This window comes from Streptococcus sp. SK140, assembly GCF_000259525.1.
In the GTDB taxonomy this organism is placed as follows: Bacteria; Bacillota; Bacilli; order Lactobacillales; family Streptococcaceae; genus Streptococcus.
On the sequence record NZ_AJML01000024.1, the window covers coordinates 57,672 to 108,004 of the forward strand.

Here is a 50,333-nt window from a genome sequence, read left to right on the forward strand (position 1 = left end):
TAAGATTCAATCCACTTATGTGATTGGTTTGCAGGACTGGATTTTAGCTGATGGCAAGATTCACACGCGCTATGTGCAAGATTTGACTCAGACAGGTCGTCTGTCTAGTGTCGATCCAAATTTGCAAAATATCCCTGTTCGTTTGGAACAAGGGCGCCTCATTCGTAAGGCTTTTGTGCCAGAATGGGAGGACAGTGTCCTTCTCAGCTCGGACTATTCACAGATTGAGCTACGAGTTTTGGCCCATATTTCTAAAGATGAGCACTTGATTAAGGCCTTCCAAGAGGGAGCTGACATCCATACCTCAACAGCCATGCGGGTCTTTGGAATTAAATGTCCTGAGGATGTGACTCCGAATGACCGTCGCAATGCCAAGGCTGTAAACTTTGGAGTGGTCTACGGAATTTCAGACTTTGGTTTATCGAATAATCTGGGCATCAGTCGTAAAGAGGCTAAGGCTTACATTGATACCTACTTTGAACGCTTCCCGGGAATCAAAAACTACATGGATGAAGTGGTACGTGAAGCGCGTGATAAGGGTTATGTAGAGACCCTCTTCAAACGTCGCCGTGAGTTGCCAGATATCAATTCGCGCAACTTTAACATTCGTGGTTTTGCGGAACGTACAGCCATCAACTCACCTATCCAAGGATCAGCTGCAGATATTCTCAAAATCGCTATGATTCAGCTAGATAAAGCCTTGGTTGCAGGTGGTTATCAGACTAAGATGCTTCTACAAGTACACGATGAAATCGTTCTTGAAGTTCCTAAGTCAGAATTAGCTGCCATCAAAAAACTCGTCAAACAAACCATGGAAGATGCCATTCAACTCAGTGTGCCCCTCATTGCTGATGAAAATGAAGGTGTAACTTGGTATGAAGCCAAGTAGAAAATAGACTATTAAACAAAAAGAAATCCCCTTGAACAGTAACGTTTAAGGGGATTTTTGCTGAGAAAATTTTGCAAGAAAAGATAAAAGCGATTTAATCTAGCTAGTAGTAGACTTACTTGAGTTGTTTCTTTTGTTCTTTTTTGGCAAGTACTGGTAGAATCACACCTAATCCAATCAGAATAATTGGGGTCAAGATATTTGTAAGAAGAGAGAATTGCCAAGCAGTTGGATTCTCAGCGTAGTTAATTTTTGGAACCATACCAAGGATACAAGCAAAGGCAGTAAAGAGGAAGCACCAAGTACCGATAATAAAGCCAAGCTTAGGATTATTCACAAACTTGTATTCGGCATTTTTGTATGTCTTCCAAGCACGATTAAGCATCATGTAGGCAAGGAATACCCAGAGGTAACGCATTGGCATTACGATAGAATTGAGGTTGGTCATCCATTTTACAAGTCCGTCAATTTCCTGAATACCAAAAATTGGAAGGATGATGATAAGGCTAACGAGGATACCTGTAAGAAGGTAGCCGTTAATGAGGACACCTTTTTCAGTACGTTTGCGAAGCCAGTTTGGGATGTAGTTTTCATCAGCGTTATTGAGAAGGATTTGCAATGGTGCGTCAATAGAGAAGGCAAGCGCAGCGATTTGTCCGACCATGTTTGTAAGAGCGTAGATCACGACAAAGAGGTTTCCAACTCCCCAAGAATTTCCTAACATTTGGAAGGCTTGATAAGCACCATTACGCATGAGGTCTTCAGGGATGTTATTGCCATCAAATAGCATTCCCATGGCAACTGATCCGAGGATAGCAGAGAGCCCCACCATGATGGCCATGATAATCATACCCTTTGGAAATTCTTTTGCAGGGTTGCGAGTTTGATTAACATATGGGGAAATTTTTTCACAACCACCGACTGCAAAGACTAGTAGTGAAATTGTTGTAAAGTAAGAAAAATCAAAGTTTGGAATGTAGGTGCTCAGTTGATCCATGTGTGGTGTCGCAAACTGAATATCTGGCTTGATGAAAGGCAGACCAACAGCTAAAAGCACAAAGAGTAAAGACATAACCAACATAGCACTTCCTGCCAAGCTACCAATGACTTTTAGAGTTGCCAATCCTTTTGTAGAAAGGTAGAGGAAAAGTCCAAAGATTAGCAAGCAGAGAATAACGATCCAGTGGATGTCGATTTGTTTAAGAAATTGTCCGTTACCTTGCAAGGCCCAACCAAGCGGAATAAGGATCCCTTGAGGTTTTTGTGCGAGATACGGGATATGCACAACCCAGTAGGTCCAAGCAGCAAAGTAGGCTAAACGTTTGGTTGATGTTTTTTCAACCCAGTCACTAACACCGCTTCCGCTTTCCTTAAAGGTAGAACCTAGTTGTCCAACGATGAGGGAATAGGGGATAAAGTAGAGTGCGAGGATCAAAATCCAAGATACGACGACTGAAATTCCCTGTTGAGAATAGTTGTTGACGACGTTTCCTAGCCCCCAAACCATGTTGAAGGCAATCAGAGAAACCATCAGCCAATTAAGTTGGTGTTGATCTTTTTTCATAATGTCTCCTTTTCTATTAATTTCAGTATATCATGTTTTTTTGAAAGCGCCTAACAAAATTCGAAATTTCCTATAAAAAATGTAGGGGGGATTTATCAGATGGAGTTTGTACTTGAGTAAAAGTTATACACAATCTGTGGATAACTTTGTGAAATAAACAATTGTTTTCCAAATGTTAGTTTAGAAAAAAGAGATAGAATGTATGAGTTGAGTACTAAGCTAGTCAGTTATAAAGACTGATAGGACAGAATATTGAGGGTGTTTTAGTTTAGGATGTCAAAAAAATGGTTGAGAGAAATCGTTTGGAAGTACATGAAATTGATTTGAAAGTTGATTGAAAGTTATACACAATCTGTGGATAACTTTGTGGAGGATTTGGTATAAATCAGAAAATCCCCTTGTACATGACAAAGGGATTTGAACTATTAGTGATTTGGTAACCAGTTGAGGGTAAAGTTGAGATTTTGGGCGTTTAGCAAATCCTGGTGACCAATACTCTGAACTTCTTTTTCATCCAGTCGGCAGTCTTTTACAAAATAGAAGTATTCATGATTTTGATGCGCGTGAATATCCAACCACTGGTCTTTTTCTGCAAGATAGACACGAAGGTGATCAAAGAGCGGAATCCCAAGATCATAGCTTGCTTTTCCTGGGCAGGTTGGGTAAAGCCCAAGAGTGGACCAGACATACCAAGCCGATAAACTGCCGTTATCCTCATCTCCTGGATAAGCATCCCAGCCAGCTCGAAAGGCTTTTTGACGGAGAGTCTTGATTAAGAGACTGGTATATTGGGGATAATTACTGTAGCGGAACAGATAAGGGATATGGAAACTTGGTTGGTTTGAAATGGCTAGTTGACCAAAAGGTGCAGTTGCCATTTCGCTCATCTCGTGAATTTCATATCCATAACCCGTCGTTTCAAAGAGTGGGAGACTTTGACAAGATTTTAAGAGATAGTTGCTAAAGGCTTCTTTTCCACCCATTAGTTGACTAAGTCCAGAAATATCGTGTAAGACACCGAGACTGGCTTGGATGGCTGAACACTCAGCATAATCACGGCCCCAACTATAAGGAGAAAAGTCAGGACGGAAGTTGCCATCTACATCACGCGCCCTCATGTAGCCTGTTTCAGGGTCAAATAGATTTTGATAATTCATAGAATAGTGAGCATAGATTTGAGCCAGCTCTTCTTGACCTAATTTTGCTGCGCAAGTAGAGATACAAAAATCACTGTAAGCATAGTCTAGGGTATGGCTGACACTTTCATGATAATCTGTGGATAGGTAGCCAAGTTCTTGATATTGGGACAGGCCATGTCGTCCGTTGATAGCTTTTGGATCTGCCTTGGTCGCAGTTTCAATCATGGCTTTGAGAAATTCCTCCTCAAGTTCAGGTGCCATGTTTTTGCAGGCGCTATCTGCAATAAGACCATCGATTAAGGTGCCAGGCATCATGCCTCGTTCGTCAGGAGCCAGCCACTTAGGGAGGTATCCAGTATCACGATAGCTATTGAGGAAGCCTTCGAGAAACTGACGATAGTGCTCTGGAATAATCAAGGCGAAGAGTGGGAATGAAGTGCGGAAAGTATCCCAAAAACCATTGTTGGTAAAGAGAAGACCTGGTTTAACTGTTCCTGAAGCGAGGTCCATATGGATGCTTTCGCCCTGCTCAGTTACCTCGTAGAAGGTTTGAGGAAATAGAAAGAGTCTATAAAGACAATGATCAAAAAATGCTTGGTCTACTGACCCAGTTTCTACGATATCAAAACGGCCTAGAAGAACTTCCCAATTTGTCTTGGCGTCTTGTTTTGTTTCTTCAAAATCCTGTTTAGGAAGATTAAAGAGGGCCTGTTCTTTGGAAATAAAAGAAGTTGCCAGTTGAACTTGAACTTCCGCTCCAGCCAAGTCAATACGCCAGTCTTGCCCCTCTTGCGTAATAGAAAGGATTTCTACAGAAAATGCGAGAGCAGTATACATGACGAGGGGACTTTTATTGGTTTCGGTTTCACCTTCTTGTCTCAGGGCCAGAGTTCGCTGATCGACTTGTTCAACTGTCAGTTCATCTGCTGCGTGAAGATAGAGGGAGAGGGCTTTTCCTTGTATCTGTCTAAGATGAATAGAAGCTCCATAGCAAGTAGGACTTAGTTGCATTTCAATCTGATAACGCTCAGAAAAAATCTTTAGAAAATGAGGATTAAAAATAGCACGTTCAAGATTATAAGAAGATTGACGATGAAAGAGAGTGTCGCCGCTAATTTCTCCTGTAACTGGTGTCAGTAAGAGCCAGGAGTAATCACCAATCCAAGGGCTAGGCTGGTGGGTTAGTCGGATACCCTGAAAGATAGGAAGATGGGGGTCAAAAAACCATGATCCTTCCTGGTCACTAGTCTGGGGTACAAAGTAATTCATGCCAAAAGGAACACCTGTGTAGGGTAGGGTGTTTCCTCGCGAAAAAGCGTGTTTACTGGCTGTTCCAAAACGCGTATCAATGGTTTCAAGTATAGGTTTCATAGTAATTCCTTCAGTAGTTTTCTACATTATAACAGAAAAAGGAGACTTTTAGAAAGCGACTTCAAAATATAACAATTTTGTAGAATAATGACTAACATTTGTGTATATATTTTCTGGACTAAAAGCTATATACTGAAAATGAAAATCTGTTTGAAAGAGGCAAAATAGTTTATGGTTTATTCAAAAGAAATTGTCAGAGAGTGGCTAGATGAGGTAGCAGAGCGTGCCAAGGAGCATCCTGAGTGGGTTGATGTCTTTGAACGTTGCTACACAGACACCTTGGACAATACAGTTGAAATCTTAGAAGACGGCTCAACTTTTGTACTAACTGGGGATATCCCAGCTATGTGGCTCCGTGATTCAACTGCTCAGCTGAGACCTTACCTCCATGTGGCTAAAAGAGACCCTCGTTTGCGTCAAACCATTGCAGGTTTGGTCAAACGCCAGATGACTTTGATTCTCAAGGATCCCTATGCCAACTCCTTCAACATTGAAGAGAACTGGAAGGGGCACCACGAGACAGACCATACAGACCTCGATGGCTGGATTTGGGAGCGCAAGTATGAAGTGGATTCGCTTTGCTACCCCTTGCAGTTGGCTTATCTCCTCTGGAAAGAGACTGGCGAGACTAGTCAATTTGATGAAACTTTTGTCGCAGCGACCAAGGAAATTCTTCATCTGTGGACGGTAGAACAAGACCACAAGAACTCTCCTTATCGTTTTGTTCGTGATACCGATCGTAAGGAAGATACTCTGGTAAATGATGGTTTTGGTCCTGACTTTGCCGTAACAGGAATGACCTGGTCAGCCTTTCGTCCAAGTGATGACTGCTGTCAGTATAGCTATTTGATTCCTTCGAATATGTTTGCAGTAGTTGTCTTGGGTTATGTCCAAGAAATCTTTGCAACATTGAATCTAGCCGATAGTGAGAGCATTATTACTGATGCTAAACGCCTACAGACTGAGATTCAAGAAGGAATCGAAAACTATGCCTATACCACAAACAGCAAAGGTGAAAAGATTTATGCCTTTGAGGTAGACGGTTTAGGAAATGCTAGTATCATGGATGATCCAAACGTACCAAGTTTGCTAGCTACACCGTATCTGGGCTATTGTAATGTCAACGATGAAGTGTATCAAGCAACTCGTCGTACCATTCTTAGCCCTGAAAATCCATATTTCTACCAAGGGGAATACGCAAGCGGACTCGGAAGTTCACATACCTTCTACCGCTATATCTGGCCGATTGCTCTATCTATCCAAGGATTGACAACGACGGATAAGGCAGAGAAGAAGTTCTTGCTAGATCAGTTGGTTGCCTGCGATGGTGGAACAGGTGTCATGCACGAAAGCTTCCACGTAGATGATCCGACTCTCTACTCACGCGAATGGTTCTCATGGGCCAACATGATGTTCTGCGAATTGGTCTTGGATTACCTAGATATTCGCTAATGAGCTTTCGCTCGACAGATTCTTGTACAGAATCACAAATATATTTTTAAATTTAAGTTAGAATGAGGTTTTACTCATGGAAAATGTTGTTGTACATATCATCTCTCACAGTCACTGGGATCGTGAGTGGTATTTACCGTTTGAAAGTCACCGGATGCAATTGGTGGAACTTTTTGACAATCTGTTTGATCTTTTTGAAAATGACCCTGAATTCAAAAGTTTCCACTTGGATGGCCAAACCATCGTCCTTGATGACTACTTAGAAATTCGCCCTGAAAACCGTGACAAGGTGCAGCGTTATATCGACGAAGGCAAGCTCAAGATTGGTCCTTTTTACATCTTGCAGGATGACTACCTGATTTCAAGTGAAGCCAATGTCCGCAATACCTTGATTGGTCAAGCCGAATGTGCTAAATGGGGCAAATCTACTCAGATTGGTTACTTCCCAGATACCTTTGGAAATATGGGGCAAGCTCCTCAAATTCTTCAAAAATCAGGTATTCACGTAGCAGCCTTTGGTCGTGGTGTCAAACCGATCGGCTTTGACAACCAAGTCCTCGAAGATGAGCAGTTCACCTCTCAATTTTCTGAAATGTACTGGCAAGGTGCGGATGGTAGCCGTGTACTCGGTATTCTCTTTGCTAACTGGTACAGTAACGGGAACGAAATTCCAGTAGATAAAGACGAAGCTTTGACTTTCTGGAAACAAAAATTGGCAGACGTACGTGACTATGCTTCTACTAACCAATGGTTGATGATGAACGGATGTGACCACCAACCAGTTCAACGAAACTTGAGTGAAGCTATTCGTGTGGCAAACGAACTCTTCCCAGACGTGACCTTTATCCATAGCTCCTTTGATGAATATGTTCAAGCAGTGGAAAGTGCACTTCCTGAACACCTGTCAACTGTTACAGGTGAGTTGACTAGCCAGGAAACGGATGGTTGGTACACTCTTGCTAACACCTCTTCTTCACGTATTTATCTCAAACAAGCCTTTCAAGAAAACAGCAATTTGTTGGAGCAAGTAGTAGAACCTTTGACCATCATTACTGGTGGACACAACCACAAGGATCAATTAACCTATGCTTGGAAAACGCTCTTGCAGAATGCCCCACACGATAGTATCTGTGGATGCAGTATTGACGAAGTTCACCGTGAAATGGAAACTCGTTTTGCAAAGGTTAATCAAGTCGGGAATTTTGTTAAGAGTAACCTTCTCAATGAGTGGAAACATAAAATAGCAACTCAGGAAGCGCAAAGTGATCACCTCTTTACCGTTGTCAACACAGCTTTACATGACAAGGTTGATACAGTCAGTGTTGTAGTGGATGTTGTGACTTGTGATTTCAAAGAATTGCATCCAACAGAAGGCTATAAGAAGATGGCAGCTGTGACCTTGCCAGACTACCATGTTGAAGATTTGGATGGCCATGTCCTTGAAGCCAAGATTGAAGACTTGGGAGCAAGTTTTGGTTATACTTTACCTAAGGATAAATTCCGCCAACCATATATTGCACGTCAAGTGCGCGTGACAATCCCAGTTCACCTTGCTCCGCTTTCTTGGGCAAGCTTCCAATTGGTTGAAGGTCAAGTAAATCACCGTGATGGTATTTACCAAAATGGAGTCATTGATACACCATTTGTGACTGTTAGTGTAGACCAAGGAATTACAGTCTACGACAAGACTACTAACGAAGCTTACGAAGATTTCATCCAATTCGAGGACCGTGGAGATATTGGTAACGAGTACATTTACTTCCAGCCGAAAGGAACTGAGCCAATCTACGCTCAACTGAAAGGTTATGAAGTTCTAGAAAACAATGCTCGCTATGCTAAGGTCTTGCTCAAGCATGACTTGACTATCCCAGTCAGCGCAGATGAAAAATTGGATGCTGAACAAAGAGGAATCATCGAGTTCATGAAACGAGATGCAGGTCGTTCAGAAGAGTTGATAACCATTCCTCTCGAAACAGAGATGACTGTCTTTGTGGACAATCCACAGATTCGTTTCAAAACTCGCTTTACCAATACAGCCAAAGACCACCGCATCCGTCTCTTGGTCAAAACTCACAACACTCGCCCAAGTAATGATTCTGAAAGCATCTATGAAGTTGTGACAAGACCAAATAAACCAGCAGCTTCTTGGGAAAATCCTGAAAATCCACAACACCAACAAGCCTTTGTTAGCTTGTATGATGATGTAAAAGGGGTGACTGTAGCCAATAAAGGATTGAACGAATACGAAATCCTTGGAGACGATACCATGGCTGTAACCCTTCTCCGTGCTTCAGGTGAGCTAGGTGACTGGGGCTACTTCCCAACGCCAGAAGCCCAGTGCTTGCGCGATATCGAAGTTGAGTTTGCAGTAGAATGCCATCAAGCAGGGGAACGCTTCTCGGCCTTCCGTCGTGCAAAAGCCTTCCAGGTGCCATTTACAGCTCTTCAAGTTGCAAAACAAGAAGGTAGCGTTGCTGCAACAGGTAGTCTCTTCAACCATGCAGCACTGAACTTGCCACAAGTCTGCCCAACAGCCTTTAAAGTTGCTGAAAATGAAGAAGGATACGTTCTTCGTTACTACAATATGAGTCAAGAAAATGTTCGCGTGTCTGACAAACAACAAACCATTCTTGACTTGTTGGAACGCCCATACCCAGTCCATTCAGGACTATTGGCACCACAGGAAATTCGTACAGAACTCATTCAAAAAGAAGAAATTTAATTTCAAAAAGAAAACATAAACAGAAAGGAGGAGCGAAAAAGTAAGAACCAACTGCTGATTCGCTCCTTTTTACAGGTGAAAGCCATGACCCTTGCAACCATTGATATTGGAGGGACTGGAATTAAGTTTGCCAGTCTAACTCCTGATGGAAAGATTTTAGATAAGGCGAGCACACCAACTCCAGAGACTCTGGAAGAGTTGCTAGCTTGGTTGGACCAACGTTTGTCAGAGCAAGACTATCGTGGGATTGCTATGAGTGTGCCAGGTGCAGTTAATCAAGAAACAGGAGTGATTGAGGGGATTAGCGCCATTCCTTACATCCATGGTTTTTCATGGTATGAGGCCCTTGCTCATTATAAGCTACCTGTCCATCTAGAAAATGATGCCAACTGCGTTGGACTGAGTGAATTACTAGTTCATCCTGAGATTGAAAATGCAGCCTGTGTCGTGATTGGTACAGGAATCGGTGGGGCTATGATCATCAATGGCAAGCTACACCGTGGTCGTCATGGTTTGGGTGGTGAGTTTGGCTACATGACAACCATCGAACCAGCAGAAAAACTCAACAACTGGTCGCTACTAGCTTCTACAGGAAATATGGTTCGCTATGTGATTGAAAAATCAGGTCAGTCTGACTGGGATGGCCGCAAGGTGTACCAAGAGGCTGCGGCAGGAAATGCCCTCTGCCAAGAAGCTATTGAGCGTATGAATCGCAACCTAGCTCAAGGCCTGCTCAATATCCAGTACCTAATCGACCCAGATGTCATTAGCCTAGGTGGCTCTATCAGTCAAAACCCTGATTTTATTAAGGGTGTGCAAAAAGCAGTAGATACTTTTGTCGAAACTTATGAAGAATATACAATTGCTCCAGTCATTCAAGCTTGCACCTATCACGCAGATGCCAATCTCTACGGTGCCCTTGTCAACTGGTTACAGGAGGAAAACCAATGGTAAGATTTACAGGACTTAGTCCCAAGCAAGTCCAAGCTATCGAAGTATTAAAAAATCACATTTCTCTACCAGATGTAGAAGTGGCAGTCGCTCAGTCTGACCAAGCCTCCATCTCTATCAAGGGTGAGAATGGGCAGTATCAACTGACCTACCGTAAACCTCATCAACTCTACCGTGCTTTATCTGTGCTAGCAACAGCTTTAGCAGAAGGGGACAAGGTAGAGATTGAAGAGCAGGCGGCCTATGAAGATTTAGCCTATATGGCGGACTGTTCGCGCAATGCCGTGCTCAATGTCGCATCTGCCAAACAGATGATTGAAGTCTTGGCTCTCATGGGCTACTCAACCTTTGAGCTCTACATGGAAGATACCTATCAGATTGAGGGGCAACCATACTTTGGCTATTTCCGTGGAGCATACTCAGCTGAAGATTTACAGGAAATCGAAGCATACGCCCAACAGTTTGACATGACCTTTGTCCCATGTATCCAGACCTTGGCCCACTTGTCAGCCTTTGTCAAATGGGGTGTCAAGGAAGTGCAGCAACTCCGCGATGTAGAAGACATTCTCCTCATCGGTGAAGAAAAAGTCTACGACCTGATTGACGGTATGTTTGCGACGTTATCTAAACTACAAACTCGCAAGGTCAATATCGGGATGGATGAGGCCCACTTGGTTGGTTTGGGACGCTACCTCATCTTGAACGGTATTGTGGATCGTAGTCTCCTTATGTGCCAACACTTAGAGCGCGTGCTGGATATTGCAGACAAGTACGGTTTCCACTGCCAGATGTGGAGCGATATGTTCTTCAAGCTCATGTCAGCAGATGGCCAGTACGACCGTGAGGTGGAAATTCCAGAAGAAACGCGTGTTTACCTTGACCGTCTCAAAGACCGTGTGACCTTGGTTTACTGGGATTATTATCAAGATAGCGAGGAAAAATACAACCGAAACTTCCGTAATCACCATAAGATTAGTCAGGATATCGCCTTTGCAGGTGGTGCTTGGAAATGGATTGGCTTTACACCTCATAACCATTTCAGCCGTCTCATCGCTGTGGAAGCTAATAAAGCCTGCCGTGCCAATCAGATCAAAGAAGTCATTGTGACTGGTTGGGGAGATAATGGTGGTGAAACAGCCCAGTTCTCTATTCTACCAAGTTTACAAATCTGGGCGGAACTCAGCTACCGCAATGATTTAGAGTATTTGTCAGCTCACTTCAATACCAATGTAGGTCTATCCGTTGAGGACTTTATGCAGCTTGACTTGGCTAACCTCTTGCCAGACCTACCAGGTAATATACATGGTATCAACCCCAACCGCTATGTCTTCTATCAAGATATTCTCTGCCCAATTCTTGATAAGCACATGACACCTGAACAAGACAAACCGCACTTTGCCCAGGCAGCTGTGACTCTTGCTTCTATCAAAGAAAAAGCAGGTACCTACGCTTATCTTTTCGAAACTCAGGCCCAGTTGAACCAGATTTTAAGCAGTAAAGTGGATGTAGGACGACGCATCCGTGAGGCTTATCAAGTGGATGATAAAGAGAGCTTGCAACAAATTGCTAGGGAAGAATTGCCAAAACTTAGAAGCCAGATTGAAACCTTCCACAAGCTCTTTAGCCACCAATGGTTGAAAGAAAACAAGGTCTTTGGATTGGATACAGTTGACATTCGTATGGGCGGACTCTTGCAACGCATTAAGCGAGCAGAAAGTCGTATCGAGGCTTATTTGGCTGGTCAAATTGACCGCATCGAAGAATTAGAAGTCGAAATTCTTCCATTTACTGACTTTTACGCAGACAAGGACTTCGCAGCAACGACAGCCAACCAGTGGCATACTATTGCGACAGCTTCGACCATTTATACAACCTAGAAAAACTCTATTCAGGAAGAAAGTTTCTCGTGAAACATACTTCTTATTATAAAAAAAGTTCTCCACATAAAATAATTTGTGGAGTTTTTTCTATAATTAGTAGTTTAAACTATCCTTAAAATAAGAGTATACTATTTTTGTAAACGTTATCAAGTCTAAAAATTGTGAGATTATCAAGTTTTAGAAAAATAAAAAGGGAGGAAATTATGAACAAGTTTTCAAAAACTTTGAGAGATAATTGGATATTTCTCTTAATGGTTTTACCAGGGACACTTTGGTTGATCTTATTCTTCTACATCCCAGTATTTGGAAATGTGGTTGCCTTCAAAGACTACCATATGACTGGTGAAGGATTCGTCCACAGTATTATAAATAGTAAATGGGTTGGACTAGATAACTTCAGATTCTTATTTAGTTCAAAAGATGCCTTTGTCATCACTCGAAATACTGTCCTTTACAACCTTGGATTTATCTTTATTGGTTTGATCGTATCGGTTGGGATTGCCATTATCCTTAGTGAACTTCGCTCTAAGCAAATGGTTAAAATCTACCAAACTTCTATGTTATTCCCGTACTTCCTATCTTGGGTTATCATCAGTTTCTTTACAGATGCTTTCCTAAATATCGATAAAGGGCTTATCAATCACACCTTAGAAGCTCTCGGAATGAAAGGGATTAACTTCTACGCAGACATCAGTATCTGGCCTTACCTCCTCCTTTTCCTAGGTATCTGGAAAGGCTTCGGATACAGTAGTGTTATGTACTACGCTACAATCATGGGTATTGACCCAACTTACTACGAAGCAGCGACAGTGGACGGTGCTAGCAAATGGCAACGTATTCGCAACGTAACCATCCCTCAGTTGACACCACTTGTGACAGTATTGACCATCCTTGCAGTCGGAAACATCTTCCGTGCAGACTTCGGTCTCTTCTATCAAATCCCTCACAACGCTGGTCAGCTCTATAGCGTAACAAACGTATTGGACGTCTATGTCTTTAATGGTTTGACACAGACAGCAGACATCGGTATGGCTTCAGCAGCCGGTCTCTATCAGTCAGTCGTCGGTTTGATTCTGGTTATCCTATCAAACTTACTTGCAAGACGTGTTGATCCTAACTCAGCACTATTCTAGAAAGGAGGAGCATATGGCAAAAAAAATTCAAAAAGAAAAAATTGATAATGTTGGCATACACTCCTTCAGCAAGAAAGCAGATATCTTCTTTAGTATCATTTCTGGTTTGCTGGCCTTCTCTTGTATCTTGCCTTTCATCTTTGTCATCATTATCTCAATTACAGATGAGAAGAGTATCGTTCAATATGGATATAGCTTCTTCCCATCACAATTTGGATTAGATGGTTTTGAGTTTTTAGCTCAGTTCAAAGATAAGATTTTACAAGCGCTCTTTATCTCAGTATTTGTGACAGTTGTCGGTACATTGACAAACGTCTTTATCACTACAACTTACGCCTATGCCATCTCACGTTCAACATTTAAGTATCGTAAATTCTTTACAATCTTCGCTCTTCTTAGTATGTTGTTCAATGCTGGTTTGGTACCAGGCTATATCGTGGTGACTCAATTGCTTCACCTTGGTGATACTATTTGGGCCTTGATTGTTCCAATGCTTCTATCACCATTCAACATCATGTTGATGCGTTCTTTCTTCAAGAAAACCATCCCAGAAGCAATCCTCGAATCAGCTCGTATCGATGGAGCTAGTGAAGCTCGTATCTTCTTCCAAATCTGTTTGCCACTGTCATTACCAGGTATCGCAACGATTACACTATTGACAGCGCTTGGATTCTGGAATGACTGGTTTAACGCCCTTCTTTACATCAAGAGTGATAACTTGTATCCATTGCAATATTTGCTTATGCAAATTCAAAACAACATGGATTACATTGCTAAGTCAGTTGGTATGTCAGGACAGCTTGCAGTTGCCCTACCAAAAGAAACAGGTCGTATGGCTATGGTCGTAGTTGCGACTGTTCCGATTGCGATCCTCTACCCATTCTTCCAACGCTACTTTGTAAAAGGTTTGACTATCGGTGGTGTTAAAGAGTAAGGATATTTAAGAAACAATGTTTCTTTTCTAACTCTGATTTTTCTGGCAAAGGAAAATCAAGAATCTAATTTTGTTAATAACTTTAAAAATAAAAAAAGGAGTTTTTATAATGAAAAACTGGAAAAAATATGCTTTTGCATCTGCTAGCCTTGTCGCTTTAGCTGCTAGCCTTGCAGCTTGTGGAAACCTTAAAGGAAACAACCAAAAAGCTGCTGAATCATCATCTTCAGGTGATAAGACTGTTATCAAAATGTATCAAATCGGTGACAAACCAGATAACTTGGACGAATTGCTAGAAAATGCAAACAAAATCATCGGAGAAAAAGTTGGCGCTAAATTGGATATCCAATACCTTGGTTGGGGTGACTACAGCAAGAAAATGTCAGTTATTACTTCATCAGGTGAAAACTATGATATCGCCTTTGCAGATAACTATGTCGTAAACGCTCAAAAAGGTGCTTATGCTGACTTGACAGAATTGTACAAGAAAGAAGGAGCTGACCTTTACAAAGCTCTTGACCCAGCTTACATCAAAGGTAACACTGTAAACGGTAAGATCTATTCTGTTCCAGTAGCAGCTAACGTTGCATCTTCACAAAACTTTGCCTTCAACGGCCCACTTCTTGAAAAATATGGAATTGATATCTCAGGTGTCACTTCATACGAAACACTTGAACCAGTATTGAAACAAATCAAAGAAAAAGCTCCAGATGTAATGCCATTTGCTGTTGGTAAAAACTTTATCCCATCAGAAAACTTTGACTACCCAGTTGCAAACGGACTTCCATTCGTCATCGACCTTGAAGGCGACACTACTAAGATCGTAAACCGTTACGAAGTTCCTCGTTTCGTAGAACACTTGAAGACTCTTCACAAATTCTATGAAGCAGGATACATTCCAAAAGACGTAGCAACAAGCGAAACTTCATATGACCTTACTCAAGATACTTGGTTTGCTCGCGAAGAAACAGTAGGACCAGCTGACTACGGTAGCAGCTTGCTTTCTCGTGTTGCTAACAGAGACATCCAAATCAAACCATTTACTAACTTCATCAAGAAAAACCAAACAACTCAGGTTGCAAACTTTGTAATCTCAAACAACTCTAAGAACAAAGAAAAAGCAATGGAAGTGTTGAACCTCTTGAACACTAACCCAGAACTCTTGAACGGACTTGTTTATGGACCAGAAGGCAAGAACTGGGAAAAAGTAGCAGGTAAAGAAAACCGTGTTAAAGTCCTTGACGGATACAAAGGAAACACTCACATGTCAGGATGGAACACTGGTAACAACTGGATTCTTTACATCAACGAAAACGTTACAGATGAACAAATTGCACAATCTAAGAAAGACTTGGAAACTGCAAAAGAATCTCCAGCGCTTGGATTCATCTTTAACACTGACAACGTGAAATCTGAAATCTCAGCTATCACTAACACTATGCAACAATTCGATACAGCTATCAACACTGGTACTGTAGACCCAGAAAAAGCTATTCCAGAATTGATGGAAAAACTTAAATCTGAAGGTGCTTACCAAAAAGTATTGGATGAAATGCAAAAACAATACGACGAATTCTTGAAAAACAAAAAATCTTAAGATAGATTGATTTCGTGTATTCATTCCTAAAAAGAGCGATCACTGCCTTGTCTGGAACTTTCTAGATAAGGTGGTGATTCTTTTTAAAGTATTTACATATAATTATCTGTATTCAAAATCATATATTTACTCTTACATATAACGTTGGACGCAGACACATGAAAAAGTATCATCTGCTCTTTAAAATCAGTGCAATCTTATCCTACTTATTTTTCGTATATGGACTTTCTCAGCTAACACTGGTGGTTCAAAATTACTGGCAATTTTCTTCTCAGATTGGCAATTTTTTCTGGATTAAAAATCTTATCAGTCTTGTCTTTATTGGCTTCATGATATGGATTTTAGCCAAGGCAGGATATGGCTACCTTTTTGTTATTCCAAAGAAAAAATGGCTATGGTATACAGTTTTGACGGTTCTGGTAACTGTACTTTGCATATCTTTTAATTTCCAAACGGCAAAACATGTACAGTCAACCTCTGAGGGCTGGGCTGTACTAATCGGCTATAGTTGGACAAATTTTGCCGAGTTGGGTCTCTACCTGACCTTATTTTTCCTAGGTCCTCTGATGGAAGAGTTGATTTATAGGGGTTTGTTCCAACACGCCTTCTTTAAAGATTCGAAGCTTGGACTTGACTTGATACTTCCTTCGGTTTTGTTTGCTCTTCCTCACTTTTCTAGCTTTCCAAATTTCTTAGATATTCTTGTTTTTTCGACATTTGGAGTATGTTGTGCTGGATTAACTCGTTATACCAAGAGTATCTATCCTAGCTATGCAGTCCATGTTATGAATAATATCGTAGCAACCTTACCATTTTTGTTAACTTTTCTTCATCGAATATTTAGCTGAAACAAGATCTGAAAATGGTCTTGTTTTTAATTTTCAGTCAAATAAATTGCATTCGCTTTCTTGGGGGAGTATACTGATATAGTTGAATGAAAAATTCTGATAATTTAATCTTAGAAAAGAGAAGCACATGTCAAAAGATATTCGAGTTTTACTTTACTATAAATATGTTCCAATCGAGAACGCGGAACAATTTGCTGCAGACCACTTGGCTTTCTGTAAGTCAATCGGCCTCAAGGGCCGTATCCTAGTCGCTGACGAAGGGATCAACGGAACCGTTTCTGGTGACTATGAGACTACGCAAAAATATATGGACTATGTTCACAGCCTTCCAGGTATGGAAGACCTCTGGTTCAAGATTGACGAAGAAAGTGAGCAAGCCTTCAAGAAGATGTTTGTTCGCTACAAGAAAGAGATTGTCCACCTTGGCTTAGAGGATGATAACTTTGACAATGATATCGACCCACTTGAAACAACAGGTGCTTACTTGTCTCCAAAGGAATTTAAAGAAGCTCTTCTAGACGAAGATACAGTTGTTCTTGATACTCGTAATGACTACGAGTACGATCTTGGCCATTTCCGTGGTGCTATCCGTCCAGACATTCGTAACTTCCGTGAGTTGCCACAATGGGTCCGTGATAACAAGGAAAAATTCATGGACAAACGTGTCGTAGTTTACTGTACTGGTGGAGTCCGTTGTGAGAAATTCTCAGGTTGGATGGTCCGTGAAGGCTACAAAGATGTCGGTCAATTGCACGGCGGAATTGCAACTTATGGGAAAGATCCAGAAGTTCAAGGGGAACTTTGGGATGGGAAAATGTATGTCTTTGACGAACGTATTGCAGTCGATGTCAATCATGTCAATCCAACCATTGTAGGGAAAGATTGGTTTGATGGCACACCATGTGAACGATATGTCAACTGTGGTAATCCTTTCTGTAACCGCCGTATCTTGGCATCAGAAGAGAATGAAGACAAGTATCTCCGTGGCTGTTCGCACGAGTGCCGTGTTCACCCACGTAATCGCTATGTTTTGGAACATGAATTGACACAAGATCAAGTCATCGAGCGTTTAGCAGCGATTGGTGAGAACTTGGATCATTCTGAAGTTGTATAAAAGTAGGACAGTCCTGACGGGCTGTTTTTCTATGCTTTTGACCAAAAAATCTTAAATTTGTTTCTGCATCTTTCAGGAAAATGGTGTATACTATATGTAAACGATTTCAAAGGAGACCATTTATGGTGAAAACATTTTTTATTCCAAATAAACAAAGTATTTTAGGACAACAGGAGATTTTAACAGCTAAGTCAGTCTTGGCCCTAGTAGATGGCTTAGAGTCACATAGTTATGATGCTGTCTATCTCCGTCAACCACTTAATCGCCTTGAGTATATCGAGTGTGGAATCGTAGGCAAGTCTCAATTTCTCTTTAAAGTTCGTTATGCAGATGCTCAAAAAGGCTACCAAGTAATCATTCCTGACTTGATTACAAGAGCTGACTGGGAGATTGTAGAAGCTCTCTTACAAGCCTTGTCTAGCAAGGTTGGTGAAGCAGTTGAAGGTTTGTCAGACTTTGACTTGGAAGACTATTTCCGAGAAACTGTTAAAAACTATCTAGCGGATAAGGCTGCTCATTTGGCCTTCTGCCAAGGAATTCTATCAACTATTTACTTTGATAAGAAGGACTTAGAAAGCTTCTTGGAAGAAGATGGAGTGGCACGTTTTGAAGCATTAGTCAAAAAGGTTCAAGAGTCAGATGCCTACCCTGCAAGTGCAAAATTCTACCCAGATAGTGAAGGTAAGATCCACGGCATCTATCACCTGGCTCAAGGGGTTAAGACAATTTTGCCCAAAGGTCCTGTTGTTCCCGTGCCTTATGTTGAGCAGTTGGCTGGCAAGGAACTTATCTGGGAGATTGACTTGGTGAAAATATCTGGAGATGGTTCTAAGCCTGAAGACTACGAAGCAGTAGCTAGACTGGATTACCAAGCCTTTTTAGAAGCTCTTCCAAAGGAACTTTGTCAGGATTTGGATGCCAACCAAGTAGAGGTAGGACCAGTTTCAGGAGAGGATTTTGAAGCCTTAGCAAATAGATAAAAAAGAAATTTGGGGTAAAAGTCCAAATATAAAGTTAAAAAGCGAACAAGATTAGTTTTCTGATTATCAGAATTCTGTCTTGTTCGCTTTTTTTATTTCTAAAATTTTATAGTAATAATTCCCTAAAACTAAAATCTTTCTATCTCGCTACCTTTATCTTACATAAAAGCTAGGATTCGTAGATATTCAAAAACCAGAGTCATTTCTGCTAGGAAGAAGAGAAATAGGATACCACCGTTAACTAGAAATGCCAAGAGAAGGCGATAGAAGGGATCAGTTTGGCTATCTTTACTTGGTCTTGAGATGGTATAGAGGTTGGCAAGAAGTACCAGACCAATGCTAATGAGGCAGAGAAGAGCCGCAAAGCGTAGACTATTAAAGAAGGCAAAGAAACTGGCAATACCTGTGAGCAGGAGAGGAAGGGCGAAGAGTTTGCTGTACTCTTGCAAGGATTTTTCCAGTGTCCAGTCATTGTCCTGATTGACAAAACGTTTAACCACGAATCCACCCATAAGGATAGAAAAGAAGAATAAACTTGTCGCTACCAAGATGGAGAAGATAGAAAAGAGATTCAGTGAAGGGAACTGCTCGCTGACATGAGAGTTGATAGCCGCCATATGGCCGTAGTAGTTATGCTTGATATGATAAATCGCACAGAAGAAACTAAGAGCAGAAAAGATAGTCAGCAGGGCAAAGGCATTATAACTATGTTTTTTATCTGTATCAATGCTTGTTGTCGGTTCTTTAAGGGCACCTTGTAGCCAAAACCAAAGATCAGCCAGTTCTTCTTTGAATACTGCGAATAGCGCTGTTTTGGTAGATACAGAATCTGGTAAAAACGGGCTTTCCAAAGATTGACTTTTCTGAGAAGCTTCTTTAATAGGTTCTTCTGACTCGTCTATCTTTTCTGATTTTTCAGCGATCTCTTCAGTCTCTACAGTTTCCTCACTAGTTTCCTTATCTTCTGGATTGGTATGAGGATTTTCTTGAGGATTTTCCTCAACTACTGGCGCCTCTTCTCTTGTCTCTGAATCTTCTTCAAGGAGAACTGAGTCGGATGGGCTATCTTTTTTATCATTGTTGGCTGTTTTTTCGAAATCAGCACTTTCAAACCATTCTTGAGTCATAATAGACCTCCCTTTTTTGATTAATTTTTGAGTAGTAACTACTAGTTGTCTTTATTCATGATTTCTATAAGAAAGCAAGCGATCTTATTATGGGAAATAGATACTTTGATTAGATTTTGCGACGAGGAGATCTTGCGTATCTTTTTTTTCTGTTTTGTAAGGGTTCGCTAATGCTTCACCTTTACTACCTCCCGTAGGTATGTCACGTCTGTCTCGATGCCAACGATAGATATCACCATGTTCAGCAGAAAATTCAAGATTGATTCGATCAAGTTCCTTCTGAGATAACTCGAGTGAGATATCTTTTCTTGCCTCGAATTCCACTCGACCATGCACTTGGATATCGTCTGCCTTGATATGTTCATGGTCTGCTTGAATGCGGCTATCTGTTAGACTGGTTTCAAATACATTGACAATTCCAACTGTGATTAGTTGGCTATTTTTAATCTCGCTATCAGTGATACGAAGGAGATATCCATTTGACAGAATCTTGGCATTGCTGAGTTTTGCATTAGCAATTGAAAGGATACGATGGTTTACCTGGGCAGTTAGATTTTTTAAGTCTTTTCCTCTTGGTAATGAGAGAACAACTTCATCATTGCGACTAGAAATTCCGCTTGCGATATAGAGAATACCCTCGATACTAGAACCTATAGAGCGACGTGTAGTTGACTTGGTGTCAGTTATTTCAAGACTTTTCTCTTTGATAGAGTGTTGAAGATTTTCTTTTTCAGAGATGGTTGGATGATACTGGATGTGAATCTTATCATCGCTTGACTCCGTAATGACGAGCGAATGTTCTGTTAGTGAAATGTTTAGATTTTCAATATCTTGATCAAAAACGAGTTCTTCCATTCGACTTTCAAATACTGGATTTTGAGACATTGCAAGGAGGCTTCTGACACCATCTGTTTGGATCCCGATGATCATCATGGAAAAACCAATGATACTAGTAACAACACCAAAGATAAGAAATCCTTTTGTCCATTTACGCATGTCTTTCACCTCTCTTTCCTCTATTAAGAATCCATTGGATAAGTCGAAGGACTAGTAATCCAAAGAAACGGGTCACATAGGAAGTTGCTAGCAAGACTAGGGATGAAGCTCCGATAGCTAGTAAACCTCCACCAAAAATCAGAATAAAAGCAGATGTCGATTCCGCCAGAATGTAGAAGCTTTCAAATAGGAGAACAGCTCCGAGAACCATTCCAGCTGCTGATACAGCAAAGAAGGCTATAAGTACGCTGACAGCAGCGATAAAAATCCCGATGATAGCCATGAGAAGACCAATTCCGACCGGAATTCCGATAGGAGCTGCAAGAAGGGCTAGTAGAGCGATGCGTAAAATATGGCGGTCGTTCTTGCTGGAATTTTCTTCGTTGATTTTCTTATCAAGAAGTGTAGTCAGGACATCATGGGCAGCTTCTTTTGGACTTCCCAGGCTAGCGATAAGCTCCTCCTCACCTTCTGGCCCAGCATCATCAAAGAGTTCTTTGAAGTAGTCCATGGCTTCGATACGATCAGATTGAGGCAGCTTCATCAGATAGGCTTCAAGCTGATTCAAATATTCAGTTCTTGTCATGGCGAATGCTCCCTTCTATGATGCCGTTGATAGTGTCAGTGTAGAGTGTCCATTCTTCTCGAAGGACAAAGAGTTGCTCCTCTCCGATTTCTGTCAAGGAGTAGTATTTGCGCATCCGACCTTGGTATTCGCGAGAGTATGTAGTCAGATAGCGGTTGGTATCCAGTTTTTTCAAGATGGGGTAGAGGGTAGATTCCTTGATTTTGGCAATGAGTTTAATGGTTTGGCTAATCTCATAACCATAGGAATCCCCTTGTTCTAGGATGGCCAAGATGAGAAATTCAATCAAGGCCGATGATGTTGGAAAATACATGGGGCACCTCCTTTTTTAGTATGTAAAAATTTTATATATAATTATTCTACACATACATCATACATCTAAATGTAAGCCTTGTCAAGCAATATGTGTAAAATTTTTATATATAAAAAATCTCCTAGTAAAAACTAGAAGATTAGAGGCTGTTTTGCATTACTTTGAGGCAATGCTTATCTGCAATCCTCATCATAAATGGGCGGAAGATAAAAATACTTGTCTTCAATCTTGATTTTGGCACAGAGGATGCCGTTTTGATAGACATATCCGTTAAATGGAGGATAGCTATCCAAGTTTTCTAGGATATTCTCAGGCAAAGATCTGAAATTGTAATCCCTCAGAGCCCCAGAACCAATCAATCTTTCAGTTCGATAAGCCTTGATTTCTTTTTCATATTTTTTGAGAAATTCTTCTCGTTTCCTTTCAAAGAGAGCCAAATCTCCGTCATCTAACTCGTAATAGCGTTCGTAACCAGCAATCCAAGAAATATAAACACACAGTAAAGATTTTTCTATCTCAGGAGAGTAGCCAATTGTAAAGTAATTTTCTTTGTCGACCTGCCGATTTTCTACTGTGATAGTCTGTATAAAGTTAGTCATGATAATCTCCGTTTCAGGAATGAACTAGAAAGGCTTCTCATTTAAAAATCCTTTAGCTCATCAAAGATTTCTATAAATTTTTCTTTGTCCATTCCTAAATCTTTAGGTAGTAAATCTAAGATCTCGACCAGGGCATCATAGATATCCTCTCTCTCGATTGTTTCAATAAAACAGTTACGTTTGTCCATTTTATTGAAACCTTGAGTATACTCTCTTATGAGGGCTTCTATGTGTTTTATAGTGTCCTCGTTGGGGTTTTCTAGAAGCTTTCTAACACTTGCTCTAGTCTTTCTATATAGAGAGGCTGCTTTTTTTGCGTTTGCGGTTGAAATATTCTCTTGTCCATCCCATGAGCGAAATGGATTATCTAGGTTTTGGGCTAGCCATTCAGCTTTCCTCGGTTTTGTTATCCAAAGATTCAGTCCTTTGTCCTGCAGTTTTTTATAATATTTTTTGGCTACTTTAGCTGCATCTTCTGGTAAGCTACTCATCCAAAACATGCTTAATTGAGGTAAATCTGCTGGTTTTGGGATATCCTCTGCAGTAAAGCCAAACAAATCAACGGTTGAAAAATTGATTAACTCTTTTAACTCTGATAATTTATGGAAATTAAGAATATGACCAGGTTTCCCCCACAATCTCAATTCCCTAAGATTTGGATAGTTATTCAAGATTTGTGCAAAGTCTATTTCGAGGATGTTAGAACAATGGATGGCTCCCAAATCCTTTAATCCCAGCACCTTGGGTAGAGAGTTGTCAAGGTGTAATCGTAAGCTGGCTCCATGGTTTTTTACAAGTATCTGACAATTGTCGCTCATGTCTCCTAATAAGAGTAGCTCCTCCAAATCATCATTCAATCTAAGTTCCTCTACACCTGTCAAATCAATGGAAAGTCGATGTATGGATGTCTTAGAAAAATCCAGTTTTGTTTGTCCATGATTTTCAAGAACTAGTTCTGTAATAAAAGGAGTCGACTGTAAATATTCATATATATTTTTATGCCATTTAGTTAATTCTAACTTAGATAAACAAGGGAAGACCTTTAATTCTAATGCGTCTTCAAAAGGCGTCCACTCGTCATTAATATTGTGTTTAGAAATACGGTAGTCATTCCCTGCAAATGAAACCTTTTCCTTGCTTTTATCTGCTTTCTTAAATAAATCTCTTTTTTCTTTTGGGATTTCTTGCCATTTCAGTTGCCTATAAATATCGTAACCATTCCCCCAAAACATAGCATATGTGTTTGTGCTTTCGGTTGTTAATGGTGTTGTATTCCCGATAAAAATATAATTTGACGGTACATGAATATCAACATTACTCAGATGCAAGCCTCTATCCCAGTACATAAAATCTATATAGAGTGGCTTCAAAGAAGCTAGCTCTTCTTCTGTAAGAGGTTGATCTCCTGACCAGTCTAATGACAACAGGACAGCCTGAGGCTTTTTCTCTCCCTCTTCTATCTTGGTTATCTGACAAGCTATGTATTTTTTTAGATGGGTATTGTAAACACAGTAGACGTCCCCTGCTTTTGCTAGCATAAAAATTTCTCCTTAAATGTTACTACATTTTCAATAGTCTTTTTAGACTTTTAAACAAATACTTGTTTGTAATTGAGTTAAAACAAGTAAAGTTCTTTAAGATTTTATTTTAGGTAGATTTCTGGTTTCTCAATGACTGAGCCATCCTTCAATTTTGGGAGTTGAAGGATTTTATGATGCAAAAGGTTAACCTCCTTGGAAGGTTTGATTGTTAGATATTCTAGCTTTATCAGATTAATGATTGAAGTTGCGTCCTTACTTTTTAGGATACCAGTAAAAAAGTTGAAATAGCGTAACTATGGTATATCATTTAAAAAGTTAGAGGAATCTACATGGATGTTTTTAGGGGCAAAACAATCCCCTTCAATTGAAAGAGTTTCGACTTCTTTGAGAGATAAATTGTAAAGTTGTTTCCATCATGATCTTCTTTATCAAATTTAAACGATAAATCTTCCTAGGTATATTATAGCATGTTTTAGCTTAACGAAAGTCTTGTGAGGAGGCCTTTCAAACCTTTTTAAAAGAAAAAAGCCAGACAGATGTCTAGCTTGAAAAGTGAGTTTATTGTAGTAAATTCTAAAATTTTTTAAAGGATTTTATCCGCTCGATCCACCATAAAGAGGGCGATTGTCATGATGATATCAATTACTAGAAGAATCAGTACCGCTGGAACCCAAGACTGGAACATGTTAAAACTGTAACCAAAGAGAGTTGGTCCAAAGGCCGCTAGAATGTAACCACCAGTCTGGGCAAGACCAGATAATTGGGCCGTCTTTTCAGGAGAGCTGGTTTTGATGGAGAAGCAAACCATGAGGTAAGGGAAAAGAGCGCTACAGGCAGTACCAATCAAGAGATGGGCAAACAACCAATACAAGAAACTGTTGCTCGGGTATAGAAGCATGGCAATTCCTAACATACCAGCCAGAGAGATGACTGTTAACATGATTTGACGGTGACGATTTGACAAACGCGTTGTTAAACTTGGAATGGTCATGGAGAAGGGAATGCTAATTAGTGAAAAGATAGAAGCCAGAAGTCCGGCATCCGTATGAGCTAGCCCTGCACTGATGGCCATGGTTGGTAACCAGGTCATGCTGGTATAGAAGAGTAGGGACTGAAGTCCACCGAAGACAATAATAGCCCAAACTTGCTTGCTTTTTAGGATATTCTCTTTTTCTTTTTTCTCTTCATGCCCTTCTAGAAAATGATTGTGGCCATGGTTGGGGAACCAGACCAATAAGGTTAGCAGGCAGACCATGGACAGGCAGAGAATCAGCCCCTTCCAAGATGTTGCCTGAGTAATGGGTACAGAGAGGTAGGAAGCTAGTGCTGTCGCGATTCCCATAGTCGTAACATAAACCGTTGTCAGGAAGCTAATCTTTTGTGGGTAGTTTGCCTGAATCATACTAGGAAGAAGTACGTTAAAAATAGCGACACTTGCTCCGATGAGTAAGGTTCCCAGATAGAGAAGGGGAAGATTGAAGATACGAATCACTGAACCGACGGTTAAGACGAGGAGACTATAGGTGAAAAGATGCTCAAGTCCAATTTTTTGAGCCAAACGTGTCGCAAAAGAGGAGAAAAGAGCAAACATCAGGAGAGGAAGGCTGGTCAAAACCCCAAGTGAGCTGACCTCAACTCCTAAACCTTGAGCAATATCTCCCAAAACAGTTGGTAAGGCCGTAAAAGGAGCTCTTAAGACCGCTCCGATTAAGATAATTCCTAGAATAAAAAAGAGTGATCGTTTTTTCATGTGAACCTCAATAAACTGATTTTGATAACAGCTTATTTTAAGGCTTTTTCCAATAGATGTCAAGATGGTGTGAGAAAATCCGCTCCTTAGTTGAGCGAAATCATGGGGGAAAAAGAAGGATAGATTTACTAGTTTTTTTCTGGGATTCAAATAAAAATAGGAAAGTCTGGGAATTTGTGATAAAATAGTGAAAGAAAATCTATACATTGGAGAACTGCTGTGTCTGAAAATCGGAAATTTAGTGTCTTGATGTCAGTCTATATCAAAGAAAATCCTACCTTTCTAGAAGAAGCGGTAGAGAGTATCTTACATCAAACGCTTAAGCCTAGTGAAGTGGTTATCGTTGAAGACGGTCCATTGACACCTGAACTATATCAAGTTTTGGATAAATTGACAGCACAGTCAAGTATTCCAATTAAACGTTGTCCACTTGAACAAAACCGTGGCCTGGGCTTGGCACTACAGTATGGTGTTTTGCAGTGCCAGTATGACATCATTGCCCGTATGGATACTGATGATATCGCTGTTGAAGATCGTTTTGAACAGCAGTTTGACTTGATGGAAAAGGAAAACTTGGACTTGCTAGGTGGTCATATCGCAGAATTCATCGATCAACCTGATGAAATTGTTTCTTACCGTCGTGTGCCGACTAAGCACGAAGAGATTATCGCCTACCAACGTATGAGAAGTGCCTTTAATCATATGACGGTTATGTTTAAAAAAGAGATGGTTCTCAAGGCAGGTAACTATGAAGATGGGCTCTATATGGAAGACGATTTGCTCTGGCTTAATATGATTAGTGCTGGTGCTCGGACTGGGAATGTGGATCAGATTCTTTGTAAGGTACGCGTGGGAGCAGGGATGTTTGAACGCCGTGGTGGCCTTCGCTATCTTAAACTCTATCGCCAGGCACGTCAAAGAATGCACGCGCGTGGACAGATTTCTTATGGTGAATATCTGAAAAGTGTTTTAATCCAAGTTGTCGTTGCCCTATGTCCAGGCTTTGTCCGACAGTTTATCTTTTTAAAACTATTGAGAAAAAGTAAATAGCTAATTAGTTTTAAAAAATGTCTTGTAATTACTAGAAAATGTGATTTTGTGTAGGAGGATACCATTCACATGAATAAAAAAATGACAGATTATGTAATTGATCTGGTTGAAGTATTAAATAAACAACAGAAACAAGTCTTTTGGGGGATTTTTGATGCTGCCAGCATGATTTCCTCAATTATTGTTTCTTATATCTTGTTTTATGGACTGATCAATCCAGCTCCTGTGGACTATGTCATCTATACAAGCTTGACCTTCCTTTTCTATCAAATCATGATTGGATTCTGGGGGCTCAATGCTAGCATTAGTCGTTATAGCAAAATCACAGACTTTATGAAGATATTCATTGGAGTAAGTGTCAGCAGTGTCTTGTCCTATCTCCTTTGCTATGCCTTCTTGCCACTATTCTCTGTGCGTTTCATCGTTCTCTTTATCTTGCTCAGCACCTTCTTGATCTTGCTCCCACGTATTACTTGGCAGTTGATCTATTCAAGACGCAAAAAGGGTGATGGAGAAGGGGAACATCGTCGTACCTTCTTGATTGGTGCGGGAGACGGTGGAGCTCTCTTTATGAACAGCTACCAACATCCTACGAGTGATCTTGAGTTAGTGGGTATTTTGGATAATGATGAAAAGAAAAAAGGTCAAAAACTAGGTGGAATCCCAGTCTTAGGATCTTATGAACAGTTGCCAGAACTCTCTAAACGTCATCAGATTGAAAAAGTTATCGTTGCGATTCCTTCTCTCGATCCATCAGAGTATGAGCGTATCCTAAAAATGTGTAACCAACTTGGCTTGAAGTGTTATAAGATGCCCAAGATTGAGTCAGTTGTACAAGGATTGCATCCTCAGGTAGGTGGTTTCCAAAAAATCGATATTACGGACCTTTTGGGACGTAAAGAAATTCAACTAGATGAGTCACGCCTAGGCTCAGAAATTACTGGAAAAACTATCTTGGTGACAGGTGCAGGAGGTTCTATCGGGTCTGAGATTTGCCGTCAGGTTAGTCGCTTTAATCCAGAGCGCGTGGTTCTCTTGGGGCATGGGGAAAACTCTATTTATCTGATCTATCATGAATTGATTCGTAGCTTCCAAGGAATTGACTATGTTCCTGTGATTGCAGACATCCAAGACTACGATCGCTTGCTTCAAGTATTTGAGCAGTACCAACCAGCCATTGTTTACCACGCTGCTGCCCATAAGCACGTGCCAATGATGGAACGTAATCCAAAAGAAGCCTTTAAAAATAATATCCTCGGAACTTACAATGTTGCCAAGGCAGTTGACGCCGCTAAGGTACCGAAGATGGTTATGATTTCGACCGATAAGGCCGTTAATCCACCAAACGTAATGGGAGCTACCAAACGTGTGGCAGAGTTGATTGTTACAGGATTCAACCAACGTAGTCAATCTACCTATTGTGCGGTTCGTTTTGGAAATGTTCTTGGTAGCCGTGGTAGTGTGATTCCAGTATTTGAGCGTCAGATTGCAGAGGGTGGTCCAGTGACTGTGACAGACTTCCGTATGACTCGTTACTTTATGACCATTCCAGAAGCTAGCCGTTTGGTGATCCATGCAGGAGCTTATGCTAAAGATGGAGAAGTCTTTATCCTTGATATGGGCAAACCAGTTAAGATTTATGATTTGGCCAAGAAAATGGTTCTTCTCAGCGGGCGTACTGAAAATGAAATTCCGATTGTAGAAGTGGGGATTCGTCCAGGTGAGAAACTCTATGAGGAGTTGTTGGTATCTACTGAATTAGTTGATAATCAAGTCATGGATAAGATTTTTGTTGGTAAGGTTAATGTCATGCCACTTGAAGTTATCAATCAAAAGATTGAAGAATTCCGTGCCTTGCAAGGTTCAGAGTTGAAGCAAGCTATTATCGGTTTTGCTAACGAAACAACTCACATTCATTAAAAAAGAAAAAGGGTATGATTCCTAGCTTCATGTTAGAGGTAAGTGGAATCATACCTTTTATTAATAACAGCTACTCCTTTACCAATTTTTTGAACAAACTTGTCATTGTTGAATATTTATGGTAAACTAAATTTATACTATTTGAAAATCAAAGTAAATGAGGTCTGCATCGTTTGACTGTACTTAGATATGGTTTATAACGAACTTTCTAATTTGCTCTTTCATTTTCATTTCGTATGAATTAAAAAAATAGGGAGTAACTTATGATTAACGCATATAAGAATTTCTTTAAAGGTTATGTAGATTTTACAGGCCGTTCAACACGCTCAGAGTATTGGTGGATTTGGCTAGGAAATATGATTCTCCTTGTCCCTTTTTACTCAGTATATTTTAAGGCACTCGCAAATCCAAGAAATGAGGCGGCTCTTATGGCCTTGGGTGGAATTGCTATTATTTATATGATCTTCGGTATAGCACTTTTCTTACCTGGACTTGCATTGACAGTTCGTCGACTACGTGATGCTGGTTTCCACTGGGCTCTAATCTTTATCATTTTTATTCCGATGGTTGGAGCTCTTGCTCTTTTAGTTTTGTTAGCTATGCCAACGAAACAAGTAGAAGTAGTAACCATCAATGAAACTGAAGAAGTGGTAGAAGTTTCACCATTCGAAGAATCAGACAAAAACTAAGAAGTTTATGTTTTTTTACAAGTGAAACTGTTTTAGAGTTTTCTTTATATTGTTAAGCAAATATCTGACACTCCCATATCTAAAAATAGATTTGGGAGTGTTTTATAACAATGAGTCTACTTTATAGTATACAGTTGTTAAAAAGGAGAAATATCTTGTTTAGGGCTTATATAAATTTTTTAATAGGTTATGTAGATTTTGTAGGACGCTCAACACGTCCAGAATATTGGTGGGTTTGGCTGATGAATCATATCTTGTTCCTACCCCTGTATATCCTTATCTTCAATAAAGAGATAAACCAAGGTCCTGCTCTGAACTTTACTTTAGTTATATTGGTTGTCAGTATTTATGCCATTTTGGCTCTACTCCTTTTGTTGCCTACTTTAGCGTTAAAGATTCGCCGTTTGCGTGATGGAGGTTTCCACTGGGCCTTTATCTTCCTTCACTTTGTTCCAATGGTCGGACGTTTTGCTCTATTAGTTCTGCTAGCCATGCCAAGTAAGGAAGTAGAAATAGTAACAATCAATAGACCTAAAGAAGTTGAAAGCGAAGAAGTTTCCCCTTTTGAATAATTGGACGAGTACGGGGAATGTCATTCTCCTCATTAAGATCAGACAAAAAGCTCCCAAACCTAACTTTTAGGCTGGGAGTCTTTTGTTTAACGTTTTAATTGTAGATGCTGTAAAATGTCTGCCGGGTGGTGAGCAATCCAGTCAGGATTATAGCCCATGAGGTCTTTCTCCTCACCGAATCCCCAGGTTACCGCTAGTTTTTTAATGCCAGTTTCTTGGGCACCAATCATATCAAACTTGGTATCTCCGATAATAACGACTGTTTCGGGCGCTAGATGATGAGTTTCCAGAGCCTGACGAATGACATCAGCCTTGTGTAGGGCTTGAGGGCTTGAACCATAAATGCCATCAAAGAAGTGGTCAATCCCAAAATTGCTAGTCATGTCAACTGCGGTTGGTGTATTCTTCGTAGTAGTGATATAAAGAGGATAATGCTCAGCTAGTTCTACGAGTAAATCTTTGATATGTGGGAAGAGTTGGGCTTCGTAAACACCCTTTTCCTTATAATAAGAACGATAGAGCTGGATGGCCTGCTCTATCTGCTCAGCTGGTAAACAACTAGCAAAGCTGGTTTCTAGTGGGGGCCCCATAAAACCTCGAATGGTTTTGGCACCAGGACTAGAAACTCCAAGTTGGTCAAAGGTATAGGTGAAACCATTATGGATACCGATAGAACTATCCACTAGCGTTCCATCTAAGTCAAAAAAGATAGCAGATATAGATGACATTGATTCTCCTCATAATGATGAAATTATTCGCCGAAGATTTCTTTTTGAAGGCGACGACCTGTAGGTGTGGCAGCGAGTCCCCCTTCAGCAGTTTCACGAAAGGCAGTTGGTAAGCTAGATCCTACTTGATACATGGCGTCAATGACCTCATCAACTGGAATTTTTGATTCGATACCAGCCAGAGCCATATCGGCTGCGATGAAGGCAAAACTTGCTCCCATGGCATTCCGCTTGACGCAAGGAACTTCAACCAAGCCTGCAACTGGGTCGCAAATGAGACCAAGCATGTTTTTGATAACGAAGGCGATAGCCTGGCTCGCTTGATAAGGTGTTCCGCCTGCAGCTAGAGTTAGGGCAGCGGCACTCATGGCTGAAGCTGAACCGACTTCGGCCTGGCAGCCACCTTCGGCTCCCGAGATAGAAGCGTTGTTAGCAATCACGAGTCCAAAAGCACCTGCAGCGAATAAGAAGTCTAGTTGTTGTTCATGAGTTAAATCCAACTTTTCAATAGCAGCAGTGAGAACGGCTGGAAGGCAGCCTGCACTACCAGCAGTAGGTGTTGCACAGACCAGTCCCATCTTGGCATTGTGTTCATTAACGGCGATAGCATTACGGGCTGCGGACAAGACAGTAAAGTCTGATAGGGTCTTTCCTTTTTTGATGTAGTGGTCAAGCTTGGCAGCGTCACCACCTGTCAAACCGCTACGAGATTTCTTTTCACTAAGACCAAGCTCAACTGAAGCTTTCATGACTTCAAGGTTGCGTTCCATGAGAAGGAGAACTTCTTCACGTTCACGACCAGTCAATTCAAACTCGGTCGTAATCATGAGTTCCGCAACATTTCCTTTAAAATCAAGTTCGGCTTGTTGGACTAATTCTTTGATAGAGTAAAACATATTTTCTCCTATTGAAAGAAATTGACATTATGCAAATGAGGAATTTTACGAATCTCTTCGATAGATTCATCACAGTTGCGACTATCAACTTCGATAATCATAATGGCTTTCTCACCAGCTTTTTCTCGGGTTACATTCATTTGGGCGATGTTAATGTCAAAGCGAGAGAGGGCCTCTGTTACGTGAGCGATCATACCAGGAACATCCTGATGAACGATGATAATGGTAGGAGTGTTCATGTTGAGGGATACGGCAAAGCCATTGAGCTCTGTCACCTGGATGTTACCACCGCCGATTGAAATTCCTGTCACACTGATAGTCTTGTGCTCATTCTTAACAGTGATTTTCGTAGTATTTGGGTGAGGGGCGTTACTGTCTTTCTGGATGGTCCAGACAATTTTGATGCCACGCTTGTGGGCAATTTCTAAACTATTTGGAATTTCTGGATCATCTGTGTCCATTCCTAAGATTCCAGCGACCAGGGCTAGGTCAGTTCCGTGCCCGCGATAGGTTTTTGCAAAAGAATTAAAAAGCTGGAACTCGACCTCGGTTGGAGTATCGTCAAAGATAGAAGAGACGATTTTACCGATACGAACAGCTCCTGCCGTGTGACTACTAGATGGGCCAATCATGACTGGCCCAATGATATCAAAGACAGATTGAAAACGAAGTGATTGCATCTGTTTCCCCTTAAAAAGATTCTTAACTCTATTATATCAAAGATTAGATGCAAGCGCTCAATTCCATGATAAAATATCTAAAATCCTCATAAAGCCTATAAAATCAAGCCTTTTGTAACAAAAAGAGGCTATTTAAGTGAAATAAAACATAGTCTTGTAACATTTCTACATAAAACCGTCAAGAAACAGTAATAATAGTAGGGTATGATGGAAATATAAGAAAGAAGGAGAATCTTTTAATATGAAATCAACAACTAACAAAATTAAAACAGGACTTGTAGGAGTAGCAGCAGCGCTTGCTTTCCTTGCACCATCACTTACTTTTGCACAAGAAACAACAACTTACACAGTAAAATCAGGTGACACTCTATCAGGAATCGCTGAAAAATACAATACAACTGTTGAAAAATTGGCAGAAAAAAATAAGATTAAAGATATTCATTTGATCTATGTAGACCAAGTATTGGTGATTGATGGTGAAGCACCAGCAACTTCAACTACTTCAGCTGCGACAGCAGAAGCTCCAGTAGCAGCACCTGCAGCTACTGAAACAACAACTTATGAAGCACCAGCAGCAAGCGTAACTGTAGCAGAAGAAACTGTTGCTACAACAGAAACTTCAGCATCAACTTCAACTGTAAGCGGATCTGAAGCAGAAGCTAAAGAATGGATCGCTCAAAAAGAATCAGGCGGTAGCTACACAGCTACAAACGGACGTTACATCGGACGTTACCAATTGACAGATTCATACTTGAACGGTGACTACTCAGCAGAAAACCAAGAACGTGTAGCAGACGCTTATGTAGCAGGACGTTACGGTTCATGGACAGCTGCTAAGAACTTCTGGCTTAACAACGGTTGGTACTAAGAACTGACGAACAAAATAAGATGCAAAAGTCGAGGGATCTCCTCGACTTTTTTTATATTTCCTTTGCTTGATAACAGGTCTCTACTTCCTTTTTGAGGTGAGATAGCATTGAGGTTTCATCAGTTAACTCCAGAAGGGAGAAGCCCTTTTGAATAAGATGATCCTTACTAGTGCAAATACCTATTCGAACATAAGTGATTGCCAAAATATCGTATCTTTTCTTTTTCTTGGCATCCTCTAGTAAGGTGTAGCAGATTTGTTGACAGGTATTTTTATCTTGATTGTACAAGTAGATGGTGGACAGATTGAGTAGGATTGTCATTCGTAATTCATATAAATGTCGATAGTTTTTATATTCTTCCAAGCGCTGCAAGATCTTTTCAGTGATGAGGTGGAGGTGTTCGATGGGAAAGCTAAAAAGTATGGTGTTGAGGATTTTTAGGTCGCTTTCATACCATGTATCTTGTTTTTCAATTTTTTCCCAAAGCTTTTTGACCGTTTGTTCCACTTGGATTGAAAGTTGTCCTGTTCCATGTTGACGGATATAAATGACAACTTCCAGCATATCTTTGATTTCCTCTATAGGGAGATCGTGATGGATCTTGAGATAGTCTTGGCATGTTTCAAATAAATTGATTAGACTACTGGTACCAAAGATGGAACTCGTATTGAGATAGGTTTGCATGATTTCTGTCCGTTGACTCGGCTGATAGAGATGGCAGATGTATTCAAACTCTTCAAAACTCATATTGATTTGACGGAGAAGAAACTCCATATTTTCATATTTGGGAGTTGCCTTGCCACTTTCAAACTTGGAAAGGCTGGTTCTTGAAAGGACATTTCCACAGACCTCTTCTTGGGTCAATCCTTTTGACTCACGTATGTCTTTATATACTTTCCCGAAATCATAGCGCATGATGTTCTCCTTTTCGTGAAAAAAGTTAACAATAAATTGAATTCTATTAAACATATTGTATCATAAGAATATAGAAAGTAAATAAGAGATATCATGTAGCTAAAAAATAATAGATTGGAGGTTGTTTCAATGCGTAAAAATAAAGATCTATTTCGGGTAATCATTGTCTTTGTGGCAGGGGTTGTTTTGATTCTAGCAACCCCAGTGTTATTTAGAGTTGTTATAGAACTACTGTCAAAATAAAATCTGCATTGATTAGATTCATTAGGATTTAAAATCATTACATGAGAGCTTCTGGATAAATTTAATTTGCTGTAAGATTTGCTTATTTCATCAATTGCTTTTAGTTAGAATCCTGATTTTTCATTTACCATATTTATATTCATAGAAGTTCTAATCAAGACATTAAAGTGGATATCATGAGAAGAAAATAAGAAAGGTGATTTTATCTATAGTAGGTAGAATCTAAAAAATAAATTATGATTCATTTAAAATTTTATATCAAATCCGTTCTTTGTTCATTGGTATTTTTTATCCTTTTAATTCTTTTTATTAAAAATATATATTACCCTGCTCTAAAGATAACTATTGAAGTTATTATGACGTTTTCGATAGGTAGTCTTTGTTATGCCATTTTTTGTAAAACAAATCGAGCTGCTTTTCTGCCAATTTCGGTTGTTTTATTTTTGCTGACTCTCTATTTGCTAGGAGTATAGTGTTTTAGCAGGAATTTTGTCAGTTTGCATTTTTTCTTGGAGAAATTCTGACGATTGAAATCTTAGTGTCTTTAAGTGGAGTAAATTTGCTATCAAGATTTTTCAAAAAAAAGAGAAGTCAATAGATTTGTTAGTGGATTATAAAGATGAAAGGTAAAATTGGGATAGTTAAAATGAAACATTTTTTTGCAGGAATTGGTGAGATAAGATTTATTAGTTATCTATTGTCTCTATGTGTAGGACTAGCCCCTCTTTTTCATATATATGTTATAGGTTCTGAAATGAGTTTTGTGAAAATAGTATTATCTATTTTGGGAATTATATTTGTTTGTATTTTAACTATTGCTCGAATTTATAGGAGTTTTTTCTATAAAGAATAGTTTGGAATGAAAAAGTGTTTTATGCCAAAGGTTGGTAGATTATCAGCCTCTTTCTTGTCTTCTCCAACCAAGCATGTTATAATGAAAACTGCTCAAACGACCTTCAATCGTTAAGCACACACGACCTTCAATCGTGGATAAACGAATAGATGGGAGAACTACCATGAGTGATAACTCTAAAACACGTGTTGTCGTGGGGATGAGTGGTGGTGTTGATTCGTCGGTGACGGCTCTTTTGCTCAAGGAGCAGGGCTATGATGTGATCGGTATCTTCATGAAGAACTGGGATGACACAGATGAAAATGGCGTCTGTACGGCGACCGAAGATTACAAGGATGTGGCTGCGGTGGCAGACCAGATCGGTATTCCTTACTACTCTGTCAACTTTGAAAAAGAGTACTGGGACCGAGTTTTTGAGTATTTCCTAGCGGAATACCGTGCAGGACGCACACCAAATCCAGATGTGATGTGTAACAAGGAAATTAAGTTCAAGGCCTTTTTGGACTATGCCATGACCTTGGGTGCAGACTATGTAGCGACGGGGCATTATGCTCGAGTAGCGTGTGATGAGGATGGCATCGTTCACATGCTTCGTGGCGTGGACAATGGCAAGGACCAGACCTATTTCCTCAGCCAACTTTCACAAGAACAACTCCAAAAAACCATGTTCCCACTAGGACATTTGGAAAAACCTGAAGTACGAAAAATAGCTGAAGAAGCAGGACTTGCGACTGCTAAGAAGAAAGACTCGACAGGGATTTGCTTTATCGGAGAAAAGAATTTTAAAGAATTTCTCAGCAATTACCTACCAGCCCAACCTGGTCGTATGATGACTGTAGATGGTCGCGATATGGGTGAGCATGCAGGCCTTATGTATTATACGATTGGTCAGCGTGGAGGACTTGGTATCGGTGGTCAACACGGTGGGGATAATGCCCCTTGGTTCGTTGTCGGAAAAGATCTAAGCAAGAATATCCTCTATGTCGGCCAAGGTTTCTACCATGATTCGCTCATGTCAACCAGTCTTGAGGCTAGTCAAGTTCATTTTACTCGTGACATGCCAGAGGAATTTACGCTCGAATGCACGGCTAAATTCCGCTACCGTCAGCCTGACTCGAAGGTAACGGTTCATGTCAAAGGAGACAAGGCAGAGGTCATTTTTGCAGAACCGCAACGCGCCATTACACCAGGACAGGCAGTTGTCTTTTATGACGGTGAAGAGTGTCTCGGTGGTGGCTTGATTGACAATGCCTACCGTGATGGCAAGGTTTGTCAATACATTTAAAGATGTTCTAAGAGGAATGAGAATGTTTCAATTTTTTAAGAAGAAAACGCCTAAAAAAGATAAGATAATGACTCTTTCGGACTATAAAAAAGAGTATTTGAGGGAGAAAACGACAGAGTCGATAGAGGCCTTGTTTAAGGAATTGAAGCAGGCTAAAGTCTGGGTTCCCTTCAATCCTTCTCTGATGGATGGGAGTGACGGACAAGAAGGTGCTCGCCTAAAGCCGGATATTCTGCAAAAGGGAGATGACTACTTTTATCCTTGCTTCTCAGAAACTCAAGACATCCCCAAAGACTATTACGACCGCTTTTCTTGGTTGCAATTATCTCTTACGGACTGTTTGTTTGCAGCGGAAGGGATAGAGAGTTTTCCTGTGAGAGGGATTGTTCTGGATGCTTTCTCTGACCCAGTTGAGATTGACCAAGGAGCTTTTGAAGCAATTCGCCAATCATAGTACATTTAGATTGACAAATGTTCTCATTTTGCTACAATAATAAAAGCAATAGAAATGATGGTCAAAGCTCATGGATGTTGCAGGCTTTTTTGTCCTGCACTTCTTTGGAGTTTTGACTGTTTTTGTGTCGTTTAAGGGAAAGGATAAAAATGACTCAACAAGACTTTCGGACAAAAGTGGGAAATACTGTTTTTGGCGTTCGGGCGACAGCCTTGATTGTCCAAAATCACAAGCTTCTAGTTACCAAAGACAAGGGCAAGTATTACACTATTGGTGGTGCGATTCAAGTCAATGAGAGAACGGAAGATGCGGTAGTCCGTGAAGTGAGGGAAGAACTGGGTGTCAAAGCTCAAGCTGGGCAACTAGCTTTTGTAGTTGAAAATCGTTTTGAACAAGACGGTGTCTATTATCACAATATCGAGTTTCATTATCTAGTGGATTTGCTTGAAGATGCCCCGTTGACCATGCAGGAAGATGAGAAAACGCAACCCTGTGAGTGGATTGACTTGGACAAGCTTGAGGATATTCAGCTGGTTCCAGCCTTTTTAAAGACAGCCCTACCAGATTGGGACGGACAATTACGACACATCCATCTTAACGAATAGGAGAGAAAATGATGGTTAAGCTTATTGCCCATGTACTTGTTCATAGTGGTGGTGATTATTTACTCATTCAGCGTTCGGAAATTAAAAGAGGACAACCCAACGTTTATCCGACTTACTGGGATATTCCTGGTGGCGGGGTTGAAAAGGGTGAACTTCCGCGAGATGGAGCTCTTAGAGAATGCATTGAAGAAGCGGGAATTAGGCTAGATAGCAGTTCGCTCAAACTTCTTCACGAAGATAGTCAACTGGATACCTCTAAGGATACTGTCTTTACTCGCTTAGTTTATAAGGCGGAGTGGGTTGGGGAGAAGCCAATTATCAGATTAGATCCTGAAGAGCATACACACTTTAAATGGGTTACTATGGATCAAGCTCTAGAGGAGGAGAAGTTAGTTCCTTATTTGCGAGAAATTTTTGAAAGGTTAAGAAATGACTTATAATTTTACGGAAGAATACGATATCATTGTAATCGGAGCGGGACATGCAGGGGTAGAAGCATCCCTGGCAGCCAGCCGTATGGGCTGCAAGGTCTTGCTTGCGACTATTAACATTGAAATGTTGGCTTTCATGCCATGTAATCCCTCTATCGGTGGTTCTGCCAAGGGGATTGTCGTGCGTGAAGTGGATGCCCTTGGTGGCGAAATGGCCAAGACCATTGACAAGACTTACATCCAGATGAAGATGCTTAACACTGGGAAAGGTCCAGCTGTTCGTGCCCTTCGTGCGCAAGCTGACAAGGAACTCTACTCTAAGGAAATGCGCAAGACCGTTGAAAATCAAGAAAATCTCACCCTTCGTCAAACCATGATTGATGAGATTTTGGTGGAAGATGGCAAGGTTGTCGGTGTGCGTACAGCGACCCATCAAGAATATGCTGCCAAGGCCGTTATCGTGACCACAGGGACTGCCCTCCGTGGGGAAATCATCATCGGAGATCTCAAGTATTCATCAGGACCTAACCACAGTCTGGCTTCTATTAACCTAGCTGACAATCTCAAGGAATTGGGCCTCGAGATCGGTCGTTTCAAGACAGGAACACCTCCACGTGTCAAGGCTTCCTCTATCAACTACGATGTGACAGAGATTCAGCCAGGAGACGAAGCGCCTAATCACTTCTCATATACTTCACGTGATGAAGATTATGTCAAAGACCAAGTGCCATGTTGGTTGACTTACACCAATGGTACCAGCCATGAGATTATCCAAAACAATCTCCACCGTGCGCCTATGTTTACAGGTGTGGTCAAGGGAGTGGGGCCTCGCTACTGTCCGTCAATTGAGGACAAGATTGTGCGTTTTGCGGACAAGGAACGCCACCAACTCTTCCTAGAGCCAGAAGGTCGCAATACAGAAGAAGTTTATGTCCAAGGTCTCTCAACCAGCCTTCCTGAGGATGTGCAACGTGACTTGGTACATTCCATCAAAGGTTTGGAAAATGCAGAGATGATGCGAACTGGTTATGCTATCGAGTACGACATGGTCTTGCCTCATCAATTGCGTGCGACTCTGGAAACCAAGAAAATCTCAGGACTTTTCACAGCTGGTCAGACAAATGGTACATCAGGATATGAGGAAGCTGCTGGTCAAGGGATTATCGCGGGTATCAATGCGGCTCTGAAAATCCAAGGCAAGCCTGAGTTGATTCTGAAACGAAGCGACGGTTATATCGGAGTGATGATTGACGACTTGGTAACAAAGGGTACCATTGAACCCTACCGTCTCTTGACCAGTCGTGCTGAATACCGTCTCATCCTCCGTCATGATAATGCCGATATGCGCTTGACTGAGATGGGACGAGAGATTGGGCTTGTTGATGATGAACGTTGGGCACGCTTTGAGATCAAGAAAAATCAATTTGACAATGAGATGAAACGCCTAGACAGCATCAAACTCAAGCCGGTCAAGGAAACTAACGCCAAGGTTGAAGCGATGGGATTCAAACCATTGACTGATGCAGTCACTGCCAAGGAATTCCTCCGTCGTCCAGAAGTCTCTTACCAAGATGTGGTTGCCTTCATCGGACCTGCTGCTGAAGAGTTAGATGACAAGATTATCGAATTGATTGAAACAGAAATCAAGTACGAAGGTTACATTTCAAAAGCCATGGATCAAGTTGCCAAGATGAAACGCATGGAAGAAAAACGGATTCCAGCCAACATCGATTGGGATGATATTGACTCGATTGCGACTGAGGCTCGCCAGAAGTTCAAACTCATCAATCCAGAAACCATCGGTCAAGCTAGCCGTATTTCTGGGGTTAACCCAGCAGATATCTCTATTTTGATGGTGTATCTGGAAGGTAAAAATCGTAGCATTTCAAAAAACTTAGAAAAAAAGGCTGACTAATACTCAATGAAAATCAAAGAGCAAACTAGGAAGCTAGCCGCAAGCTGTACTTGAGTACGGTAAGGCGACGCTGACGTGGTTTGAATTAGTATAAAGACAAAGTGCTGAATTCTCTTTTAGGGAATTCAGCTTTTTTGATAGAATCGTCCTCTATTTTCGAATAAAGAGAAAAGGAGGAATGATTATGCTGACGGTAGAAGAAAAAAATTTTTTAGACCACTATAAAAATGCTTCCTATCATCGTTTTTATGAGATTGAGCGCTTCGCTAATCTCTGTCAAAAGTTAGACAAATGGCCACCACAGGCTGACAAGCTCTAGACTTTTTGATATACTAGAACAAATTAAAACATAGGAGAGAATGAATGAACGTATATGGCAGATTAGAAGAGGAACCAACTCCATCTTGGACGGGAATTCAGGATGATTTAGTTGGAAGAGAGGAGCGCTTCGAGGATGATTCAAGTCCGTTTGCTCCCTTACCATTATTTAAGATCCTAATCTGGAGCACTCTAGTTGTACTTGTATCTGTAGTTCTTCCTTTTTTGCTAGGACTAACTAGCTCAGAGCAGGCACAAGATTTTTATATGGGATGGGCGATGCACCAGGGTGGAGATATCTACACAGACTATTTTGGAACGAGTGGTCTTCTCTATTACTTTTTACAGTATCTAAGCAAGGGTAGTATTTTGTTTGCAGCCTTTACTTGGCTTGCTCTAGTGGGTGCTGGGATTTTTCTTTTCCGTTCAACTTATACCTTGACGGAGGAGAACAAGCAGTCGCAACAAGTATTGACTATCTTTTATCTTCTTGCTGGAGGACTTAGCTTTGGCGGTGGCTATGCCACCATTTTGGCCCTTCCATTCCTATTTTACGCTCTCAGTTTAGTAACAAGGTATTTGGTAGAGTATAATCATGACAAAGGTTTTGTGCGTATTGGGATTAGCCTGGCTCTAGCATTTTTCTTTGCCCCTCTAGTCACAGCTCTATATGCTCTGGTCTTGTTCTTTGCTTTGTTAGCCTTTAATATCGGGCGTGGTCGCTTGATTCATGGACTCTATCAATTCTTTGCAGCTGGTCTTGGGTTCTCACTTTTCTTTTATCCAATTGGTTACTATACGGCTTATAATGGGAGTTTCGGGAATGCTATTAGTCAAATTCTCTATCCAGTAGATAGTTTGAAGTTTATGTCCGATCCGTTCTTGCTAGACAACCTCCTTTTTTATGGATTGTTAACAATTGGTCTTGGAGGATTAAGATTCGTATTTACAGGGCTTTTCCAGTCTAAGCCAAGCAAGCAATACGTCTTATCTATTTTTGCTTCAGTAGCAATCCTATTGTTACTAGGATTGGAAATTTTCTCTACAGAACCGATTCACGGTAGTCGTCTAGCTACTTTTCTTCCTTTCTTGTCCATTCTTCTATTGACTCACATTCGAACTGGGGAATTAGAAGGAGCCAATCGCCGTAGAAGACATCGAGAAGTACCTTCAATATGGGCAATATTTCTTCAGGGTAATGTCTATTTGCCAGTGTTAGCTTTGGCCTACCTATTTTTTGCTCCTCTGGTAGCTCGTTATGTTCTTCACTCAGAACAATATCAAGAACGAACTCGTATAGAAACTACGGTTAAAGGACAAACACAGGCAACAGATCGTATTTATATATGGGATGATCTTACTAATGGTTATAAGACTAGTGAACGTTTAGCAGCTAGTCAGTTGTTATCACCAAAATTATATACTGGCCTTGATGCAAATCGTAGCAAACTTGTCAATGATTTACGTGATAATCAGCCTAAAGTGATTGTGGTCAATACCAAAACAGCTCTCTGGACAGAAGTAGAACAGCTTCTGGCAGAAAGTTATCAACCAGTTCAAAGTGAATTCAAAGACTTTAAACTTTACAAATTAAAATAAAATAATCAATATCTAGTGTAAATTTTATGAAAATATGAATTTTGCTACTAGATATTGATTTTTATTTTTATAGTGATATAATACTTTAAGAAAGAAAATTTAAGAAAAGAGCCTGGATATGATTGTATTAGAAGAGAAAACAAACCCTGATCCAACCTTATTCGTCGAAAAGCGTGACGGTAGACGCGTCATTTTTGATGTAGATAAGATTGACAAAGCCTTGCACAAGGCTGCGGAAAAAGTCATGGATGTAACCCCCTTGGTCGAAAAGCGTCTTAATACTCTAGTTGAACGTATTGTAGAAGAGATTCATAGTCGCTTTCCTCAAGGTGTAAAAATCTATGAAATCCAAAATATCGTAGAACATGAGTTATTGGAAGCTAAAGAATATGCCTTGGCAGAGGAATATATCACTTACCGAACTCAAAGGGATTTTGAGCGCTCAAAAGCAACAGATATCAACTTCAGTATCCATAAACTTCTCAACAAAGACCAGGCAGTTGTCAATGAGAATGCTAATAAAGATAGTGATGTTTTTAATACCCAGCGTGATTTGACGGCAGGAATTGTTGGAAAATCCATCGGTCTTCAAATGCTTCCTAAGCATGTAGCTAATGCCCACCAAAAAGGGGATATCCACTATCACGATTTGGACTATAGCCCTTACACCCCGATGACCAACTGCTGTCTGATTGATTTCAAGGGCATGTTGGAAAATGGTTTTAAGATTGGGAATGCTGAGGTAGAGAGTCCGAAGTCTATCCAAACTGCGACAGCGCAGATTTCACAAATCATCGCCAACGTTGCATCAAGTCAGTATGGAGGCTGTTCAGCAGACCGTATTGATGAAGTCTTGGCTCCTTATGCAGAAAAAAATTACCAAAAACACCTCAAAGATGCTGAGGAATGGGTTCTACCTGATAAACGCGAAGAATACGCCTGGAAGAAAACTCAAAAAGACATCTATGATGCCATGCAATCTTTAGAGTACGAGATTAACACTCTCTTTACATCAAATGGGCAAACACCCTTTACTTCCCTTGGTTTCGGTCTAGGAACCAATCGTTTTGAACGCGAAATTCAAAAGGCAATCCTGAACATTCGTATCAAGGGGCTTGGTTCAGAACACCGTACAGCCATCTTCCCTAAACTCATCTTTACTCTTAAAAGAGGTCTTAACTTAGAGGAAGGCTCTCCTAACTACGACATCAAGCAGTTGGCTCTTGAGTGCGCAACTAAGCGCATGTATCCGGATGTTTTATCTTACGATAAGATTGTCGAGTTGACTGGTTCTTTCAAGGTACCGATGGGTTGTCGTTCTTTCCTTCAAGGATGGAAGGATGAAAATGGAGTAGAAGTCAATTCTGGTCGGATGAACCTAGGTGTAGTGACGGTCAATCTTCCTCGTATCGCTCTTGAATCCGAAGGAGACATGAACAAGTTCTGGGAAATCTTCAATGAGCGTATGAATATCGCAGAAGATGCCTTGGTTTATCGTGTGGAAAGAACCAAGGAAGCCACTCCAGCTAATGCACCAATTCTTTATCAATATGGAGCCTTCGGACGCCGTCTTGGAAAAGAAGAAAGTGTTGATCAACTCTTCAAGAATCGCCGTGCAACTATTTCTCTGGGCTATATCGGCTTGTATGAAGTGGCGACTGTCTTCTTTGGTAGTAATTGGGAAAACAATCCGGAAGCCAAAGAGTTCACCCTTGATATTATTCGCGATATGAAACGTCGCGTAGAAGAGTGGTCTGACCAATATGGTTATCATTTCTCTATTTATTCGACACCATCTGAAAGTTTAACAGACCGCTTCTGTCGCCTGGATACAGAGAAATTTGGCTCTATTCCAGACATTACTGATAAAGAATACTACACAAATTCCTTCCATTATGATGTACGTAAAAATCCAACTCCTTTTGAAAAATTGGAGTTCGAGAAGGTTTATCCAGAAGCGGGTGCATCAGGTGGCTTTATCCACTACTGTGAGTATCCAGTTCTTCAACAAAATCCAAAGGCCTTGGAAGCTGTTTGGGACTATGCTTATGATCGAGTAGGTTATCTAGGAACTAATACTCCGATTGATCGTTGCTACAAGTGTGATTTTGAAGGAGATTTTGATCCAACTGAGAGAGGTTTTGCATGTCCTAACTGTGGCAATAGTGATCCTAAAACAGTAGATGTTGTTAAACGGACCTGTGGCTATCTTGGAAATCCGCAAGCGCGTCCGATGGTTAATGGACGTCACAAGGAAATTGCTGCGCGTGTCAAACATATGAACGGTTCTACTATTAAAACAGCAGGGCATGAAGTAAGAAATTAGAAAGAGATAGAATGGGCAAATATCAATTAGATGATAAGGGCAAGGCCTTGGTACAACGATTCCACGAAAAACATTCAAAGGGTGGAGTCAATAAAAAAGACCGAGTGGCTAGCCTAAGAGAGCAATTTTTAAATAAGAATAAGAAAAAGTGAGAGTCCGCTCTCGCTTTTCTCTTAGTTGGAGGTAAAGATGATATTACGCAGACCAAGATTGGCAGATAAGGAAGCTGTTGTAGATATGATAGAGGAGTTTGAAGAGACCCAATCGACCCACAATGGCGGATTTTGGGATATTGAGAATTTCTCTTACGAGGACTGGCTAGAAACTGGCCGAAATAAAGAAATGGGAATAGGATTGCTGGAAAATCGCGTTCCATCAATTCAGTTCGTTTTGTTTGATGAATCAGGCCGTGCTTTAGGTTTTTTGAATCTACGGCTGAGACTAAATGAGGGCTTGCTGAATCATGCTGGCCATATTGGCTATTCTATCCGCCCTTCCGAAAGAGGCAAGGGCTACGCCAAGGAAGCTCTCCGTCAAGGTCTACAAGTGGCTAAAGAAAAGAACATCCATCGTGCTCTGGTGACTTGTAGCGCAGAAAATCCTGCCAGCCGAGCTGTTATCTTAGCTAATGGTGGAGAGTTGGAGGATGTTCGAAATGGAACGGAGCGCTATGGATAGAGTTGGAGTAGAAAGCATGACATGGAATACACCAAAACCAGGCGAGTGGAAGAGTGAGGAGCTTAGTCAAGGGCGTATCATTGACTATAAGGCTTTTAACTTTAAACAGTCGATGTTGTTAAACGGACTTGTGGCTATCTTGGAAATCCGCAAGCGCGTCCGATGGTGAATGGACGTCATAAGGAAATTGCTGCGCGTGTCAAACACATGAACGGTTCTACTATTAAAACAGCAGGGCATGAAGTAACAAATTAGAAAGAGATAGCATGGGAAAATATCAGTTAGACGATAAGGGGTAAGGCCTTGGTTCAACGATTCCACGAAAAGCATTCAAAGGGTGGAGTCAATAAAAAAGACCGAGTAGCTAGCCTTAGAGAACAATTTTTAAATAAGAACAAGAAAAAGTAAGAGTCAGCTCTCGCTTTTCTCTTAGTAGGAGGTAAAAGGATGGAATTACGCAGACCAAGATTGGCAGATAAAGAAGCAGTTTTAGAGATGATGGAAGAGTTTGAACAGACTCAATCAGCCCACGATGGCGGATTTTGGGATGTTGAGAATTTTGTTTATGAAGAGTGGTTGGAAAGTAATCAGAATCATGAAATGGGGATTAATTTGCCTGAAGGGTGGGTGCCTGATATTCAGTTAGTTGCTTTTGCAAAAGATGGTAAAGCAGTTGGATTCCTCAACCTTCGATTGCGTCTCAATGACTATTTGTTGGAGGAAGGTGGACATATTGGTTATTCTATCCGCCCTTCCGAAAGAGGTAAGGGCTACGCCAAAGAGTCCCTCCGCCAAGGTTTACAAATTGCCAAGGAAAAGAATATCCATCGGGCTCTGGTGACTTGTAGCACAGAAAATCCAGCAAGCCGAGCTGTTATCTTAGCTAATGGTGGAGAGTTGGAGGATGTTCGAAATGGAACGGAGCGCTATGGATAGAGTTGGAGTAGAAAGCATGACATGGAATACACCAAAACCAGGCGAGTGGAAGAGTGAGGAGCTTAGTCAAGGGCGTATCATTGACTATAAGGCTTTTAACTTTGTGGATGGAGAAGGGGTGCGCAATTCTCTCTATGTAGCAGGCTGTATGTTTCACTGTGAAGGTTGCTACAATGTAGCTACCTGGTCTTTTAATGCAGGAATTCCTTATACGCCAGAATTGGAAGAACAAATCATGGCAGACTTAGCCCAGCCCTATGTTCAAGGATTGACTTTGCTAGGAGGAGAGCCATTCCTCAATACAGGTATTCTTTTGCCCCTTGTAAAACGCATTCGAAAGGAATTGCCAGAAAAAGACATCTGGTCTTGGACAGGATACACCTGGGAAGAAATGATGTTGGAGACGCCTGATAAACTAGAACTTTTATCCCTGATTGATATCCTAGTCGATGGCCGCTATGATAAGAGCAAACGCAACCTTATGTTGCAGTTCCGTGGCTCTTCCAACCAACGGATTATCGATGTGCAAAAGTCTCTTCAAAGTGGAAAAGTAGTTATTTGGGACAAGCTTAATGATGGGAAGCAGAGTTATGAACAGGTGAAGAGAGAATGAAGAAAAAAGAGTTAATAGAAAGACTAGTATCAGAAATAGAGTCGGGAAAAATAAAAACGCTAGGTATCTACGGCCATGGAGCCTCAGGAAAATCAACTTTTGCTCAAGAATTGTACCAAAAACTTGATTCACAAAAGGTAAATTTACTAGAGACAGATCTCTATATTACTTCGGGACGACATTTAGTGGTACCTAAAGAGACACCAGACCAAAAGGTGACAGCATGTTTACCAGTAGCGCATGAGCTGGCAAGTTTACAAAGAGATATTCTTGCTCTGCAAGCGGGTATGGACATCTTAACAATTGAGGAACCCTGGAAGGCTAGTGAAGTCTTATCGGGAGTAAAACCAATTCTGATAGTCGAAGGGATGTCTGTAGGTTTTCTACCCAAGGAACTCTTTGACAAAACCATTTGTTTCTACACAGATGAGGAGACTGAATTAAAGAGACGTCTAGCTCGAGATACGACTGTGAGAAATGGTGATGCATCCATTATATTGGCTAGTCAGCAGATGAGACGAGAGCAGTATCTACAATACTATAAAGAAACCGAGTCAAGAGCTGATATCTTGGTAGATCAATCAGATGATAAATTTCAAATTAAAACTAACATTATATAGAAGAAAAGACAGATAATCTAGCACTTAAATATGAAAATTTATTAAAATGGAATAAGAAAACAGTTTCATCTAAAAAATTTAAAAAAACCTGTCAAATCCCTTGCAATCGCAGGGGCTTTGTGTTATTCTATTATGGTGCTGTAAATTACAGCTTTAGCTTTGATGCAAGAGGTTGCGACACGCTCGGTTGCATTGCCACGCAACGCGCGTCGGTTTTCTTGTGGAGCTAGCCTATTATCTTAAATAGACGAAAAGGAGAAAAAGATGGCAAACAAAAAAATCCGTATCCGTTTGAAAGCTTACGAACACCGTACGCTTGACACAGCGGCTGCAAAAATCGTAGAATCAGCTACTCGTACAGGTGCACAAGTTGCGGGTCCAATCCCACTTCCAACTGAGCGTAGCCTCTACACAATCATTCGTGCGACTCACAAATACAAAGACTCTCGCGAACAATTTGAAATGCGTACACACAAACGTTTGATCGATATCGTTAACCCAACTCAAAAAACAGTTGACGCTTTGATGAAATTGGATCTTCCAAGTGGTGTAAACGTAGAAATCAAACTTTAATTTAAAGCTTGATAACTTGAGCATAAAAAACGCTCGTTAAAAACTTTTTGAATAAAAAATATAGAAAAGGAACTATTTTCTCATGACAAAAGGAATCTTAGGGAAAAAAGTGGGAATGACTCAAATCTTCACTGAAGCTGGCGAATTGATCCCTGTAACAGTTATTGAAGCAACTCCAAACGTTGTTCTTCAAGTTAAAACTGTTGAAACAGACGGATACAACGCTATCCAAGTTGGTTTCGATGACAAACGCGAAGTATTGAGCAACAAACCTGCTAAAGGACATGTAGCAAAAGCTAACACGGCTCCTAAGCGCTTCATTCGTGAATTCAAAAACGTTGAAGGCTTGGAAGTTGGTGCTGAGATCACAGTTGAAACTTTCGCAGCTGGAGATGTTGTTGACGTAACTGGTACTTCTAAAGGTAAAGGTTTCCAAGGTGTTATCAAACGCCACGGACAATCACGTGGACCTATGGCTCACGGTTCTCGTTACCACCGTCGTCCAGGTTCTATGGGACCTGTTGCACCTAACCGCGTATTCAAAGGTAAAAACCTTGCAGGACGTATGGGTGGCGACCGTGTAACAATTCAAAACCTTGAAGTTGTACAAGTTGTTCCAGAAAAGAACGTTATCCTTATCAAAGGTAACGTACCAGGTGCTAAGAAATCTCTTATCACTATCAAATCAGCAGTTAAAGCTGGTAAATAATAAGGAAAGGGGAATACAGTCAAAATGGCAAATGTAACATTATTCGACCAAACTGGTAAACAAGCGGGCGAAGTTGTTCTTAACGATGCAATCTTTGGTATCGAACCAAACCAATCTGTTGTGTTTGATGTCATCATCAGCCAACGTGCTAGCCTTCGTCAAGGAACTCACGCTGTTAAAAACCGTTCAGCCGTTTCAGGTGGCGGACGTAAACCATGGCGTCAAAAAGGAACTGGACGTGCTCGTCAAGGTTCTATCCGCTCTCCACAATGGCGTGGTGGTGGAATCGTCTTCGGACCAACTCCACGTAGCTATGCGTACAAACTTCCTCAAAAAGTTCGTCGCCTTGCACTAAAATCTGTTTACTCAGAAAAAGTTGCTGAAAACAAATTTGTAGCCGTTGATTCTCTTGAATTTACAGCTCCAAAAACTGCTGAATTTGCAAAAGTTCTTGCAGCTTTGAGCATCGATTCTAAAGTCCTTGTTATTCTTGAAGAAGGAAACGAATTCGCAGCTCTTTCAGCTCGTAACCTTCCAAACGTGAAAGTTGCGACTGCTACAACTGCAAGTGTTCTTGACATCGCAAATAGTGACAAACTTCTTGTTACTCAAGCAGCTATCTCTAAAATCGAGGAGGTTCTTGCATAATGAATTTGTATGATGTTATCAAAAAACCTGTTATCACTGAAAGCTCAATGGCTCAACTTGAAGCAGGCAAATATGTATTTGAAGTTGACACTCGTGCGCACAAACTTTTGATCAAGCAAGCTGTTGAAGCTGCTTTCGAAGGTGTTAAAGTTGCAAATGTTAACACAATCAACGTAAAACCTAAAGCTAAACGTGTTGGACGTTACACTGGTTTTACTAACAAAACTAAAAAAGCTATCATCACTCTTACAGCTGATTCAAAAGCAATCGAGTTGTTTGCTGCTGAAGCTGAATAATCTAAGGAGGAAATATCGTGGGAATTCGTGTTTATAAACCAACAACAAACGGTCGCCGTAATATGACTTCTTTGGATTTCGCTGAAATCACAACAAGCACACCTGAAAAAACTTTGCTTGTTGCTTTGAAGAACAAGGCTGGTCGTAACAACAACGGTCGTATCACTGTTCGTCACCAAGGTGGTGGACACAAACGTTTCTACCGTTTGGTTGACTTCAAACGTAACAAAGACAACGTTGAAGCAGTTGTTAAAACTATCGAGTACGATCCAAACCGTTCTGCAAATATCGCTCTTGTACACTACACTGACGGTGTGAAAGCTTACATCATCGCTCCAAAAGGTCTTGAAGTTGGACAACGTATCGTTTCAGGTCCTGAAGCAGATATCAAAGTAGGTAACGCTCTTCCACTTGCTAACATCCCAGTTGGTACTTTGGTCCACAACATTGAGTTGAAACCAGGTCGTGGTGGTGAATTGGTTCGTGCTGCTGGAGCTTCTGCTCAAGTATTGGGACAAGAAGGTAAATACGTTCTTGTTCGTCTTCAATCAGGCGAAGTTCGTATGATTCTTGGAACTTGTCGTGCTACAGTTGGTGTTGTCGGAAACGAACAACATGGACTTGTAAACCTTGGTAAAGCAGGACGTAGCCGTTGGAAAGGTATCCGTCCAACAGTTCGTGGTTCTGTAATGAACCCTAACGATCACCCACACGGTGGTGGTGAAGGTAAAGCACCAGTTGGTCGTAAAGCACCATCTACTCCATGGGGCAAACCTGCTCTTGGTCTTAAAACTCGTAACAAGAAAGCGAAATCTGACAAACTTATCGTTCGTCGTCGCAACGAGAAATAATTTAAAACTAGTCGCTTAAGCAACTAGGAAATTCCGCCAGCTCGGTAGCGCTCCTTGTGAGCGCAAGCCGCTGTGGTACAAAATTTAAAGGAGAAAATATAAAAATGGGACGCAGTCTTAAAAAAGGACCTTTCGTCGATGAGCATTTGATGAAAAAAGTTGAAGCTCAAGCTAACGACGAAAAGAAAAAAGTTATCAAAACTTGGTCACGTCGTTCAACGATCTTCCCAAGTTTCATTGGTTACACAATCGCAGTTTATGATGGACGTAAACACGTACCTGTTTACATCCAAGAAGACATGGTAGGTCACAAACTTGGTGAATTCGCACCAACTCGTACTTACAAAGGTCACGCCGCAGACGACAAGAAGACACGTAGAAAATAAGGAGAACATAAATGGCAGAAATTACTTCAGCTAAAGCAATGGCTCGCACAGTACGTGTTTCACCTCGTAAATCACGTCTTGTTCTTGACAACATCCGTGGTAAAAGCGTAGCCGATGCAATCGCAATTTTGACATTCACTCCAAACAAAGCTGCTGAAATCATCTTGAAAGTTTTGAACTCAGCTGTAG

Annotated in this window: 50 protein-coding genes and 1 pseudogene (1 of these 51 only partly in view); 38 read left to right on the forward strand and 13 right to left on the reverse strand. The window is 40.8% G+C overall.

Annotation, left to right across the window (positions count from 1 at the left end):
* Positions 1–889, forward strand: partial view of a DNA polymerase I gene (gene polA / locus HMPREF1116_RS06800; RefSeq protein WP_000358449.1) — the end only. It extends 1,745 nt beyond the left edge of the window; the window shows 889 of its 2,634 coding nt (coding positions 1,746–2,634); its start codon lies off the left edge, out of view; its stop codon occupies positions 887–889.
* A 115-nt stretch (positions 890–1,004) separates the two neighbouring features.
* Here the strand turns inward: polA and HMPREF1116_RS06805 are convergent, their stop codons facing one another.
* Both HMPREF1116_RS06805 and HMPREF1116_RS06810 read right to left on the reverse strand, forming a co-directional pair.
* The gene (locus HMPREF1116_RS06805) at positions 1,005–2,453 is read right to left on the reverse strand and encodes an APC family permease (protein WP_000711032.1); all 1,449 of its coding nucleotides are present in this window, start codon (positions 2,451–2,453) and stop codon (positions 1,005–1,007) included.
* A 425-nt stretch (positions 2,454–2,878) separates the two neighbouring features.
* Positions 2,879–4,963, reverse strand: a complete 2,085-nt coding sequence (locus HMPREF1116_RS06810) for a GH92 family glycosyl hydrolase (protein WP_000802621.1) — start codon at positions 4,961–4,963, stop codon at positions 2,879–2,881.
* 171 nt (positions 4,964–5,134) lie between these two features.
* On the opposite strand from HMPREF1116_RS06810, the gene HMPREF1116_RS06815 reads away from it, so the two are divergent.
* The 10 genes from HMPREF1116_RS06815 to HMPREF1116_RS06860 all read left to right on the forward strand — a co-directional run bounded on the left by HMPREF1116_RS06815 (position 5,135) and on the right by HMPREF1116_RS06860 (position 18,574).
* Positions 5,135–6,415 carry a glycoside hydrolase family 125 protein gene (locus tag HMPREF1116_RS06815; protein ID WP_000263079.1) on the forward strand — a complete coding sequence of 427 codons (1,281 nt, stop codon included), beginning with the start codon at positions 5,135–5,137 and terminating at the stop codon, positions 6,413–6,415.
* Between the two features lie 76 nt (positions 6,416–6,491).
* A complete protein-coding gene (locus HMPREF1116_RS06820) occupies positions 6,492–9,137 on the forward strand; it encodes an alpha-mannosidase (protein ID WP_000432730.1) in 2,646 nt (881 codons plus the stop codon).
* An 84-nt stretch (positions 9,138–9,221) separates the two neighbouring features.
* A complete protein-coding gene (locus tag HMPREF1116_RS06825; RefSeq protein WP_000170996.1) occupies positions 9,222–10,091 on the forward strand; it encodes an ROK family protein in 870 nt (289 codons plus the stop codon).
* Positions 10,085–11,965 (forward strand): family 20 glycosylhydrolase, encoded by a 1,881-nt coding sequence (locus HMPREF1116_RS06830; protein WP_000251423.1) that lies wholly within the window; start codon positions 10,085–10,087, stop codon positions 11,963–11,965. Before HMPREF1116_RS06825 ends, HMPREF1116_RS06830 begins: the two co-directional genes overlap by 7 nt.
* Positions 11,966–12,171: 206 nt before the next feature.
* On the forward strand, positions 12,172–13,101 hold the full coding sequence (locus tag HMPREF1116_RS06835) for an ABC transporter permease (protein WP_001032156.1): 930 nt from the start codon (positions 12,172–12,174) through the stop codon (positions 13,099–13,101).
* Positions 13,102–13,114: 13 nt separating this feature from the next.
* Positions 13,115–14,035: a carbohydrate ABC transporter permease gene (locus HMPREF1116_RS06840; protein ID WP_001074703.1), complete on the forward strand. Its 921-nt coding sequence runs from the start codon at positions 13,115–13,117 to the stop codon at positions 14,033–14,035.
* Positions 14,036–14,144: 109 nt separating this feature from the next.
* On the forward strand, positions 14,145–15,632 hold the full coding sequence (locus HMPREF1116_RS06845; RefSeq protein WP_000800381.1) for an ABC transporter substrate-binding protein: 1,488 nt from the start codon (positions 14,145–14,147) through the stop codon (positions 15,630–15,632).
* A gap of 158 nt (positions 15,633–15,790) precedes the next feature.
* Positions 15,791–16,480, forward strand: coding sequence for a CPBP family intramembrane glutamic endopeptidase (locus tag HMPREF1116_RS06850; RefSeq protein WP_000759846.1), 690 nt, complete (start codon positions 15,791–15,793; stop codon positions 16,478–16,480).
* Positions 16,481–16,607: 127 nt separating this feature from the next.
* Positions 16,608–17,594 carry an oxygen-dependent tRNA uridine(34) hydroxylase TrhO gene (trhO, locus tag HMPREF1116_RS06855; protein ID WP_000031040.1) on the forward strand — a complete coding sequence of 329 codons (987 nt, stop codon included), beginning with the start codon at positions 16,608–16,610 and terminating at the stop codon, positions 17,592–17,594.
* A gap of 122 nt (positions 17,595–17,716) precedes the next feature.
* Positions 17,717–18,574 carry a DUF4299 family protein gene (locus HMPREF1116_RS06860; protein WP_000241129.1) on the forward strand — a complete coding sequence of 286 codons (858 nt, stop codon included), beginning with the start codon at positions 17,717–17,719 and terminating at the stop codon, positions 18,572–18,574.
* A gap of 158 nt (positions 18,575–18,732) precedes the next feature.
* Here the strand turns inward: HMPREF1116_RS06860 and HMPREF1116_RS06865 are convergent, their stop codons facing one another.
* From HMPREF1116_RS06865 to HMPREF1116_RS06895, 7 genes are all read right to left on the reverse strand, one after another.
* Positions 18,733–19,701 carry a DUF6574 domain-containing protein gene (locus HMPREF1116_RS06865; protein WP_000191314.1) on the reverse strand — a complete coding sequence of 323 codons (969 nt, stop codon included), beginning with the start codon at positions 19,699–19,701 and terminating at the stop codon, positions 18,733–18,735.
* 87 nt (positions 19,702–19,788) lie between these two features.
* Positions 19,789–20,697: a DUF4097 family beta strand repeat-containing protein gene (locus HMPREF1116_RS06870; protein WP_001233681.1), complete on the reverse strand. Its 909-nt coding sequence runs from the start codon at positions 20,695–20,697 to the stop codon at positions 19,789–19,791.
* Complete coding sequence (locus HMPREF1116_RS06875) at positions 20,690–21,283, reverse strand: DUF1700 domain-containing protein (protein WP_000198673.1); 594 nt, start codon at positions 21,281–21,283, stop codon at positions 20,690–20,692. Before HMPREF1116_RS06875 ends, HMPREF1116_RS06870 begins: the two co-directional genes overlap by 8 nt.
* The gene (locus tag HMPREF1116_RS06880; RefSeq protein ID WP_000273853.1) at positions 21,270–21,596 is read right to left on the reverse strand and encodes a PadR family transcriptional regulator; all 327 of its coding nucleotides are present in this window, start codon (positions 21,594–21,596) and stop codon (positions 21,270–21,272) included. The genes HMPREF1116_RS06875 and HMPREF1116_RS06880 overlap by 14 nt, the downstream gene beginning before the upstream one ends.
* Before the next feature lie 173 nt (positions 21,597–21,769).
* Positions 21,770–22,195 (reverse strand): hypothetical protein, encoded by a 426-nt coding sequence (locus HMPREF1116_RS06885; RefSeq protein WP_000181025.1) that lies wholly within the window; start codon positions 22,193–22,195, stop codon positions 21,770–21,772.
* Between the two features lie 41 nt (positions 22,196–22,236).
* The gene (locus HMPREF1116_RS06890; protein ID WP_000879815.1) at positions 22,237–23,733 is read right to left on the reverse strand and encodes a hypothetical protein; all 1,497 of its coding nucleotides are present in this window, start codon (positions 23,731–23,733) and stop codon (positions 22,237–22,239) included.
* A gap of 586 nt (positions 23,734–24,319) precedes the next feature.
* Positions 24,320–25,486 (reverse strand): CynX/NimT family MFS transporter, encoded by a 1,167-nt coding sequence (locus HMPREF1116_RS06895; RefSeq protein ID WP_000747392.1) that lies wholly within the window; start codon positions 25,484–25,486, stop codon positions 24,320–24,322.
* Between the two features lie 219 nt (positions 25,487–25,705).
* On the opposite strand from HMPREF1116_RS06895, the gene HMPREF1116_RS06900 reads away from it, so the two are divergent.
* The 4 genes from HMPREF1116_RS06900 (at position 25,706) to HMPREF1116_RS06915 (ending at position 29,717) form a co-directional block, all read left to right on the forward strand.
* The gene (locus tag HMPREF1116_RS06900) at positions 25,706–26,536 is read left to right on the forward strand and encodes a glycosyltransferase (RefSeq protein ID WP_001293884.1); all 831 of its coding nucleotides are present in this window, start codon (positions 25,706–25,708) and stop codon (positions 26,534–26,536) included.
* Between the two features lie 69 nt (positions 26,537–26,605).
* A complete protein-coding gene (locus HMPREF1116_RS06905; protein ID WP_001035795.1) occupies positions 26,606–28,456 on the forward strand; it encodes a polysaccharide biosynthesis protein in 1,851 nt (616 codons plus the stop codon).
* 263 nt (positions 28,457–28,719) lie between these two features.
* Complete coding sequence (locus tag HMPREF1116_RS06910) at positions 28,720–29,145, forward strand: DUF805 domain-containing protein (RefSeq protein WP_000606342.1); 426 nt, start codon at positions 28,720–28,722, stop codon at positions 29,143–29,145.
* 155 nt (positions 29,146–29,300) lie between these two features.
* On the forward strand, positions 29,301–29,717 hold the full coding sequence (locus tag HMPREF1116_RS06915) for a DUF805 domain-containing protein (protein WP_007555228.1): 417 nt from the start codon (positions 29,301–29,303) through the stop codon (positions 29,715–29,717).
* Positions 29,718–29,803: 86 nt separating this feature from the next.
* On the opposite strand, the gene HMPREF1116_RS06920 is transcribed toward HMPREF1116_RS06915, so the two are convergent.
* From HMPREF1116_RS06920 to sdaAB, 3 genes are read right to left on the reverse strand one after another with little or no spacing between them, the layout of a single operon-like run.
* On the reverse strand, positions 29,804–30,445 hold the full coding sequence (locus HMPREF1116_RS06920; RefSeq protein ID WP_000095106.1) for an HAD hydrolase-like protein: 642 nt from the start codon (positions 30,443–30,445) through the stop codon (positions 29,804–29,806).
* A 23-nt stretch (positions 30,446–30,468) separates the two neighbouring features.
* Positions 30,469–31,341: an L-serine ammonia-lyase, iron-sulfur-dependent, subunit alpha gene (gene sdaAA, locus HMPREF1116_RS06925; RefSeq protein ID WP_000500054.1), complete on the reverse strand. Its 873-nt coding sequence runs from the start codon at positions 31,339–31,341 to the stop codon at positions 30,469–30,471.
* Positions 31,342–31,349: 8 nt separating this feature from the next.
* Positions 31,350–32,021 (reverse strand): L-serine ammonia-lyase, iron-sulfur-dependent subunit beta, encoded by a 672-nt coding sequence (gene sdaAB / locus HMPREF1116_RS06930; protein WP_001191178.1) that lies wholly within the window; start codon positions 32,019–32,021, stop codon positions 31,350–31,352.
* A 241-nt stretch (positions 32,022–32,262) separates the two neighbouring features.
* Between sdaAB and HMPREF1116_RS06935 the strand changes: the two genes are divergently transcribed.
* A complete protein-coding gene (locus HMPREF1116_RS06935; protein WP_000843474.1) occupies positions 32,263–32,889 on the forward strand; it encodes a LysM peptidoglycan-binding domain-containing protein in 627 nt (208 codons plus the stop codon).
* Between the two features lie 52 nt (positions 32,890–32,941).
* Here HMPREF1116_RS06935 and HMPREF1116_RS06940 read toward each other — a convergent pair whose 3' ends face one another.
* Positions 32,942–33,805: a helix-turn-helix domain-containing protein gene (locus tag HMPREF1116_RS06940; protein WP_001268140.1), complete on the reverse strand. Its 864-nt coding sequence runs from the start codon at positions 33,803–33,805 to the stop codon at positions 32,942–32,944.
* 889 nt (positions 33,806–34,694) lie between these two features.
* Between HMPREF1116_RS06940 and HMPREF1116_RS12345 the strand changes: the two genes are divergently transcribed.
* The 22 genes and pseudogenes from HMPREF1116_RS12345 to HMPREF1116_RS07035 form a co-directional block, all read left to right on the forward strand.
* Positions 34,695–34,901 carry a hypothetical protein gene (locus tag HMPREF1116_RS12345; protein ID WP_025171274.1) on the forward strand — a complete coding sequence of 69 codons (207 nt, stop codon included), beginning with the start codon at positions 34,695–34,697 and terminating at the stop codon, positions 34,899–34,901.
* Positions 34,902–35,064: 163 nt separating this feature from the next.
* The gene (gene mnmA / locus HMPREF1116_RS06945) at positions 35,065–36,186 is read left to right on the forward strand and encodes a tRNA 2-thiouridine(34) synthase MnmA (protein WP_001282933.1); all 1,122 of its coding nucleotides are present in this window, start codon (positions 35,065–35,067) and stop codon (positions 36,184–36,186) included.
* 22 nt (positions 36,187–36,208) lie between these two features.
* Positions 36,209–36,640, forward strand: a complete 432-nt coding sequence (locus tag HMPREF1116_RS06950; RefSeq protein ID WP_000485111.1) for an SseB family protein — start codon at positions 36,209–36,211, stop codon at positions 36,638–36,640.
* A 149-nt stretch (positions 36,641–36,789) separates the two neighbouring features.
* A complete protein-coding gene (locus HMPREF1116_RS06955) occupies positions 36,790–37,245 on the forward strand; it encodes an NUDIX hydrolase (RefSeq protein WP_000193654.1) in 456 nt (151 codons plus the stop codon).
* Positions 37,246–37,253: 8 nt separating this feature from the next.
* The gene (locus tag HMPREF1116_RS06960; protein WP_000989472.1) at positions 37,254–37,685 is read left to right on the forward strand and encodes an NUDIX hydrolase; all 432 of its coding nucleotides are present in this window, start codon (positions 37,254–37,256) and stop codon (positions 37,683–37,685) included.
* Entirely contained in the window at positions 37,675–39,591 is a 1,917-nt protein-coding gene (gene mnmG / locus HMPREF1116_RS06965) for a tRNA uridine-5-carboxymethylaminomethyl(34) synthesis enzyme MnmG (RefSeq protein WP_000221901.1), read from the forward strand. Before HMPREF1116_RS06960 ends, mnmG begins: the two co-directional genes overlap by 11 nt.
* 184 nt (positions 39,592–39,775) lie before the next feature.
* Complete coding sequence (locus tag HMPREF1116_RS12450; protein ID WP_000958549.1) at positions 39,776–39,910, forward strand: hypothetical protein; 135 nt, start codon at positions 39,776–39,778, stop codon at positions 39,908–39,910.
* A gap of 44 nt (positions 39,911–39,954) precedes the next feature.
* Complete coding sequence (locus HMPREF1116_RS06970; protein WP_001103724.1) at positions 39,955–41,508, forward strand: hypothetical protein; 1,554 nt, start codon at positions 39,955–39,957, stop codon at positions 41,506–41,508.
* Positions 41,509–41,626: 118 nt separating this feature from the next.
* Positions 41,627–43,834 (forward strand): anaerobic ribonucleoside-triphosphate reductase, encoded by a 2,208-nt coding sequence (nrdD, locus tag HMPREF1116_RS06975; RefSeq protein WP_000636183.1) that lies wholly within the window; start codon positions 41,627–41,629, stop codon positions 43,832–43,834.
* An 11-nt stretch (positions 43,835–43,845) separates the two neighbouring features.
* Entirely contained in the window at positions 43,846–43,986 is a 141-nt protein-coding gene (locus HMPREF1116_RS12120) for a hypothetical protein (RefSeq protein WP_000521611.1), read from the forward strand.
* Between the two features lie 37 nt (positions 43,987–44,023).
* On the forward strand, positions 44,024–44,512 hold the full coding sequence (locus tag HMPREF1116_RS06985; protein ID WP_000603387.1) for a GNAT family N-acetyltransferase: 489 nt from the start codon (positions 44,024–44,026) through the stop codon (positions 44,510–44,512).
* A gap of 16 nt (positions 44,513–44,528) precedes the next feature.
* Positions 44,529–44,615, forward strand: a pseudogene (locus HMPREF1116_RS12125) (anaerobic ribonucleoside-triphosphate reductase activating protein); the annotation flags it as partial.
* Positions 44,616–44,959: 344 nt separating this feature from the next.
* Complete coding sequence (locus HMPREF1116_RS06990) at positions 44,960–45,448, forward strand: GNAT family N-acetyltransferase (RefSeq protein WP_000423397.1); 489 nt, start codon at positions 44,960–44,962, stop codon at positions 45,446–45,448.
* 16 nt (positions 45,449–45,464) lie between these two features.
* Positions 45,465–46,061, forward strand: coding sequence for an anaerobic ribonucleoside-triphosphate reductase activating protein (gene nrdG, locus HMPREF1116_RS06995; RefSeq protein ID WP_007555199.1), 597 nt, complete (start codon positions 45,465–45,467; stop codon positions 46,059–46,061).
* On the forward strand, positions 46,058–46,681 hold the full coding sequence (locus HMPREF1116_RS07000; RefSeq protein WP_000726037.1) for a uridine kinase family protein: 624 nt from the start codon (positions 46,058–46,060) through the stop codon (positions 46,679–46,681). The genes nrdG and HMPREF1116_RS07000 overlap by 4 nt, the downstream gene beginning before the upstream one ends.
* A 264-nt stretch (positions 46,682–46,945) precedes the next feature.
* The gene (rpsJ, locus tag HMPREF1116_RS07005; RefSeq protein ID WP_001284513.1) at positions 46,946–47,254 is read left to right on the forward strand and encodes a 30S ribosomal protein S10; all 309 of its coding nucleotides are present in this window, start codon (positions 46,946–46,948) and stop codon (positions 47,252–47,254) included.
* A gap of 82 nt (positions 47,255–47,336) precedes the next feature.
* A complete protein-coding gene (rplC, locus tag HMPREF1116_RS07010; RefSeq protein WP_000160197.1) occupies positions 47,337–47,963 on the forward strand; it encodes a 50S ribosomal protein L3 in 627 nt (208 codons plus the stop codon).
* 24 nt (positions 47,964–47,987) lie between these two features.
* Entirely contained in the window at positions 47,988–48,611 is a 624-nt protein-coding gene (rplD, locus tag HMPREF1116_RS07015) for a 50S ribosomal protein L4 (RefSeq protein WP_000024549.1), read from the forward strand.
* Positions 48,611–48,907 carry a 50S ribosomal protein L23 gene (locus HMPREF1116_RS07020; RefSeq protein ID WP_001055347.1) on the forward strand — a complete coding sequence of 99 codons (297 nt, stop codon included), beginning with the start codon at positions 48,611–48,613 and terminating at the stop codon, positions 48,905–48,907. Before rplD ends, HMPREF1116_RS07020 begins: the two co-directional genes overlap by 1 nt.
* 17 nt (positions 48,908–48,924) lie before the next feature.
* Positions 48,925–49,758, forward strand: a complete 834-nt coding sequence (gene rplB, locus HMPREF1116_RS07025; RefSeq protein WP_000512914.1) for a 50S ribosomal protein L2 — start codon at positions 48,925–48,927, stop codon at positions 49,756–49,758.
* 104 nt (positions 49,759–49,862) lie between these two features.
* Complete coding sequence (gene rpsS / locus HMPREF1116_RS07030; RefSeq protein WP_000533766.1) at positions 49,863–50,144, forward strand: 30S ribosomal protein S19; 282 nt, start codon at positions 49,863–49,865, stop codon at positions 50,142–50,144.
* Between the two features lie 11 nt (positions 50,145–50,155).
* Positions 50,156–50,333 (forward strand): large ribosomal subunit protein uL22 (locus tag HMPREF1116_RS07035; protein WP_007555190.1); only part of this gene is annotated, 178 nt, incomplete at its 3' end.

Coding starts and splice junctions, on each gene's coding strand:
- HMPREF1116_RS06805 (WP_000711032.1), bottom strand. CDS start 2,453: ATGAAAAAAGATCAACACCAACTTAATTGGCTGATGGTTTCTCTGATT.
- HMPREF1116_RS06810 (WP_000802621.1), bottom strand. CDS start 4,963: ATGAAACCTATACTTGAAACCATTGATACGCGTTTTGGAACAGCCAGT.
- HMPREF1116_RS06815 (WP_000263079.1), top strand. CDS start 5,135: ATGGTTTATTCAAAAGAAATTGTCAGAGAGTGGCTAGATGAGGTAGCA.
- HMPREF1116_RS06820 (WP_000432730.1), top strand. CDS start 6,492: ATGGAAAATGTTGTTGTACATATCATCTCTCACAGTCACTGGGATCGT.
- HMPREF1116_RS06825 (WP_000170996.1), top strand. CDS start 9,222: ATGACCCTTGCAACCATTGATATTGGAGGGACTGGAATTAAGTTTGCC.
- HMPREF1116_RS06830 (WP_000251423.1), top strand. CDS start 10,085: ATGGTAAGATTTACAGGACTTAGTCCCAAGCAAGTCCAAGCTATCGAA.
- HMPREF1116_RS06835 (WP_001032156.1), top strand. CDS start 12,172: ATGAACAAGTTTTCAAAAACTTTGAGAGATAATTGGATATTTCTCTTA.
- HMPREF1116_RS06840 (WP_001074703.1), top strand. CDS start 13,115: ATGGCAAAAAAAATTCAAAAAGAAAAAATTGATAATGTTGGCATACAC.
- HMPREF1116_RS06845 (WP_000800381.1), top strand. CDS start 14,145: ATGAAAAACTGGAAAAAATATGCTTTTGCATCTGCTAGCCTTGTCGCT.
- HMPREF1116_RS06850 (WP_000759846.1), top strand. CDS start 15,791: ATGAAAAAGTATCATCTGCTCTTTAAAATCAGTGCAATCTTATCCTAC.
- trhO (WP_000031040.1), top strand. CDS start 16,608: ATGTCAAAAGATATTCGAGTTTTACTTTACTATAAATATGTTCCAATC.
- HMPREF1116_RS06860 (WP_000241129.1), top strand. CDS start 17,717: ATGGTGAAAACATTTTTTATTCCAAATAAACAAAGTATTTTAGGACAA.
- HMPREF1116_RS06865 (WP_000191314.1), bottom strand. CDS start 19,701: ATGACTCAAGAATGGTTTGAAAGTGCTGATTTCGAAAAAACAGCCAAC.
- HMPREF1116_RS06870 (WP_001233681.1), bottom strand. CDS start 20,697: ATGCGTAAATGGACAAAAGGATTTCTTATCTTTGGTGTTGTTACTAGT.
- HMPREF1116_RS06875 (WP_000198673.1), bottom strand. CDS start 21,283: ATGACAAGAACTGAATATTTGAATCAGCTTGAAGCCTATCTGATGAAG.
- HMPREF1116_RS06880 (WP_000273853.1), bottom strand. CDS start 21,596: ATGTATTTTCCAACATCATCGGCCTTGATTGAATTTCTCATCTTGGCC.
- HMPREF1116_RS06885 (WP_000181025.1), bottom strand. CDS start 22,195: ATGACTAACTTTATACAGACTATCACAGTAGAAAATCGGCAGGTCGAC.
- HMPREF1116_RS06890 (WP_000879815.1), bottom strand. CDS start 23,733: ATGCTAGCAAAAGCAGGGGACGTCTACTGTGTTTACAATACCCATCTA.
- HMPREF1116_RS06895 (WP_000747392.1), bottom strand. CDS start 25,486: ATGAAAAAACGATCACTCTTTTTTATTCTAGGAATTATCTTAATCGGA.
- HMPREF1116_RS06905 (WP_001035795.1), top strand. CDS start 26,606: ATGAATAAAAAAATGACAGATTATGTAATTGATCTGGTTGAAGTATTA.
- HMPREF1116_RS06910 (WP_000606342.1), top strand. CDS start 28,720: ATGATTAACGCATATAAGAATTTCTTTAAAGGTTATGTAGATTTTACA.
- HMPREF1116_RS06920 (WP_000095106.1), bottom strand. CDS start 30,445: ATGTCATCTATATCTGCTATCTTTTTTGACTTAGATGGAACGCTAGTG.
- sdaAA (WP_000500054.1), bottom strand. CDS start 31,341: ATGTTTTACTCTATCAAAGAATTAGTCCAACAAGCCGAACTTGATTTT.
- sdaAB (WP_001191178.1), bottom strand. CDS start 32,021: ATGCAATCACTTCGTTTTCAATCTGTCTTTGATATCATTGGGCCAGTC.
- HMPREF1116_RS06935 (WP_000843474.1), top strand. CDS start 32,263: ATGAAATCAACAACTAACAAAATTAAAACAGGACTTGTAGGAGTAGCA.
- HMPREF1116_RS06940 (WP_001268140.1), bottom strand. CDS start 33,805: ATGCGCTATGATTTCGGGAAAGTATATAAAGACATACGTGAGTCAAAA.
- HMPREF1116_RS12345 (WP_025171274.1), top strand. CDS start 34,695: ATGAAACATTTTTTTGCAGGAATTGGTGAGATAAGATTTATTAGTTAT.
- mnmA (WP_001282933.1), top strand. CDS start 35,065: ATGAGTGATAACTCTAAAACACGTGTTGTCGTGGGGATGAGTGGTGGT.
- HMPREF1116_RS06950 (WP_000485111.1), top strand. CDS start 36,209: ATGTTTCAATTTTTTAAGAAGAAAACGCCTAAAAAAGATAAGATAATG.
- HMPREF1116_RS06955 (WP_000193654.1), top strand. CDS start 36,790: ATGACTCAACAAGACTTTCGGACAAAAGTGGGAAATACTGTTTTTGGC.
- HMPREF1116_RS06960 (WP_000989472.1), top strand. CDS start 37,254: ATGATGGTTAAGCTTATTGCCCATGTACTTGTTCATAGTGGTGGTGAT.
- mnmG (WP_000221901.1), top strand. CDS start 37,675: ATGACTTATAATTTTACGGAAGAATACGATATCATTGTAATCGGAGCG.
- HMPREF1116_RS12450 (WP_000958549.1), top strand. CDS start 39,776: ATGCTGACGGTAGAAGAAAAAAATTTTTTAGACCACTATAAAAATGCT.
- HMPREF1116_RS06970 (WP_001103724.1), top strand. CDS start 39,955: ATGAACGTATATGGCAGATTAGAAGAGGAACCAACTCCATCTTGGACG.
- nrdD (WP_000636183.1), top strand. CDS start 41,627: ATGATTGTATTAGAAGAGAAAACAAACCCTGATCCAACCTTATTCGTC.
- HMPREF1116_RS12120 (WP_000521611.1), top strand. CDS start 43,846: ATGGGCAAATATCAATTAGATGATAAGGGCAAGGCCTTGGTACAACGA.
- HMPREF1116_RS06985 (WP_000603387.1), top strand. CDS start 44,024: ATGATATTACGCAGACCAAGATTGGCAGATAAGGAAGCTGTTGTAGAT.
- HMPREF1116_RS06990 (WP_000423397.1), top strand. CDS start 44,960: ATGGAATTACGCAGACCAAGATTGGCAGATAAAGAAGCAGTTTTAGAG.
- nrdG (WP_007555199.1), top strand. CDS start 45,465: ATGACATGGAATACACCAAAACCAGGCGAGTGGAAGAGTGAGGAGCTT.
- HMPREF1116_RS07000 (WP_000726037.1), top strand. CDS start 46,058: ATGAAGAAAAAAGAGTTAATAGAAAGACTAGTATCAGAAATAGAGTCG.
- rpsJ (WP_001284513.1), top strand. CDS start 46,946: ATGGCAAACAAAAAAATCCGTATCCGTTTGAAAGCTTACGAACACCGT.
- rplC (WP_000160197.1), top strand. CDS start 47,337: ATGACAAAAGGAATCTTAGGGAAAAAAGTGGGAATGACTCAAATCTTC.
- rplD (WP_000024549.1), top strand. CDS start 47,988: ATGGCAAATGTAACATTATTCGACCAAACTGGTAAACAAGCGGGCGAA.
- HMPREF1116_RS07020 (WP_001055347.1), top strand. CDS start 48,611: ATGAATTTGTATGATGTTATCAAAAAACCTGTTATCACTGAAAGCTCA.
- rpsS (WP_000533766.1), top strand. CDS start 49,863: ATGGGACGCAGTCTTAAAAAAGGACCTTTCGTCGATGAGCATTTGATG.